Genomic DNA, 57,671 nt, shown 5'->3' on the forward strand with positions numbered 1-57,671 from the left:
GAGCCAGGATCAAACTCTCCGTAAATGTTTGATTGACTAACCAAGCAAGCTCGGCGTCACATCTAGTGTGAATGGCCGCCGGAATGGGCGAACCAAACACAAGTTTGAAACTGACAGAACAAATCATTACTGACTTGCTTTGTTGTTATAAATGTTTTCCAAAGGAATCTCCTACCGGCAGAACCGGTACGAGGTTTTTGGCATTTGACATTGTGCACGCTGTTGAGTTCTCAAGGATCGGACGCTCTCGGTTTCAGGCCACGCTATGACTAGCATTGTGACTGTCGCTCCGAGGCAACTTCTCTAAGTTAGCCACTCAATCCCAGGCTGTCAAATCGAGTTTCTAGCGGGTTTGAGCGGTGCTTCTGCACACGCCCAATCACGCAACTCGAACTAACAATCAGCTCTGTGAGTGGACTTTCCATCCTAAGCGATGAACCCGAGTCCTACAAGAGGAATGCGAGTGATTATCAGCTTTGGATGATGGTCCCGCTTGAGGCCGGGAAGCTCTGCGGCTTTCCGTACCTGTGGGGTACGTAGATATACATTACGGTCGGTTTCGGCACTCGTCAAAACGGCTGCCCGCCCGGGCGCGTCGGCTTCGGCCCGCCCCTGACTCCCCCGTCTTTGCGCCTAATAGCGGTAGTGCTCGGCCTTGTACGGGCCCTCGATCGGCACTCCGATATAGGCAGACTGCTCGGGCGTGAGAACTGTGAGTTCAACCCCCAGCGCATCAAGGTGCAGACGCGCGACCTTCTCGTCAAGATGCTTCGGCAGCACAGAGACGCCGACCGGGTACTTCTGCGGGGAGCAGTAGAGCTCGATCTGCGCGAGCACCTGGTTGGTGAAGGAACTGCTCATCACAAAGGAGGGGTGGCCCGTCGCGTTGCCGAGGTTCATCAGGCGTCCCTCCGAGAGAACAAGGATGCTGCGCCCAGTGGGCAGCCGCCATTCATGTACCTGGGGCTTGATCTCAATTTTGACGGCCCCCGGCAGTGCGTCCAGTCCGGCCATGTCAATCTCGTTGTCGAAGTGCCCGACATTCCCGACGATCGCGAGGTGCTTCATCCGGAGCATGTGTTCGACGGTGATGACGGTGGAGTTGCCGGTGCCACTGACAAGGATGTCGACCTGTTCGATGACCGATTCGAGGCGGGCGACCTGGAAGCCATCCATCGCTGCCTGCAGTGCGTTGATCGGATCGATTTCGCTGACGATCACGCGGGCACCCTGGCCGCGGAGCGCTTCGGCGGCCCCCTTGCCCACATCGCCGTAGCCGCAGACGAAGGCGACCTTGCCGCTGATGAGAACATCGGTCGCCCGGTTCAATCCGTCGGGCAGCGAATGGCGGATGCCGTAGGTGTTATCGAACTTCGACTTGGTCACGGAATCATTCACGTTGATCGCCGGGAACACGAGCTCACCGGATGCGGCAAGTTCGTAGAGACGGTGCACCCCCGTCGTCGTCTCTTCGGTCACGCCGATAATGTCGGCGGCAATGCGCGTCCACCGATCTGGCGACAGATCAAGCGAACGGCGGAGTTGGTCGAGCACGACCCGGTACTCGAGGCTGTCCGTTGTCGTTGCCGACGGCACTGCACCAGCCCGTTCAAACTCGCGCCCCTTGTGCACCAGCATGCTGGCGTCCCCACCGTCATCGAGGATCATGTTCGGTCCGACCCAGGTCTCCCCCGCCGCCGCCGCTTCCGCGCTCCACTCGAAGATCTGCTCGGTGCACCACCAGTATTCGTCGAGCGTTTCGCCTTTCCAGGCGAAGACAGGGATACCAGTGGGTGCCTCGGGCGTTCCGGTCGGCCCGACAGCGATCGCGGCCGCCGCGTCATCCTGTGTCGAGAAGATATTGCAGCTCGCCCAGCGCACCTGCGCACCCAGTGCGACAAGAGTCTCAATGAGCACAGCAGTCTGCACCGTCATGTGGAGGGATCCGGCGATCCGCGCGCCGGCAAGTGGCTGCGACTCTGCGAATTCGGCGCGGAGGGCCATCAAGCCCGGCATCTCATTCTCAGCAAGACGGAGTTGGTGCCGACCCGCCTCTGCGAGCGCGAGATTTGCGACCCGGAACGGAAGGGGTGCTGGCAGGTCAGCGGGTGCAGGTGTCATGCCCCCATGTTCTCGCGGCCTGCACTCCAGCGATACGGGAGAAGGTGGGCGAGATGTCAGCTGTCGCTTGAGCGGGCGTCCATCTCATCGCTGAGAAAGCGATGACGGATGACCTGCCAGCCTTGAGGTGCAGAAGTGCGTTCGGCATGACGGCGGCAGAGGTCATAACCGTGCGGTTCTTGCGTCGCAGACAGCGGTCCGAGCACTGCCGTGGAATCGGCGTACACAAAAGTGAGGGTGGCCACCGCGGGTTCTGGGCAGCTGATTCGGGAGCACGGTCTGTGAGACATCGATATTTAGAGTACCCGCACACGCCCCACACGTAGGATTGCACCATGTCCAGGTCACACCGTTCCGCCTCGCCATTCGCCGAGCCGACGCCGCGGGGACGAGGTCGGGACCGCCACGGTCGCGGCATCCGCAGTTCGGTGACCGGACCATATCTTCCGCCGCTTCGCACGCGCATCAGCATGTTCGACATGACAATTGCGACAACGGTCGACTACCTGCGCGGGGTGTGGCCGGATGACCTGGGCAACGTGACTTTTGAGGTGGCGCCCGGCCCGACAACCGTCATTCCCGGTGTCGGAGTTGAACGATGGGCTGTCGACGCTCTCGCCCGGCGGGTTGTCTTCTACCGGCTGCCGATCCAGCGCCTGTCACGACTTCACCGCAACGACGAGTTTCACCAGCGCATGATCATCGAGAGTTGTGTGTTTCGGGCGATCGCCGAATTGCTCGGCAAAGATCCGTGGGATCTCGCACCGGAGCGTTTTCGGCACTCATAAGCACTGGCACTCATCAGAACGAGCGCACACTGAGTCAACGCAGAAAGCGTTAGCGCAGGATGTGCTAGCTGAGGACGTGCTAGCTGAGAACGTGCTACTGGAGGTACACGGCAATCGGTGAAGCGAGAGGCCCGGCCGGTCGCACGGTAAACGAGGCGAGCTTGCCTGGTCCGGCATAGCCGATGGCGACGACGACCGACGTGCTTCCGTCGACGAGATACGTTGACGATTCCGCAACCGGAACCGCTGCCGCCGCGCCAGCCGCCAAAGTCACGGTCGCGGGAGCGCCGGATCCACCCCGAAGAGACACGACTGTGCTGGTGGTTGCAGTATTGACGAGATGCAGTGTCGGGGCTGGTCCGGGCGCCGTCGCGACGAGGAATTCTCCACCGAGCGATTCAGAGGAAGCGAACCAGGCAAAATCTTTGCCTCCTCCATTCGTCGTCGACGCGGTGGCCGCGGCAACGAGAGGTTGGTCAGATTCGATGCTGACGGCATATCCGCCGGGCGCCAACCCGGCAAGCGGAACCTCGGTCGCGACGCCAGGGCGAACTTGAACCTGAATCGAGGTACCAGGGTTCGCGCCGCCCTCACTGATCGCGCCGACCTGCACGGTGGCTGCTTTGTCGCCGGTCACCAACATCCGCACGCTCGCCGCGCCATCCGGAAGTTCGGTTGCCTCAGCAGTCGGAGTGGGAGCCGGCGGTGCCGTCACGGTCACCCCGGCGATCGTGTGCTGCATCGAGGGGCTCCGGGTCGCGCCGATCAGGTCGAGGCCTTCTGGCACGATACCGCTGATGAGGCTCTGCTCCAGCGAGGCGACAATTTGTCCGCCCTGCGACTGCACGTGAATGACCGGAGACTTGAGATTCGGAGCGAGACCGGCCAACGACACCACCCGTTGCGAGCCGGGCTGCACCAGAATTCCGGTCGAGCCGGGAGCATCAATCAGCCCGGTTTCGCCATAGACGCTGAGCCCCACCGTCGCAACAACGGTCGTCGGGTTCGAGAGCAGAATCAAGGTGGTCCGGCCGATGTCAGTCGAACCGCCGACGAGCCAGGCATCGCTGGATGCTTCGGCGCAGGATGCGGCAGCGAACCCGGCCAGTGTCTCGGTCGCAGCGGACTGTGACTGACTGCCAGCCACGAGCGAGGCAACATTCGTCTCGGCCGCAACGGGAACGCGAATGAGCTGGGGCGCACCGTCCTGGGTGCCCAGCGTGTTGTCTGGTGCGGCAAGGTCCGTGATCTCGGGGCGCACAGTTGACACGCCGCTCGCCGGATCTGTCGCAGCAGCGACAGTCGAAGAGGGGCCGACCGACGTGACCGCCTGGGCAAGGCTCGAGTTCTCGGCCAGGGTGAGAAGCGGTCCGGGGCAGACTCGCATCTGTTCGCTCGGGTGTGGAGTGACCACCACGGAACCGGGGGTCACCACCAGGCTCGGCCACTGGATCAGTGTTGCCGCTGAAACTCCCAGCGCGATTGCCCCGATGCCGAGGATTCCGCCGAGTGTCTGGGCACTGCGAACTGCCACGCTGCGCTTAGTGGGCATTGTCAGTCTCCCTCATCGTCGCGTCGTGGTTGCCCGGTTCTACCTGATCGAAAGGCTCGGAAGGTTCTGCCCGCACAGCAGGCCGCACGCCGGATGCTCCATTCGTCTCGCCAGGCTCCGGCGCAGCGCCGTCGGACACAGTACGGTCGGGCACAGTACCGTCCGGCGCAGCGCCGTCCGGCGCAGCGCCGTCCGGCGCAGCGTCGTCCGGCGTGAGCGGTGCAGCGCTTGACTCAAGCGCATCGTCGGCCTTCACTACCGCCAGCTCTCGCTTCTGCCGTTTGGCATCGCGTGCTGCATCTTTCGCCTGACGACGAATCGCATCGCGGTTTGCTTCTCGCACTGCCTCCCGACCCGCGCCGGTCGGGATGGAGAGCAGAACCGTCGCGCCGATCACGATGACAGCGATGAGGAAGGCGATCTGGCTCAGCACACCCCCGGGGTGCGCGGGGATCGACAGATTGCCGGGGGCATCCGGCTCATCGGCGGTTTGCCACAGGTGTCCGAACGTTGTCTCACCGACCGGAACGACAGCGGCATTTCCGTCGAGTGAGGTGACGGTGCGCAGTTGCGTCTCTGCCGCCTGCGGTGAGATGGGCGAGCTGTCGGATGCGGGGCGGTCGGCGGTCTCTGCCGGACGCAACACCACGAAGCGGATGCCGAAATCGTGCAGCCCCTGCGCACTGTCGAGCCCACTGCGCGAAGCCAGGTTGCCCACGAGCGTCGCGAATTCGACCTCGCGCTTGTCGAAGCTGGTGTCGGTACTCGCCAATGTCGACTGAGAGTTGAGCGTGGCCCCGGATCCTCTGACGAGAGTGCCAAGAATTCCGCCATTGGCCTGAGCCGAGAGTTCAAGAGTGCCCACCTGCGGGTTGATGTCAGCCTCTGCCGCCACAAAAGCGGGCTGGGTTCGCCCGATCCCCTTGGCGACGACGCTCGTGCCGAGCGACAGCGCGGCGGCCAACGGCGCCGCCACGATCAGCACCAGGAGCGACACGACGATCGCGGGAGTCACAGCGAAACGGCCAAGTCCCCGCAAAGCGAAGATGCTGGCACCGACCAAGCCCATCCAATAGAGGCTGAGGCCCGATCCTGTCCAGATTGAGACTGCGGCATCGCCAGACGCGGCGAGCGAGAGATGACTGGCCGCCACTGCAGTGGCGAAACCGATGACCGCAGTCAGAAGGGCGAAGCTTGCCCCCCGAGAACCACGCAGGAACAGCGCGAGGAGAGCCAACGCGCAGAGTGGCGCCACTAGGAGCGGGATCAGAAGCTCTGCGTTCACACCAGGGAGTTCGAGCTTCGTCAGCAACGGGTTCCACCCGCCGAAGTCTCCGGCCGGGAAGCCGAGCAACAGTTGCCAGGCCGACACAGCGGTGGAGGGAACGGGCACGCCGGGGTCGGCGAGAAGAGCGAGCCAGGCGCCGCGCATGGCCTGATCCCAGATCAGCGGCGCGGCCAATGCGAGTGCCGGAATTGGGATGCCGATGAACCGCATGATTCGTCTGCCGCTGAGCAGCACGCAGATCAGCCAGCCGAGCAGGAGCGCCGGCGCGAGCGACGGAGCACAGGCGACGATCGCGGCAAAGAGCAAGGCTGTCGAGGCCGAGGCCGACCACGATCGCGCCGCTGCGAACCCGGCATAGAAGAGCCAGGGCAGAAGCAGATGCACCAGGATGGCGGCCGGACGCCCCTCGGCCAACGCGGTGAGGAAGGAAGGAGCGAAGACCCACAACAGAGCGGCAACGGCACGCAATCCGCCGCGCGCCGTCAAGCGGGAGGCCGCCACCCATGCCCCGAAAGCGGCAAGGGGAAATGCCACGAAGTACAGCAGCACGAGCGCGAAAGACGGAGACCAGAACGTGAGCGTGCCGAGCACTGCCAGGACCGCGGAGAACGGGTCGGCCGCGCCGACGAATCCGAGACCGATCTGACGCCATCCGTAGCCGGCACTCTGCCAGAGGTCGGTCACCGTGCCGGACAGAGGAAGCAGCCCTCCCCCGGTCAACGTTTGCGCGCCGAGAAGCGGGGCGAGCACGCCGATGCCGACACAGGCGGCAATCAGCACTACCCATGCTCCGCCCTTGGCGAAGAAGGAGAGTTCAGGTCGTTCGCCGCGGGCACCGGTGAGGCTTGCCTCACGTTTGAGCATGTGCCGGCGACGCACGACAGCCGTCGGCACGCGGAGCGAGGCGATCGAAGACCAGCCGAGTGTGCGGGTCTTGGCGAGGTTTCGGCGCGCCTTCGCCACGCGCACCAGACAGAAGGCCGCGGCGAATGCGGCAGCGAACTCTCCGATGATTGCGCCGGGCTCCTTGCGGAGGAGCTGACCGATCGAGCGGATGAGCGCCAGCGGCACGAGGGTGAGCCAGTGCAACGGCAGCGCCCAGACGGGAGCGTAGACAAGACGGCGATGAAGCTGAGCTGACCGTTCTGCGCGCATCCGTTGGCGGCGAGGCTTTCCGCGCGACGACCCATTCGGTCCGGCAACGCCATCGCCGGCCGTCGCCACCCGCGCATCGGCGACAACTGAGACGCGATAGCCGGCCAGGCGAACACGGATGCAGAAATCAAGGGAGTCGTCGACGCTCGGCAACGCGGGGTCAAAACCTCCGAGCTCGTGCCAGACCGACTGGCGCACCAGCATCCCGCCGGCACCGACGGCGAGCACATCGCTGATGTCATCGTGCTGGCCTTGGTCGAGTTCACTTTCGACGAGAGAGACCGACGCTCCATAGGGCGTGACAGACTCGCCGAAATCGTGGATGTAGTCGCTGGCGACCCATTCCATGACCTTCGGGCCAGCCACCGCCACCGACGGGGCGATCTCGAGCTCTTGGAGAAGCGCGGCCAGAGCACCGGGCGCCGGAGCACTGTCTTGCGCGAGAAACCACAGCACGTTGTTCTCGTCGGCGGGGGGCGCGGCCACCCGCAATGCGGCGTTGATGGCCTCACCGAATGAGAGATCCGCATCGGCGACGATGATCTGGGTCGGTGCGAAGACCGCGAGAAGTTGGCCCGTCGCATCCGTCGACCCGCAGTCAACAGTCAGGATTGCGTCAGGCTGACGCGTCTGCTTCGTGAGTGCCTCGAGAGTTCGCTCAAGGTGTTTTTGGCCGTTGCGGGCAACGAGGATGGCGGTGACTCTGGGTTGCATATCGAAATCAGCCTAGGTCGGGTTCTGGCCCAGCCACGTCGGCTGCATCGGCGCGCCCGAAATCAGTCGTCAGCACCAGGTGTCAGGAGAGGGCGGCAGATGGAGCGGATGTGAGGCGCTCTGCGGCTCAGCTCGCGCGCTTTCGCAGTTTGCGACGCTCGCGCTCCGACAGCCCGCCCCAGATTCCGAAGCGCTCATCGTTTCCGAGCGCGTACTCGAGGCACTGAGTCTTCACCTCGCACGACGCACAGATTTTCTTGGCGTCGCGGGTCGATCCGCCCTTTTCGGGGAAGAATGCCTCTGGATCAGTCTGTGCACACAGCGAATCGGCCTGCCACGCAAGTGGATTGTCGTCGCCAACTGTGGAGCGTACCCCCGGTACGCCTAGTCGAACGGGATCGACGAACCAGTCGTCAGGTACCCCAGAACGATTCTCAGGTATTGCCATACCGTCTCCCACCCATCGTTCCACGCCCACGAATTGAGCGTTTCACCTAATTACACCGGTGTAGTTCCCTATTCGTCAAGTCGCAGATAGTAAACCCTCAATATTGGATGGAGAGTTTCGACGCGCCAAGAATTTCACAACGTTCACAGCGGGCGAACAACGGCCGCCTGCCGCGCATCCCAGGCGCTCTTCACCATGTCTTCAAGGGAGTGGCGCATCACCCAGCGGAGGTCGCGTGCGGCGAGTTCGCCAGATGCCACGATCCGGTCGGGGTCACCGGCGCGTCGGGGGGCAATCTCCGGGGTGAAATCGATTCCGGTCACCGCCGCGACAGTCGACATGATCTCACCGACGGACACTCCGTCGCCGCTGCCGAGGTTGTAGACGGGGCTAATCGGCTCGCCGGCATCCATGCGCCGTGCCGCTGCAACATGCGAAACGGCCAGGTCGGACACGTGGATGTAGTCGCGCACGCACGTACCATCGGGCGTCGCGTAGTCGGTGCCGTTGATGCGCGGTGTACGGCCGTCGACGAGCGCGTCAAAGATGAGCGGAAAAAGATTGTGGGGGCTGGTATCGCGGAGCGCGATATCACCGGAACCGACAACGTTGAAGTAACGCAGGCTCGTGTGGGTGAGTCCGGCGGCGACACCCTGGTCGCGCAGCAACCACTCCCCGATGAGCTTCGACTCCCCGTAGGGTGACTCGGGGTTCTTCGCGGTCTCTTCGGTCACGAGGTCGGTCGACGGGGTGCCGTAGACGGCAGCGCTCGAGGAGAAGACGATGTTCGAGACGTCAGCCTCTGCCATGGCAGCCAGGAGATTCTGGGTGGCCGTGACGTTTTGTTCGTAGGTGTGCAGAGGGCGTTGCACCGATACTCCGGCGTATTTGAAGCCCGCAACGTGCACGACGCCCGTGATGGCGCCGGCCGCTTCGGTAAAGGTGCGTCGAAGAAGTTCGGTGTCGAGAAGGCTGCCCTGCACAAACGGCACGCCATCCGGCACGAAATCGGCGTGACCGCTCGAGAGATCGTCAATGATGATGACGTCGATTCCCTCGTCGATGAACGCGCGCACAACGTGCGAACCGATATAGCCGGCTCCACCGGTAACAAGCCACGCCATGTGCAACTCCTGTGTTCAGGCGGATGCGGTGTGCCCCCGGCCTGCTCCAGAATACCGGGAGCCCGCTGGACGTCGTCCCACGTGGTGCACCGGCGCATCCGGGCTGGCAGAAAGTAGCGGTGTTGGGTTATTCTGCCACGAGGAGGTCACATGCTTCAGAAGATTGTCTGCGTCGCATTGCCCGGGATGGCGCCGTTCGAGTTCGGCGTGATCTGCGAGGTGTTCGGGATTGACAGAAGCGACAGCAACGGGCCGTCATTCGACTTTCACGTCACGGCGGCAGAACCGGGTTTGATTCGAACCAAGCTGGGGTTCGACATCGTCGTGCATGAAGACCTCTCGGCCGCCGCTGATGCCGACCTCATTGCGATTCCGGCCTATCAAGCCGGGGTCGACATCCATCCGGAGATTCTCCGGGTGATTCGCGAGGCCGAGGCGCGAGGCGCCTGGGTGCTCAGCGTCTGCAGCGGAGCCTTTGTGCTCGGCGCAGCAGGCATCCTTGACGGACGCCGCAGCACGACCCATTGGATGTACACGGATGACCTCGCTCGCGCGTTTCCGCTGACGCGGGTCGATCCCGACGTGCTGTTCGTCGAAGATGGCAACGTGGTCACCGGTGCCGGAACCGCGGCCGGTATCGATGCCGCACTTCATATCGTGCGCAAGGAGCTCGGCGCCGCGGCGGCGAACAACATCGCCAGACGCATGGTGGTGCCGCCGCAGCGCGACGGCGGGCAGTCCCAATATGTGCAGCCGCCGGTCACCGATTGCCCGAGCGACTCCTTCGCCGCGATCACCGAATGGATGCTGTCCCACCTGGAGCACGAGCTGACCGTCGATCAGCTCGCCCGCAAGAATTTGATGTCGCCGCGCACCTTCGCCCGTCGTTTTCGCGCGGAACTCGGCACGACGCCGACCGCCTGGCTGAACCGGCAGCGGCTGCTGCGCGCACAGCAGCTGCTTGAAGAAACCGATTGGAGCCTCGAATCGGTGGCCTCCGATACGGGCTTCGGGGCCGCGTCGGTCATGCGGCACCACTTTCTCAAGGTGCTCCAGACCACCCCGACGGCGTATCGGCGCACGTTCGGGGCGCGGCAGGTCGGCTGAGGCGGCTGAGGCGGCTGCCACTGCCACTGCCGCTGCCACTGCCACTGCCACTGCCACTGCCACTGCAGTAGCGATAGTGCACGCGGCCATTTGCGTACCCAGATGCCTGCGTTCGACGCGTGGTTCTCCACCACCATTCGACGGAGATTCACCTCGAATCAGGGATATCCCGGCGAAAATCAGCTGAAACGCGACGAATCTCCGTCGAATGGGGCGCACAACTCCGGTATTGAATGTGGGTTTCATTCATTGGGTTCGCACACCGGCTGAGGCGATATGGAGCGGTTGGCTCAGCGGCGAGGCTTGGACATCCGCCACGGAAACTCCGGGAACGCCCTCGACGGTGGCCGACGGTAGTCGTCCGTGAGAGCGCATCTCAGCGCGCGCTCGCACAGCTCCCACTTGTCACGAAATAGGTCGTAGCTGAAGCGCAATACTCGCCCGCTTCTGGCCGCCACCTTCGCATCTCTCTCGCAGTCGGCTTTGAAAGCGGGCCAGTTGTCGTGCCATTCCGCACCGTCAATCTCCACAAATGTCGATGGCCCGACCTGACCGTCGAGGTGTCCTACCCCGACCACTGCTGGCTGAGGTACAAATGGAATCCCGGCCGCCCAGGCGGCCAACCGAAACTCCGTCTCTCCACCCGATCCCGCGCGACCATCGACATCCGCTCGCCAATCCTGAGCTCGAACCGGGGCCAGCTGAAAGATGTGGTCAAGGTCAGTGTGGAGAATCCCGGCACCGTCTTCGTCGCGGTTGTGGAGGGCCGCGTCGAGACAGACGATCGACGTGGTGCGATCGTGCGTGTTCAGGATGTGCACAAGTGCGTCGATGACCGAGACGCGCCAGACGTAGGGAGGTGTCCGGTTCGAAGCGTCGTCTGTCCAACTGACACGCCAACGCGGCGCTCCGGCGATGACGAATGGCGCGCGCATATCGGTGGGGAGGCGAAGGCCGCGGGCATCTGCGGGCACCACGACATGGAGCTTTCTGGTCGTCGGCGTCCAGATTCCGTAGGTTCTCAACGCACTGAGTCCCGTCAATCGCCCGCCGATGCGGAATGCTTCGACGGCCTCGCGCGGAGCCGTCGGGAGGCTGTACCAGCCCTTTCGAACACGTATGATCGCGCCGCAGTTCATACCCGCACGGAGATCCTCGCGGCTCCACCCGTGCTGAATCAAGCTTGCGCATTTCACGAATAGCCCGAGGTCGGAGATTTCTTGTGAGAGTGATCGCATGACCCGTATCCCGCGGGGATATCGCACTCTGGCGGGATGCATCCGACAATCGGTGCAGAAATCCGACTCCACGCGACTGTGAACTTCGCTCCCGCGCTGTGCGGGCCGACGATTCGACGGAGATTCGACTCTAATTTCGCATTTTGGGGCCGAATCGTCTTGGTTTCAGCAGAATCTCCGTCGAATGGGGATCCCGCTTGCACGCGCACTGCCCAGGCCGACCTCGTCAGGTTCCGGTCGTCGCCAGAAAAACCTCGCCGACGCCGGCGAAGGTCAGCGTGCCCTCCTCAGGAGTGATGTAGACCGAGTCGCCCCGCTTCAGCACCACCGAAGACGCGGCCCCGGCCACCAGAAATCCGCCAGAGGTGCAGAGCGCGATGCCTGGCCCTCCGAGCGTGACCTGCCGCATCGGTACCGGGCCGTCGCCCGCCGAGGAGCCGGCATCCGTCGCATCCGCCTGAATGTGCACCAGTTCGAAGTCGGGAATGCCAGGTCGAAAGACGCTCACTCCGGCAACGGAGTCCTCGGTCGGCCCGAGATACGGAACCGGAATCGGGCTGAAATCAAGCACGTCGAGCAGCTCATCGACGTCAATGTGTTTGGGGGTGAGGCCACCGCGCAACACATTGTCTGAGGCGGCCATCAGCTCAATCCCGAGTCCAGACAGATAAGCGTGGATGTTTCCGGACGGCAGATAGAGCGCCTCCCCGCGTTTCAGCGCGACGCGGTTCAGCAGCAGCGAAATCACAATTCCCGGGTCTCCGGGGTAGGCGGCGGCCAGGGTCCGAACGGTCTCGAGTTCACGGGCGTAGCTCACGATCGCCCCGCCCTCTGTCAGGTAGGCGGCGAACTCGGCGAGCGCCACCACACGCTCGACGAGCCAGGAGACTTCACCACTGTCACCCCCACGGCCATCCCGCAGAAGCCATTCGACGACGTCGTGCAGCCCCGCCGAACCGACGAGTCGATTCTCGAGCGCGTCGAGCGCCGCGGCCTGCGGATCGGGCGACGCAATGTCCAGCGCCCGCAGTTCCGCCAGAATGCGGTGGATCTCGGCGATGGTACGAAAGCCGCACAGCGCGTCGAAGGTGTCGCTCAAAGCGAAGATCAACTCTGGCTTGTGAAACGGATCCCGGTAGTTGCGGTCAGGGGCGTCGAGGGGAATCCCTGCAGCGTTCTCGAGCTCGAACGCGGCGGCCGCCCGTGCCGACGACGGATGAGCCTGGAGCGAGAGTGGTGTGGCCGCGGCCAACACCTTGAGCAGAAACGGCAACCGCACTCCCCCGCTCACGGCTGTCGACGCGGCAAGTTCCGCCCCGAGGGCAGCCTGGGGCTCGTGAGCAATCCACTCGGCCAGTGTGCCGAACCCGCCGACCTGCGACGGGTCGGCGATAACGGAAGGCGACCCGGCGTGAGCGCCCAGCCACAGTTCTGCCTCGGCACGACCCGACGAGGAGCGCCCCAACAGCTCGCTGATCGCACCGGCCGATCCCCAGGCGTAATCACGCGGCGTATTGGTGATGCCCACAAACATGAGTTACTCAACTTTCAATTCGTTGGGTCCAAACTACCAACCGCTTGGCCCTGCCGTGCCTGCCCCCTAGGCTGTCGACGAATTCACCGCCGGATGCCCGCAGAGGCTTTCGCAGTATGCAACGGAGCACGTACATGACATTTGAGCTACTCGACAGCGACTTCTACGGATACCAGAGCCTGTTGACCGATCAAGAGAAGGCCGCCCTGGCCGCTCTGCGCGACTATCTCGAGACCGAGGTGCGTCCGATCGTCAACGGCTATTGGGACCGTGCGGAGTTTCCGTTCGAGATCGTCAAGCCGTTGGCTGAGCTCGGTGCATACTCCTTCGCCTGGGAGGAGACGAAGCCCTTCGCCAACTCGGCAGTCTTTCGCGGGTTCGTCGCGTTGGAGATGGCGCGGGTCGACGCGTCGGTTGCGACGTTCCAGGGCGTGCAGAACGGTTTGGCGATGGGCAGCATTGCGGCCACCGGGTCGCCGGAACAGCGTGAAGAGTGGTTGCCGCGTATGTCGCGCGGCGAGATCATCGGAGCGTTCGGTCTGACCGAACCCCTCTCCGGTTCCGACTCCGCTCGAGGTCTGCGTACCACCGCGACCCGCGACGGAGACGACTGGGTGCTGAACGGCTCCAAGAGGTGGATCGGGAATGCCACGTTCTCTGACGTGACGATCATCTGGGCGAAGGATGTGTCCGATGGGCAGGTCAAGGGATTCATCGTTCCCACCGACACCCCCGGCTACACCGCGACCAAGATCGACGGCAAGATCAGCCTGCGCTCCGTGCAGAACGCCGACATCACGCTGGAAAACGTTGTCGTGTCTGAGCGCAACCGCCTGCAGAACGCGAACTCGTTCAAGGACACGGCCAGGGTGCTGCGTCTGACCCGTGCCGAAGTGTCGTGGTCGGCGGTCGGCAATTCCATCGGAGCCTACGAGGCTGCTGTCGCCTATGCGAAGACCCGCATTCAGTTCGGCAAGGAGATCGGCGGCCACCAGCTCATTCAGGATCTACTGGTGAAGAGCCTCGGCAACATCACGGCGAGCCTCGGCATGGTGGTGCGGGTCTCCCAGATGCTCGACGAAGGCACCCAACGTGACGAACACTCCGCCCTGGCGAAGACTTACACGACCTCACGCATGCGTGAAACCGTCGCCTGGTGCCGCGAACTGTTCGGCGGCAACGGGATCGCGCTCGAATACGACGTGGCCCGATTCTTCGCCGACGCCGAGGCACTCTATTCATATGAGGGAACTCAAGAGATGAACACCCTGATCGTCGGGCGCACGATCACCGGCCAGGCTGCATTCGTCTAAGCGGATGGCGGTGGTCGAGTCTCGAGATCGACTCGCGCGGCCTGTGACAGGCTTGACCACCGAACGGCTCGGCCACCGGCCTCGACCGGGACGCCGCCGCTATCCTGAGAAGATGCCCACCGCTCGCAGCCGCTTCGCCGTTCGCACGTTCGCGGTTTTCGTGTGGTTCGCCGTGTTCGCCGGGCAGTTCTGGCGCAACCTCCTCGGCTGGTGGGGGTTCGGCGCCGTCGCTGTGCTGGTGCTCGCCGGCAGCATCTACTTCTTGGTTCGACTGAAGCCCTCGTTGAACTGGCGCCGGTTTCCGAAATCACTCGTCGCGTTTCTCGCACTGGCCACGATCTCGGTCGCCTGGTCGTTCTATCCGGGAGCCTCGCTCATCGGCATTGCCCTGCAGTGGATGACGACCATTGCCGCACTGTTTCTGGTGCTGTGTCTGAGCTGGCCTGAGCTCGTGCGCACGCTCGCCGGCGCCCTGCGCTGGGCGCTGGCTCTGTCGCTCGTCTTTGAATTCATCGTCGCCGCAGTCGTCAGGCAACCGGTGCTCCCGTTCTTCGTCGACTACGGCGCTGAGAAGATTCCTGCAGCTTTTTACTGGTCGCGTGGCTTGCTCTTTTCCGGAGGGCCGCTCGAAGGCATCGTCGCCAATCGCAATCTGCTCGGCTTTCTCGCCCTCTTGGCCGTGATCGTATTCGCCATCCAGCTCGCAGCGGGCACCGTTCGCCGTGGCTGGGGCATCGCCTGGCTGGTGCTGGCGGTCGGGATGCTTGCACTCACCAGGTCGGCGACCGTCACGGTGACTGCCGCTGTGGTGCTCGTCGTGCTGGTCTTCGCACTCTGGACGCGTCGGGTCGGCCCGCAGGGTCGCCGCCCGGTCTACCTGACCGCCGCGGCCTCCATCGTCGCCGTTGTCGCCGCAGGTGTCGCCTTCTCACCGCTGCTGCTGCGCATGCTCGGCAAGAGCGAGGACCTCACCGGTCGGTTCGACATCTGGAACAGCGTCATCAGGCTGGCGTCGGAGAAGCCGGCCTTCGGCTGGGGTTGGGTGAGCTATTGGGCTCCCTGGGTCGAACCGTTCAACGGTCTCGCCGTGCGCAAAGGCGTGACCTACCTGCAGGCCCATAACGCCTGGCTCGATGTCTGGCTGCAGCTCGGCATTGTGGGCGTCATCGTGTTTGCCGCACTCGTGTCGTCGACCCTGTGGCGTTCGTGGTTCTTCGCCGTCGATCGCCCGCGCGCGGGTGTCGTTGATGACATGCCATACTCGGCATCCGCCCTGCTCCCCCTCTTGCTGGTTGCCGCCCTGCTCGCCCAGAGCCTGGCGGAGAGCCGATTGCTCATCGAGTACGGCTGGGTGCTGCTCGTCGTCCTCGCAGTCTTCACGAAACGAGCGCAAACCGGGGTCCCGCCTCAGTTGAGCGTGTCGGAACAGCAGCGAGCGTAGACCGCCGATGAACTCCCGCGGAGCATCCCCCACCGTCACTCTGGTGCGGCAGACGCTCGAATCACCGCAACTGGCCACGGTGCTCACCCAGTTGGCATTCGGCGTCGCATTCGGCTCTCACCTGTTGCTCAGCGTGATGGGCTGGCCTGGCCTGCTCGGCGCCCTGCTCACCCTTGTTGTCGTGGCGACACTGTCGCTGCTCGCCCGGCGCGCAACGCTGGAATGGCACGGCCTGCTGCCGATCTCCATTCTGGTCTTCGTCGGTTGGTGCGCTCTCTCCGTGGTCTGGAGCGGCTATCCCCTGATCTCGCTGGCCGGCATCGGCTACCAGCTCCTGTTCGCGTTTCTTGCGATCTATATCGCGCTGGTGCGGGACACGATCCAGATCCTGCGCGCCACCGGAGACGTGCTGCGGGTGCTGCTGGGCCTTTCACTGATCTTGGAAGTCGTGTCTGGTCTTCTTCTTGACCTTCCGATCACGTTCCTCGGCATCACAGGCAACATCTCGACACTGGGGCCGATTCAGGGTGTTTTCGGTTCTCGCAACCTGCTCGGGCTGGTCTCGCTGATCGCTGCCGTCACGTTCACGATCGAGCTGCGTGCCCGGTCGGTGCGCCGCAACGTCGGCATTGTGTCGCTCGTGCTCGCCGGTGCCGCGCTCGTGCTCACCCGCTCCCCCGTGATCCTGGTGGTGGCGCTCTTCGTCGGCATCGCAGCCCTGGCCCTTTATTGGCTGCGTCGCACCGCTCCCGAACGACGCTGGATGCTGCAACTCGGTCTGGCCGGCGCCGTTGTCGTCGGTGGGGCAGCCGCGTGGCTCGCTCGCGCACGGATCGTCTCGCTGCTGAACGCAGGCAGCGAGTTTGAGACGCGGCTGACGCTCTGGCGTGAGGTGTGGCGTCTGACCAGCCTGCATCCGTTGGAGGGCTGGGGTTGGGCCGGCCTGTGGCCCTCGCACGGAACACCGTACGACTGGCTCGACTTCATCACCAAGACCGAACAGACATCGGGTTTGAACGCGTTCTTCGATGTCTATTTTCAAGTCGGACTTGTCGGTTTCATCGCCTTTGTCGCCCTCTTCGGGCTGGCCTTCGTTCGATCGTGGCTGCTCGCGTCGGACAAACGCCCGCTCGTGTATGTCTGGCCGGCTCTGATCCTTGTCATTCTGCTCGTCACCTCGACAGCGGAAAGCACGGTGCTCGTCGGATTCGGCTGGCTCCTGCTTGTCGTCTGCTCGGTCAAGGCCGCGCAAGGCATGAGCTGGCGAAATGCCTTGGCACTGCATCCGAAGCACGATCGCTGACGGTCAAACCTCACTAACACGGGCAGACAACGACGGAGGAGCAGGCTGAGCCAAGAGCCGACTACTCGTGGACGAGCCCGCCGCTACTCCGTCGGGATACCAGCACAATCCAGCGGCACCGTGGTGACCGGAGTCTTGTAGACCAACGGGGTCAATTCAGCGGCCAAGGTTCGAGTACCCGACTCTGCGGCAACGATGTCGAAAGTCACGTTGCGAGTCTCCCCCGGGGAGAACGACGTGCGTACGCGCGAAACCGGGTAGTCGCCGTCGTGACGGCTGCCGACGTCTTGCGCATCGCCGTCAACGCGAACGGCGACGATGGTTGAACCGGGTGGTGCATAGGCGAGGAGGTCGATCCGGATGTCGCCATCTGCCACACCCTCGCTCCCGTCACCCATGATGTAGAAGGTCAACACGTCGGCGGCGTTCTTCGGCGCAATGTTTGTCACGTCAACACTTACCCGATAGTTCTCTCGACCATCCGTGCGACAGCTGCCCTGGCTCAGCGTCACCGCCTGCTTGAGGTAGAAGTCCATCTTCGAGCCAATGGCATCCTGCGTGTAGAGCCCGACGGGATCAGTCTTGTCAGTCCCAACCGGGAGCTCGCCATCGATACCCGCTGTCACAAGTTGGGTCATTTCGGCCTCATGTGAGCTCCACAGCAGCAATCGACGCTCACCGACAGCTTTCATCATGCCTGAAGCCAAGACCTTCGGGTCGAGATTGCCACCCGACATGACTGCGCCGAACACGCCAGACACAACGGAACCGAAGAACTCGTCCTGCTGCAGGCGTTGCGCTTCAGTCTCGCCTGGATAGCGGAGATAGACCTCATTCATCAGGACCGAGGCTGCATTCTTTGACGTGAGTGTGTCTCCTGATGCCAACGAGATAGGTCCTGTCGCCTTCAGCATATAGCTCAGAGCCACAGGATCAAGCGACACAACGCCGTCGACGGTGACGCCGAATTGGTTCTGCCACATGGTGCTGACGATCTGCGCCGCTGATGGAAAACTCGGCCGCACCGTCGAGTTCAGAATTGAGGTTCCAAACGCGCGTTCGTAAAGCTCCTCCACACCATCAGGAGCCGGAATCACCGATTCTCCGTACGTTGCAAAATCCCGACCGCTCGCCTGCTGGCCGAGGCTGATCTTGCCATTGTCGATCGTCATCTGGACGATAGCTCCGGGGATCCCGCCGAGGGCTCGTGCCTCGGCATTGTTCTGAAACATAACGAGATACTGGCGTGGTCCGTCGGTTCCGAGTGCAGGCGGAAGTAGCGGCAATACCTCGCGAGCGGTCTTCAACATCGGGGTGATCTGCCCGAGCATGTCGCTCATCGTCTTCTGAGCGTCGGTGACCTGACCGATCGTGTGCGCGGTATCGATCGATTCGGTGACCTCTGCCGCATTCTCGATCACATCGGCGGCAGCTTCGATCTGAGGAATCGATTCGACGAGCAATCCTGTATTCAGCGCACCGTCAACGGGCTTGAGGCCACCGCTCATCATCGTGTCGACGACGTTCAACAGTGGGGGGATGGCGCCTGTAACGATCGAGTCTGTGACGAAGGCGAGCTCACGCACCGCCGAGAGATTCGATCCGGCGATGGGAACGATCTCGGCCGCGCGCCAGACCGGATCGCTAGTGAGCTCCCGCGCCTCGACGACAAGAGGTGTCAGCTTATCCAGAGTGGCCTGTGCTGCGGGCACATCCTGCGCCAGCACCTGAGCTTTCAGCTCAGAGACGAGCGGAACTGCTGCCTGCAGATCATCTTTAGCCTGAAGAGCGCGCGTGCCCAACCAGGCGCCGCCGGCGACGATGCCGACGAAGACGAAGACAATCGTCCAGACCCACCAGCGTCGAAATGGGGAAGTGCGCTTCTTCTCGTGGGCGCGCTGCATCCGTCGGCTGGGGGGCACACTCATCATTCGACCATTCAACCAGACGTTGCAGTCGCCACCGGGCGAAGGCGCGTTCAGCCCAGACTTTTCTCGCCCGGTTGCATGAGATCGCGCACAACGTCTTGCATGCCCAGCCCGAAACTGCTGTAATCGCCGGATCGCCAAGCCTTCATGACGGGTACGATTCGCCTCAACCGGGATACTGGGAGTTGGCTGCGCATTCGCTCATGGTTCAATTTGGCGTCAATTCTCGCCAGGGTTTTCGCCGAGGCAGGGGGCACGAAAGATCCCACTCGTTCACGCAACGCCTCGACCCGTGCAAGTAAGCGCTGATTGCGCTCCGTGCGTTCGGCCCTCAGCCGTCCGAATTTGCCGGCAAAGTCGAGACTCGACGCACCAATCTGATTCCCGCCGTGCTGCCGGTAATCAACCAGCGCCGCTTCGATCAGATCGATCTCCCCGGTTGCGGCGGCGACGATCGCAAGCCACTCGTCGTGCACCCAAGTTGGCGGAAACGGTGTGGCGCGTTCGATCAGGGAGCGTCGGAGAACGGTCGTCGCACCCGTGACAATGTTGCGCCGCAAGAGGGCGTCAATCCCGTTGCCACTGTGCACCCAGTCCTGTTCAACCTTCGACACACCGAGCGTCGCCAAAAGTGCTTGGCCAGTTGGGTTTCCCGTCTCGTCGACGAGGCGCGCGTCTGAATTCAACAGAAGCAGCTCGGGCCGTTGCTCAAACTCGGTGGCCATGATCTCCAGGCGGTCAGATCGCCACACGTCGTCCTGGTCGCAGAGAGCAATCAGGTCTCCCCGACAGGCGGTCAGCGCCTGTTCGAAGTTCGCCGTGACGCCCAGCGGCGTTATGTTTCGCAGAATACGCAGCTTGAGAGCGACAACGGGATTCTGTGCCCGCCAAGCTTCGAACACGGTCGTCACGATCTGAAGTGTGTCGTCGTGCGAGGCATCGTCAGACACGACGATCTCCCCCGGCAGCACCGACTGGTTGAGGATGCTGCGGAGTTGTTCCTCGATGAATCCAGCCCCGTTGTGGGTGCAGAGTGCGACGGAGATCAGCATGGCCGCAGGCTACGGAGTGGCGCGAAGAAGCGCGATGTCGGAGCCCACCATCAGGTTGACGAGTTCGGTGAAGTTTACACTCGGCTCCCAGCCCAGCGCCCGGAGTCGACGTGGATCTCCCACAAGATTCTTGGGGTCGGCGGGACGATACAGTGCCGGGTCGATGAAGACGTATGGGTCAGAATCGTCGATCCCGATGTACCTGAATGCCGCGTCGACGAAATCCCGCACCGTGTGCGATACGCCCGTCGCGACAACGAAGTCGTTGGCGGTGTCGGCTCGCGAAATGCGAAGCATCGCATCGACGTAGTCGGGTGCGAATCCCCAATCGCGGTGCACATCAATATTGCCGAGCACCAGACGCTCGGAAAGCCCCAGCGAGATGCGGGCGACTTCCTGTGAAATCTTTCGGGCGACGAAAGACTCGGGCCGGTGCGGCGACTCGTGGTTGAACAGAATCGCCGAACTCGCAAACATGCCGCGCTGACGGTATACACCGACCATGTCGTGGGCGAACGACTTTGCAACGCCATACGGAGTGACAGGGGCCCGAGGCGTCGATTCATCCTGCGGGATCATCGTCGCGTCGCCGAAAATCTCGGCACTTGACGCCTGCACGAACCGCACCGACGTTCCCGTGCGCTGTCCGAGCTTCCAGGCCGCTTCAATCAATCTGATGGGGCCGACTCCCAGAACATCGGCGGTTTCTGCCGGAAACTCCCAAGAGCGTGCAACCGAGGTGTTCCCGGCCAAATTGAAGATGTGGGTGGGTTCAACGGATGCGACGAGTTCAGCGATACCGGGACCGTCGCCCAGATCGCCGACGTGCGCCACGACCAACGGATGGTTCGCGATCAGCCGCTCTGCCCCGTCGGCCGAGTGACACATTCCGTGGACTTCATGTCCTTCGTCGACCAGCCGGCGAACGAGATAGGTGCCGTCCTGCCCGTTGGCGCCGGTCACCAGGACGCGCTCGCGTGGGGAGGCCATCAGCGACGCCCCCGCACGGCTGCGGCGTATGCACTCACGTGGGCATCTCGACAACGCTCCCAGGTGAACTTCTTCACATGCTCCACTCCTGCCACGGCCAGCTCGGAACCGCGGGAAAGGCTCTCGGCAATTCCCGCGGCAATTGACTCGACGTCACGGGGATCGAAGAGCACGGCCGCGTCGCCGACCACCTCGGGAAGTGATCCGGCGTTCGAGACCGCCACCGGGCATCCGGATGACATCGCTTCAAGCGGCGGCAGGCCGAAACCCTCGTAGAGGCTCGGGAAGACTAACGCCCCAGCGGTGCGATACAGGCTGAGGAGTTCCTCCTCTGAGACGAGGCCTCTGCGGTCGACCCACTCAGGCAGCTCCCCCAGCGTGTCGAGCGATCCACCGGTCAGAACGAGTCGAAGATCAGGGTTCGACCTCCGCGCGATCCCGACCGCCTCAATCAATGCAGCATGGTTCTTGTGAGCCCAACCACGTGCCGGGTAGAGCACGAAATTCTCGCGTTCGCCCAGATTGGGAATGAACTTGGAAGTATCAACACCGAGTTGAGCGACATGAATCCGGTCGGCTTCGAGGCCGAGCATCTCCACCATCCGTTGCTTGGCAAAGTGGCTGATGGTGATGACGGCATCGGCGCGCCGGGCGGCGCCTTCGTAAAAGTACCGGCGGTATGCAAGTTCCGATTTGCTGAACATCTGCGGCAATTCCAGGTGCTGCACGTCGAGCAGGGACTGCACAAACACCTGCTTGCGGCCAGGTCGCGGGGCCGGCACGGTGAACGGGTAATGCACCAGGTCAGCCGACGCCATCGATCGACGCAGAGCACGTCCGCGCAACGTCAGGCGTGCGAGCGTGCGAAGACGATCAGCGGTCGAGGAACCTGCGCGCAATCCGGGCACGCCGACCTCGGGCAGACCCTGACCGAACCCGCGTGCCGAATCGGGCAGAAACGCGGTCGCCGAAACGTCCGGCGACGTGCCCAGCTGTGTGGCGAGCTCGCGTGCGTATGTTTCGCTACCCCCCATGCCGCCGGGCACGAAGGTGAGCATCGACAACGCGACGCGAAGTTTCGGAGTCTTGCCGGTCGAGCTCACGCTCACGCGAACTGAACTCGATCGATCCAGGGTTCGCCCGTCGCGGCCAGTGAGGCGATGTCAGCGTCGACCATGATCCGGGCCAGCTCAGGCGTGAGGACAGACGGCTTCCAACCGAGCAGGTCGTGAGCCTTCGCAGCGCTGCCGACAAGCGCGTCGACCTCAGTCGGGCGCAGGTAACGCTCGTCGAATCGAACGTACTTCTCCCAGTCCAGGTTCGCGTGCTCAAACGACAGCTGCAGGAAGTCACGAACCGTGTAGTTGGTTCCGGTCGCCACGACGTAGTCGGTAGGGGTGTCGTGCTGCAGCATTCGCCACATGGCCTCGACGTACTCGGGGGCGTAGCCCCAGTCGCGTACGGAGTCGAGGTTGCCCATGAAAAGCTCGGACTGTGTTCCCGCGGCGATGCGGGCCACCGCACGGGTGATCTTGCGTGTCACGAAGGTGTCGCCGCGACGCGGGGATTCATGGTTGAAGAGGATGCCGTTGACCGCGAACATTCCATACGCTTCGCGGTAGTTGCGGGTGATCCAGTATGAGTAGACCTTCGCGACGCCATACGGGGAGCGCGGGTAGAACGGGGTGTCCTCGTTCTGCGGCGGCGGAGTCGCGCCGAACATTTCGGAGCTGCTCGCCTGGTAGAAGCGGCACTGCAGCCCAATCATCCGAATTGCTTCGAGAAGACGGATGCTCCCCATGCCGGTGGTGTCGCCGGTGTACTCGGGCTCATCGAAACTGACACGTACGTGTGACTGGGCAGCGAGGTTGTACACCTCGTCAGGGCGAATCTGATCGAGCAGTGTCACCAGCCGCGAGCCGTCGGTCAGGTCGCCGTAGTGCAGAAACAGGCGCGCGCCCGATTCGTGCGGGTCCTGGTAGATGTGGTCGATGCGGCTCGTGTTGATCGTTGACGACCGGCGGATGAGGCCGTGGACTTCATAGCCCTTCGACAACAGGAGCTCCGCCAGATAGCTGCCGTCCTGACCGGTGATTCCGGTGATCAGGGCACGCTTGATCGGGGTCTCAGTCATAAGGATATTTTCTCCGCCGTGGTATTCGAGGGTCACTCAGAAGTCGAGCGCCCGCCAGTCAAAACATAGTTAGCCTAGCGCAGCCCATTTGAGTGAAGGCCTGAGGACACTGCTGTGCTACGCGGCGGCGGCGAGCTTGCGCGCCCGGTTGCTCACATGCTGAGCCGCATAGGCGGATGCCCAGCGCCAGGGGTAGTGCCACAAGGGACTGAGCGGCTGAAGCATGCGGGGCAGGTGCCGACGTTTGACACGTTCGGCTTCTTTGCTGGAGCTCAGCCGGCCGGCCACTGTGAGCGAATCAGGGTGCCAGCGGAAGGCCGACACAGTTTCGCGCGTGTTCACGAAGGTCCCGTAGCTGCGTAGCTTCAAGAATGCGTCAAGGTCCATCGCGTATTTCAGCTGTGCGTCGAATCCGCCGATGTCCATCAATGCATCAAGTCTGATCATCGTTCCGGGGTGCGGGATCAGGTCCGGTCCCCACGGCAAGAGAAACTTCGCCAGTTCGCCGGCATTGCTGGTCGCAATCGTCAAGCCATTCGGGTCGACGTAGTCACAGCCTCCATAGGCGAGAACCGCCTTCGGATTGACTTCAAGGAGGTCTTGGAGCCGGCGGAGTCCTCCGGGTCGAAACAGGTCGTCGTCGCCGATCCAGGCGTAGTAGCTTTCACCATTGCGCACGGCGAGACCACAGTTGATCGCTTCGGAGATTCCTGTTTTCGGGTCGTCGACGACGATTGCACCGGCTGCAGCAGCCATGGCCCGCGCTTCGACGGCTTTCGTCGGCATCACCGCAACCAAGGTCAGATCAACGGTTTCACGTTGCTCCGCCACGGTGGCGAGGGTGTCCGCCAACATTTCAAGCCGGTCACCCAGCGTGGGCAAAATGACCAATATGTCAGCCTGAGGCATTGACGTGGTCCCTTCAATACACTCACGAAATTGCTAGCATGCAAGAACATGATGAACACGTTCTGCGGAATTCTCATGACGGACCAGAGGTTGAGTCTGTAGAACCACGAGCTCAAGTGAGTATAACGAGAATGCAATCAAGCAATACTTTGAACCGCGACTCCCGGGTCTACATTGCGGGCCACCGCGGCATGGTGGGTTCGGCAATCTGGCGACTCCTCGAGAGCGAGGGATTCAGCAACCTGTTCGGGGCGTCCTCTCGCGAGCTTGATCTCCGCAACCGTGACGCAGTCTTCGATTACGTCCAGAAGGTGCGCCCTGACGTTGTCATCGATGCGGCGGCTCGGGTCGGCGGCATCCACGCCAACTCCACTTACCCGGCCTCGTTCCTGAGCGATAACCTCCAAATTCAGGTGAATGTTATGGATGCGGCGAACGCCGCGGAAGTCGACCGACTCCTCTTTCTTGGTTCTTCCTGTATCTATCCCAAGTTCGCCGAACAGCCGATCAAGGAATCGTCGCTTCTGACGGGCGAGCTCGAACCGACCAACGATGCCTATGCGATCGCGAAGATTGCGGGAATCATGCAGGTGCAGGCGGTGCGGCGACAGTACGGCCGACGCTGGATTTCTGCGATGCCGACTAATCTGTACGGCCCCGGCGACAATTTTCATCCCGAGAACTCACACGTTCTTCCCGCCCTGATGCGCCGCTTCCATGAGGCCAAGAGCAATGATTCTGACGAGGTCGTGATCTGGGGCTCCGGTACTCCACTGCGGGAGTTTCTCTACGTTGACGATCTGGCACGCGCTTCGCTCTTTCTGCTGGAGAACTACGACTCTCCCGAAACGATCAACGTCGGTGTCGGCAAAGATGCCCCGATCCGGGAGATTGCCGAGCGGGTTGCGGCGACGGTCGGCTACACAGGCGCTCTCACCCAAGACCCGTCCAAGCCTGACGGCACTCCGCGCAAGTTGCTCGACGTGTCACGGCTCAACGATCTCGGCTGGTCGGCTGGCACCTCGCTGGACGACGGGCTCCGCGCGACGTATGCCTGGTACCTCGACAATCTGGACTCGTTGCGGACCACATGATCTTAAGCATTCAGGCGACTTCGATAGGCTGGAATAATGACTTCCGAGCTTGAGCGCACACTGATTGTGATGCCCGCACTCAACGAAGAAGAGTCAGTCGGTGACGTCGTGCGCGAGGTTCTTCGCACTCTTCCCGGCGTTCACTGCCTCGTCGTTGATGACGGATCGACCGACAACACCGCGTGTGAGGCGCGTCTCGCCGGTGCCCTCGTGGCCAGACTGCCGTTCAACCTCGGCGTCGGCGGGGCCATGCGGGTCGGTTTCAACTATGCCCTTGAGCATGGCTTGAGCAATGTCGTGCAGGTTGACTCCGACGGACAACATGATCCTGCCGGAGTGCCTGAGCTTCTTGCCGCTCTTGAAAGTGCAGATGTCGTGCTGGGTGCGCGGTTTGCCGGCGAGGGGAATTACGAGGTTCGGGGACCACGCCGCTGGGCGATGCTCCTGCTCTCGGGCATCCTGAGTAAGATCGCGAAGACGAAACTTTCCGACACCACCTCCGGCTTCAAGGCGAGTGGGCCGAGGGCCGTGCGCCTGTTCGCTGAGCACTACCCTTCAGAATACTTGGGTGACACGATCGAGTCACTCGTCATTGCGGCTCGGGCCGGCTGCGTTGTGCGCCAGGTTCCGGTTGCGATGCGCCCGCGGGCGGGCGGAACGCCTTCACACAATCCCTACAAGGCCGCGACTTACCTGGGCCGGGCCATGATGGCTCTAGTCTTCGCACTGATGCGACCCCCTATTGCATTGACGGAAGCGAGCGTTCCCAACCGATGAGCACTGCCAGCTACATTCTGGGCATCGTCGGGGCGCTGCTCACCCTCGGCGTGGTCGTTGAGATGCTCCGACGCCGCCGACTTCGCGAGCGTCATGCGATCTGGTGGCTAATTGCCGGCATATTGGCTCTCGTCGTTGGTGTGTTTCCCGTCACCCTGACCTGGGCGGCCGGCGTGGTCGGGGTCGCCGCACCGACCAACCTGATCTTCTTTGTCAGCGTCGCAATTCTCTTTCTGGTCTGCATTCAGCACAGCGCAGAGCTGACCGCACTTGAATCGCAGTCTCAACTTCTGGCCGAGAAACTCGCCCTGCAGGGCTTGCGTCTCGAAGATCTTGAGGATCGTCTGAACGACACCGCGCGGCCGTCGACGGACTCAGGCCCCGCCACTCACTGAATCGTCGCCCATCGCCGAATCGGTTGATGGGGCGTGGCGCTGCGCGCTTGTGCGCCCCGCCAGAAAGAGACCGGTGAGGTGAGTGGCGACACCCAGAAGCGGGCCAATTGCCAGCGCGAACAGCATCCGCCCTGCCAGATCGCCCGGCACCAGGAGAAGCAGCACGCTGGCCACCGCCGCGACAACCCAGCCCGCGGTGAAAACCCCGTGCTGCGAGCGGGCTAGGGCAAGCGGTCCGCTGAGGCACAAGACACCGAGCAGCGCCGATGTGGCGACAAGACCGGCGATGACGAAGCCGTCGAGCGCATAGCCGCCGGGGAAAAGTGTGAGTAGCGGCGGCACGATCAGTCCGGCGACGACTGCTCCGACAGCGCCGACGATGACAATTGCACCAGAGAGCTTGAGGAAGGTTCCCCAGGCTCGCTCGGGAACATCCCGAAAGCGCACGACGAAATAGCTCTGCAGCGAGAGCACCACGATGACGAGCGGTGCTCGCACCAGGTTGATCGCAAACACCAATGCGCCGAGTTCGGCGTTTGACGCCATCGGCGACATCGCCTTCAAGACAAGCGGAAAGCCGCTGATCAGGATGCCGGTGGCAACGGAGGCGATCACGGTGCGCAGCACATTCCAAGACAGATCCCGGTAGCCGACGTCGAGGGACGTGCGACCGACGACCGACGACCGGAAGAACCACCACAGGATGAGCGGGGTCAGTGGGAACGGCAGCACGACTGCCCAGACCAGGGCATCAATGCCCCCGTCGAAGAGAACCACGATTCCGATTAAGAGCAGTCGCAGGATTCCGTCGACCGACGACATCAACGCGATCGCCGGCCAGAGGTTCAGACCGTAGAGGGTGCCGCAGAGAACGGCGACGACGACATAAGACGCGCACCCGATTGCAATGGGCAGAATGAATGCCCAGCCGTCATCGGGGAACACCGCCCCCATCCAGAATGGACCGGACGCGATCAGCGCCGCGGCAGTCGCCAGCGATGCCCAGATGCCGAACCGTCGAATCGATGTGGTGTGCTCCCTGGAGACGCCCGCCGTACGGGGAGCGGTTGCACGGGTCACCTCCTGTTGCACACCAGACAACGAAGCGATCACGAGGTACAAGGCCGACCAGAAAATTCCGAATGCCACGTAGTCGGCAGGCAAACGAGTGCCCCCGACGAGAAGATTGGCGACATAGCCGCAGCCACCCGCAATCGCGGTCGCCAGCAGAATCAGGGTGACGCCCTGGGGCATCCGAATACGGGAAAACTTCATTCTCGCCTTGACGGCAATCCAATCCATCGGTCATCGGTCGCGACGAAAGACGTGACGCAAGTGAGCAGCCTGCCTATCCTACGGCGTCACGCTGATCGGCCAGCCGATGTTGAGACACCCGTGACGCCGGCGCCGGTCAGTAGAGTAGTGCCCGACGTGGTTTCTGCCCGTCTCTCCGACGGACAAGAAACCATACTGCTCTATGACTGCTCCCACACTTCAGGCTGACCGCGGAGTGCGCTCGTCGCCCCGACCCTCTCGGATTCGAGTCTTCGGCGTCAGTTGGCTTTTGCTCGCCCTGCTCATGATCGGCTGGGCCGTCGCGACTCCGCTCGCCGCATCCCCTGACGAGCCCGCTCACATGGTGAAGGCTGCTTCCGTCGCACGCGGACAGCTCGTTGGCGAACCATCAACGCAGGGCCATGTCGTTCAGGTTCCCCGCTACGTCGCGAACACGCATAACTTGACCTGTTTTGCTTTCCACCCCGACACCAGCGCAGACTGTTCCCCTGCGGTGGTGGGCAACCCCGCCGAACTCGTTGATGGAACGACTACTGCGGGTCTCTACAACCCCGTCTATTATGCGTTGGTTGGCTGGCCAACTCTGCTCTTTGCCGATGCAAGCGGCCTCTACGCCATGCGCATCGTCAGCGCCATCCTCTGCAGTTTCTTTCTGGCGCTGACCGTGATGCTCGCATTCAGCTGGCGGGTCAACACCCTCGCCCTCGCCGGGGTCGCCATCGCGATACCGCCGATGCTGTTCTTTCTGGGGGGCTCGGTGAACCCGAACGCAGTGGAGACGTCGGCGACACTTGCCGTCTTCGCCGCCATGCTCGCAATCGTCACTCAGCCGAGCAAGACCCTGATGGTCGAGCGAAGCCTGATCGTGCTTGTGGGCTCGGCCGTCGCGGCGAACACGAGAGGACTCTCCCCGCTCTGGGTCGCCCTCGCGATCGGCGTGCCATTGATGCTCACTTCAGCAGCGCAACTGCGTGACCTCGCGAAGTCGACCGTCGTGCGGTGGACGGCGCTCGGCACCGCGCTCACCACCGCTTTCGCAGGATTCTGGCTGATGGTTTCGAATTCGCTCGCCGCCGCTCTCACGAGCTCCGAAAGCTCGAAGCACGTTCCAGGAACCGGCGCCAGCGCCCTTTCGGGTTTTCTCAGCACGGTGAACGACACATTCCGCTACGCCCAGGACATGATCGGCAATTTCGGGTGGCTAGACACTCCGGCCACGCCCGGAACCGTGTTCATCTGGACGGCTCTGGTCGGAGCGCTTTTCTGTGCCACGTTGATCGTGCTGCGTGGTCGAGACCTCGCAGTCAGCTTCACGCTCGGTGCACTTTTCGTGCTGCTCCCCGCTCTGATCCAGGGCGCCTATATCACGGGCGGAGGAATCATCTGGCAGGGACGCTACTCACTCCCGCTCTTCGCCATGCTGATCTTCGGCACGGCGGCGCTGCTCTCAGAGCGCATTACCAACGACCTCTGGCCGTTTTTCCCCCGGCTGAGCGTTCTGGTTTGGGTCGCCTGGGGAATCGGCCAGCTTGACTCGTTCACGACATCCCTCAAACGCTACGCGGTCGGTGCGCAGGGCACCTGGCGTGAGTTGTTCCTCTCACCGCAGTGGCACCCGCCAGGCGGCGTCGCCCTCTCGCTTGTTTTCTTCACACTCGTCACGATTGCCTGCGTGCTGTGCCTGCAGCGGCTCACGCGGCACCAGGTCGATCTCGGCTCAGAAGAGCGCGCCAGCGCCTTGAGCATCAGAGGCAGGATACCGAGCGTCGGCGTCTAGGCACCGGACCGGATCGGCACCCGCCACTCAGCGCACTGCGGCGGTCAACGGCGTCGCAGGCGGCTCTGAACCTTCTTCACGACCACCTTGGGGCCGCCGTTCTTGAGATAGTGCACGAAGAGGCCGGCGTCATGACGGATGCCGTGCTTCTTGCGACGGATGACCGGCTTGCGTGCTGCCCCTGAACCGGCGGTGACGGCACCGCTCGCGATCAGGTCCGGCGCGTGCTGCGGGCTGGCCACGAACCCAACGAGCGGGGCGAGAACTGTGTCCCACTCGTAGTCGGCGCGCACCCGCTTGATGTTCTTGCGGGTGGCGCGGGCGAACTTCTCGTCGAAGAGCACCTTCTCGAGGGCGTCGGCGAGTGCGTCAACATCCGTCGGCGGCACGACAACCCCGAGTTTCTCGGTCGCGATGAGTTCGGCGAAGTGATCGCCCTCTGTCACCACCATGGGCAGCTCGGCCCACAGGTAGTCGAGAATGCGAGTGCGGAATGAGAACGTGGTCTCGACGTGGGCGTAGTGCGTGCTGACGCCGGCATCCGCTTCACCGAGGTAGTTGTGCCGGTCGGCGTAGTCGACCCAGGAGGAGTTGAAGAACACCGAGGTGTCGAGCACTCCTAGCTCCTTCGCCAGCGCGCGCGACTCGGCGACAATGCCCATCTCCGGCACACCAGGGTGCGGATGCTTGGTGCCCTGGAAGAAGAGCCGCACGTTGTCGTGAGTCTCAGAGAGCTTCGCCACGGCACGGATCAGCGTCTTCGGGTCGAACCAGTTGTAGAGGCCCCCGCTCCAGAGCAGCACCTTGTCGTCGGCTGCGATACCGGGCAGGGCGCCCTTCAAAGCCGGCTTGGTTGCCGGAGGGAACTCAGCGTTCAAACCGAACGGCACCACACTGATCAGACCGGTGAGATCCGGGTCTGAAGCGTAGTTGGCGGGGTTGATCCGGCCGAGCGCGGCCAGCTGGCCGAGGTAGAAATGGCGCTGACGCTCGGACGCGCAGAGGAAGAAGTCACCGCGCAGCAACTGCTCGTTGAGCACGTCGGTGGCGTCACCGACCTGCTTGTTCCACTGCTCTGGACCCTGCTCGCGGCCCTGCTCCAGCTGCTCGAGGTGCATCGGGTCGTAGATGTCGGCGACGATGATCTTGTCGCTCTTGCGCAGCGAGTCGAACAGCGCCAGGGCGAGACCCTGGAAGACGATGACGTCGGTCTCGCGCTCCAGCTTGCCCATGGCCCGGTCGTCGCCAGGCCGCACATGCACGATGTCGAACGGTGCAGACACCGGCTCTGCGCCGGCCAAGGTCACCAGCGTGACCTGGTTGTCGGCAGAGAGCGCTTCGGCCATGTTCCAGGCACGAATCGCCGGGCCGGCCATCTTGGCGCCGATGGGGTCGCCGGTGATCACCAACACTCGCGTCACGGCCGGAGACGCCGTCACACCGAAGGTGGTGACGATCTTGTCGTAGCCCTCGAGGTAGTGCTCCGACTGGTACGACGGCGCATCGGTTTCGCCGAACAGGCGCCACAGCCGGTTGTCCGAGACAACCCGAGACGACTGGATCTGGTTGCGCGACTCCAGCAACGACGGCAGATGCTCAACGAACTGGTCGATGGCATAGACGCCGGCGAGCGTCTCTTTGGCGACCTCCATGGTCGGGCCGTTGTCGGCACCCTTGCGCAGGTCGAACTCGGTCGAGTCGAGCTCACCGCGGGCCACCCCACGTCGAACGGTCAGAGCCAGGGTCGCGGGAAGCGCCTGCGCCAAGGCTTCGTCGCCGAGGTTCTTGTACTGGGTGAAGAGTGCGTTGCGCTCCAAGAGATAGGTCTCTTTGAACGAGCCGAACGACGACATCGACGCGTGGTGCTTGTGATAGGCGAGGGAAGCCGGTTCGTAGACATAGCGCCAGCCGCGCAGGTTGAGCCGCCAGCCGAGGTCGACGTCTTCGAAGAACATGAAGTAGCGCTCGTCAAATCCGCCGAGTGCTTCGTAGACGCTGCGACGCACGAACATGGCGGATCCGGTGCCGAAGAGCACATCGTGAACGCGGTCAGGCTCGCTCGGAACCGGCTGAGCGGTGAGCGGCTTGTAGCCCTGACCGAACCAGGTCATGGCTGAGCCGATGTAGTCGACAAGGTTGCCGTCCCAGTCGAGAACGCGGCTCGCGACGGCGCCGATGGCCGGGCTCTCAGCGAAGCGATCGACGGCGGCACGCACCCACGCGGCATCCGGCTTCGCATCGTTGTTCAAGAAGGCGATGAACTCACCGGACGACGCCTTGACGCCGAGGTTGCAGCCACCCGCGAAGCCGAGGTTCTTCTTGGACTCGATCAACAGCACGTGCGGAGCAGCGGCACGGATGCGTTCGGCGCTGTCGTCACCCGACGCGTTTTCGACAACCACGATCTCAAGCAGCTCGTGCGGCCAATCGAGTTTGCCGAGCTTGTCGATGGCTTCGATCGTGTCGTCGGTTCCCCGAAAATTCACAAGGACAACGGAAACGACACCTGGTCGGAGCTTGGGCATACGGGCCTTTCAATCAGGGAACGGCAGCCTCAAGACTACCAAGGCTTCCCTGAGTGATACTCGCCTCCCGTAGATCGTAACGGCGCGCCGTCAGGAGCTGATGATCGCCCATGCGGCGAGAGCGGCCCCTAGACCGGCGACAACCGAGCCGAATGCCCGCGATCTCCCCGAGAACAGAAAACCGATGCAGGCGAGGAACGCCGGCAACAATGCCAGCCCGTAGCGCTCGGTCAGGGGTACGTAATATCCGGCCACCAGGCCGGTGCCGAGGATCAGAGCAGGTCCGAGCAAAACCGCGACCACCAGGGTCGACCCGGCAATGATCGTTTCAGCATTCTGGTTGGGGCGCGGCCGAAACAGAATCGCGACTATGGCGCCCACCGACAGCAGACTCAACAGGGTGATCACCAACGTGCCGATCGCACCCGGCGCGATTCCGGCACCGCCGACGGCGCCCAGAAATTTGAATGATTCGGTGACGAGAGCGGAAACGCTGAGCGGGAGTTGCGTCGAGTCGATTTGCACGTCATCGGCAACCGGCAACGCCGCGCGCGCTCGAATCACCAGCCAGACGATTTGCGCGCCAACCGCAGCCACCCCCGCGATGATTCCTGCACGAACGAGTGGGGATCGGATGAGCGACCCGGTCACCTCCCGCACCGGATGCGGCGTGCCGCGCTGCGGCCAGAAACTCACGAGAGCCGAAACGGTGAGAGCCAGAGCACACACACCGACTGCGGCGATGTTTTGGACTTTGAAGAGAACCGCGACAGCCGAGGCCGCCGCAAACCACGCCCAGTGCGCGCGACCGCGCGCGACGGCGAGTGCCACGAGGCCGAGCCCCGCTGAAACCGCCAAGGTCGGAGCATCCGTGCTGATGTAGGCAGTGGCCCAGTAAATCGCCGGTGTTGCGATCGTCGCCAGCACCAGCCCCAGGGCGATCGGCGCTGGAGCCCGCAACCTGCGGAGCAGAACATAGGTCAAGCACGTTCCGAGAGACAGCCACACCACCCCGACCAACCGACCGGCGTCGAGCAACCCCATTCCGGCCCAGACGAATGGTTGGGCGAGAACCCAGGTCACCGCGAAATACGCGGGCGTGTAAATGCTCGCTCCGGTATGTCCCTCGTAGGGGAATGTCGAATCGGGGCTGGTGGAACTCGTGTCGCAGCCGGTTCCGTACAGGCCGTAAATCGCGACGCCGCGGCAGCTGATCTCGTGCCGAGCCACGTCGCCGGTCTCTTCACCGTTGCGCACGAACCCCTGGGTTGGAACCTTGCTCAGATAGTCGAGATAGACGTACTCATCCAGCGGTGAAATCGGCTTCTGCTCGGCCACGTTGATGCTCACGAAGGCGACACTCGCGAACAACAGGATGACGAATGGCCACGCGACCCATTTCACGATTCGTCCGAGGGTTCTTGATGCAAGACCCGGCACTTCGTCAACTTTCTCTGCAGCTCAGAGCACGGTCAGATTGCCGACGCCCCCACTCAGGGTAATGGGCCGCTTGTTCCGGCACAAAGCAGGTCGGCGGGCCAAACGGGCCGGAACGGCGTTGCTGCGAACTACCTGAGAGCGTCACAGAATCACTGGTCTATCATCAAAAAGTACTCTCGAAGCAACAGATCGGTTCCCATGTCGACAGACAGAAATCCGCTTTCTCGTGCGGAAAACGACGTGACGCTGAAGTCCGAATTGCGTGAAGCCCACCTGGAGATTCGCGCGCTCCGCGCCGAACTCGCGCGCACGGCTCCGGACATCGACGATCTCAAACGTCAGCTCGTGGCCGCCCGCAAGCAGGGTGACCGCTACCGCGAACAAGTCGAAGCGCTTCGCCGTTCGTCATCGTGGCGGATCACGAAGCCGCTGCGCAGACTTCGTCGGCGACGCGGATAAGAGGTAGAAAACAATGGCAGAACGCGTGCTCCGTGCCGTCATGCCGTCTGTGCGCATCGAGAGGGGTTCCAAGAAACTCCCCGAAACCGATCGCGTCGCACTCGTTGCGAGCTTTTCCGACGACAACGCTGTTTCCCGTTCCCTGGCGATCCTGGTTCGTGAGTTGGAGTTGAATTCCTACACCGTGATCGTCGTGCGCGCATCCGCCGATACCCGCCCATTGGTCTGGCCATCTGACATTCCGTCAGAGCCGATTGTGGTGCGCAAGGCCAATGTCGGGTATGACTTCGGGTCGTGGGCTGTGGGGCTCAAGCTCTTTCCCGGCGTGCGCCGCAAGAAATACGTGATCTTCGCCAACGACAGCCTCGTCGGTCCGTTCGCGAGCCTGACGCCCTTGATCCACAGCTTCGAAAACAGCTCGACTGATGTCTGGGCGGCCACGAACACACGGCAGATTCGGCCCCACCTGCAGAGCTTCTTCATCGGATACCGGAATGGGATTCTGGCCGACCGAGCGTTGCGCCAGTTTTGGTCGAACCTCAATGTCGAGACCGACAAACAACTCATCATCGAACGGTACGAGATGGGGTTAAGTCAGCTGCTCCTCGCTGAGGGCCTGACCACTTCCGCATGCTTCGAATCCGAACGTGTAGTCTCACAAACGGAGAATCCAACGGTGGAGGGGTGGCGCAATTTGCTCAAGCTCGGATTCCCCTTCGTGAAGAGGGAACTCGTGACCAACTCAGCCGTCGTCTCCGATGGATCAGATGTCCCCGCCGTCGTGCACGAGCATTTCGGGACCGACCCCCGCGGCTGGCTCTAGGCCAGAGCGCAGAGGAATACGACACATGACGACAAATTCACTTCGTGGTCTCAAGCGCGTCCTGAGCAGCGGTTTCGGCGTACTTTCGCGAGCATTGGCAGAACCGGCCGCCGCGCCCGTCGCCACAGCCCACCCTGCGACGTTTGAAGACTGGGTAGCACGGCGTTCCGGAAAGCTTCGACCGAGCGTTCCGCCGCAGTGGGCGCATACCCTCCACGCTCCTGACGCTCCCGCTCGCATCGCTGTCGTGCTCCACGTGTACTACACCGATCTTCTGGATGAACTGCTGGCCGAGCTCCAGCACCTCCCTGTGCCATTCGATCTCATCGTGACCAACGCCAGCGGAGCCGAGCTCACTCTGGACACGAGTCACCTTGACCTGTTGGCCCACCTCACCGTTCTTCCGGTTGAGAACCGCGGGCGCGACATCCTGCCGCTCATTTCAGTGGTGAACGCCGACCTCCTCGAACCGTATGAGCTTGTGCTCAAGATCCATACCAAGAAGAGTCCTTGGCGTGAAGGCCACGCTGAGCTCGATGGCGATGGCGCCGCTTGGCGCGAGGGTTTCATCTCGGGCATGCTGGGCACCCGCACGCACGTCGAAGCTATCCTCGGTGAATTCGCGTCTGACCCGACCCTCGGCATTCTCACCTCGAACGGCAACGTCTTGGGACCCGAATTCTGGGGCGGTGACCGCACCCTGGCCCGTGAGCTCCTTCTCCGGCTTCAGCTGGAGCTCGACGAGGCGTCGCTGCGGTTCGCGGCCGGCTCAATCTATTGGGTGCGCGGTTTTGTGCTTCAAGGACTCCGTGCGCTGAGCCTCGATGCCGATGACTTTGATGCCGAGAGCGGCCAGGTCGATGGCACGACGGCCCATGCGGTCGAACGCGTGATCGGCATCCTCACCCGCGAGGCCGGCTATGCCGTGCGGCAAGTCGATGAGCTGTCGGACTCCGAACCAGACGTCTGGCAGCGCTACTCGACCTCAGGGGAACACACGCCGCGCGCCCGCGTCATTCCGTTCTACTTGCCTCAGTTCCACACCTTTCCGGAGAACGAGGCCTGGTGGGGTGCCGGTTTCACCGAGTGGTCCAACGTGGCGTCGGCGCAGCCGGTCTTTCGCGGTCACAACCAGCCGTTCCTTCCCGCGGAACTCGGGTTCTACGACCTCTCGAACGAAACCGTGCGCTCACGGCAATATGAGCTCGCCTCTGGTGCCGGTATCGAAGGCTTCATGTACTACTACTACTGGTTCGCCGGCACGAAGCTCATGAACATGCCAGTGGATGATCTGCAGTCGGGGGACCAGCATGAGCCTTTCTGCCTCATGTGGGCAAACGAAAACTGGACCAGACGCTGGGACGGGGGTTCCGAGAACGTTCTGATCGCTCAGGACTACGACGAGGTCCCTGCAACACAATTCATTCATGATGTGCTTCCGCTGATCACCGACCCTCGGTACATCAGGATCGACAACAAGCCTGTTGTTGCCGTCTACCGCATCACGCAGATCCCGGATCACGTCGATGTCTTGGCGTACTGGCGGAAGATCGCCGTTGACGCCGGCCTGGACGGATTGCACCTGATCACCGTCGATGTCGGGCGAAGCATGGACGGCATCGACAACGACCTCGCTGCGAATGGTCTCGACGCGTTCCTGGAGTTTGCTCCTCACAATCGCAAATGGGTTCCCCAGGAACGAGACAACCTCGCCGTCGACGCTCGCCTGCACGGAAACATCCTGAGCTACGCGGCGATGGCCGGCGACTCTGAGCTGCACCTGCGTCAGCCGGTCGACGCAGAGCGCTATCCAGGCGTGATGGTCAACTTCGACAACACTGCGCGCCGACAGTGGCAGCCTGACCTCTGGTACGGCTCGAACCCCTACACGTTCCGCCGTTGGTTGAACTCGGCGGTGTCGGCTGTCGCAGACCGTGATTTCGACCACCGTGTGGTGTTCATCAACGCCTGGAACGAGTGGGCCGAGGGTGCCGTCCTTGAACCGTCGCAGCGTTTTGGGCGCACCTACCTGCTCGCGGTGAGAGATGTTCTCTTCCGCTAACAGCTCGAACCCATCGGTAACTGCCAAGATTGAAGCAGACGACGTACGACAGGCGCTCCACCGAAAGACTTAGGTTCCATGAAACTTGCGATGACGATGATGGTCCGCGATGAAGCTGACATCATCGCTCCGATGCTTGACCATCACTTGGCCCAGGGCATTGACATCATCATTGTCACCGACAACGGATCGGTCGACGGCACCGCCGAGATTCTCGAGGGCTATGCGGCGCGCGGTGTGGTCGATCTGCGGCACGATCCGGTACACCGCAAGCAACAAGGCGTCGTCGTCACCCAGATGGCACGGGATGCCGCGACAATCCATGGTGCAACCTGGGTTCTCAACGCCGATGCCGACGAATTCTGGATGCCGGTGCGTCCCGGCCTCACGCTCAAGCAGGCTTTCGAGAACATCGACCCCGCCATTCAGTCGTTCACTGTCGACGTGACAGATATGACCGGCCCGCCCGCGTTGCAAGGAACGGGTTTTCAGCGGTTGATCTACCGCGACCAGCGCACCGTCAACGAGTTGAATGCCGTCGGCTTGCACGCGCATTCCACTCACGATGCTGCACACATCGGTGACCCTGACATCACGGTGATTCAAGGAAACCATTTCGTCAGTCTGCAGAGTTTGGGTGCACCGCCAGCGGAGTTCGCCATTGAGGTGCTGCATTTTCCGTGGCGCTCCTGGGCCCAGTTCAGCCGGAAGGTCGACAACTCCGGCCGCGCCTACCTGGATTCACCTGATCTTGTTCCCAGCCCGAACCACCACGGAATGCGCGACTTTTTTCGTCTGCAAGGCGACACTCTCCTTCCGTCGTACCTGGTGCGCCACCCCACTGATGAGGCGATTGAAGCCGGCCTCGCGTCTGGCTCGTTCATCGTCGACCGGCGAATCGCCGATGCCTTCACCAACCCGGTCGTCGATGTCCCCGTCGATCCCGATGCCAATAAGCAGGCGTTGGCCTACGGCACGCTGATCAGTGGGCTGGAATTTCGAATTCGGAATCTCGAAACCGAACGGGCCAAGCAGACGGAGCAGACTGACGCGCTGCAGCAGGAACTCCAGCACGAGCGAGAAACCGTCGGGCGCATCGAATCCGATTTGACGACGCTCAAAAACCGCAAGGTCGTGCGTGCACTCGACAAGATCGCACACGCGGTGCACCTGCGTGGCCGACGCCGATAGACGAGGTTGAACGGGTTTCCGTCCAGCCCTTACCCAGGAGAGCCGCACGGGCCTGCAACTATACTTGCGAAGTCCCCTCCCCCTGAATGAAGTGAAGTTTATGTCTGCACAGGAGCGTTTTGCCGCCCTCGCACAGCAAAAGTTGGTGACGGTCGGCTCCGGCTCCAGCGCCGATCGCGGGCTCATCCGGTCGGTGCGCGAGGTGCTCGATCACCGCGAGATGCTTTCGCTGCTCGTGCGACGCGACTTGAAGTCACGCTACAAAGACAGCGCACTGGGGTTTGTCTGGACTCTGGTTCGGCCCCTCACGCAGTTGTTCATCTACTACGTCGTCATCGGCCAGTTTCTCGGCGCCGAACGCGGCATCCCGCAGTTCGCCATCTACGTGTACACCGGCCTGACCGCCTACGGGCTGCTCAGCGAGATCGTCGGCGGCTCGACGGCATCGATTGTCGGAAACAGCGGCCTGATCAAGAAGATCTATCTTCCGCGCGAAGTCTTTCCGCTCGCCAGCACCGGCTCGGCACTCTTCAACTTCGCCATTCAAATGGTCATTTTGTTGCTGGCCACTCTCGCTCTCGGCGTGTTCCCCATCTCCGCGAATCTGATCTACTTCATTCCCTCGTTTCTCGTGCTGCTGGTCTACGGGATGGCATTCGGATTTCTGTTGGCCGCGGTCAACGTGTATCTGCGGGACACCCAGTACCTCGTTGAAGTACTGCTCATGCTGGCACTCTGGGCCTCACCGGTCGTCTACTCCTGGGAAATGGTGCGGGGCATCCTGGGCAATGGTCTGGCGCTCGCGATCTACACCAACAATCCGATCACGCTCAGCGTGCTTGGATTCCAGAAAGCTTTCTGGATCAGCGGCGCTGAAACCGCGGCGTATCCCGACAATCTCATGCTCAGCCTTGGCGTCGCCCTCGTGATCGGAGTCGGCCTCATGGTGATCTTCCACCGAGTGTTCACGAAGCTCCAGGGCAACTTCGCGCAAGCACTGTGACGTTAGCAAGCTGAAGGACACGATGACTCAGATAGACACTGCCGCATCAACGACGACCACGTCTCCCGACGTGGTCGTGGTTGACAACGTTTCAAAACGCTTCGTACTGCGCAAAGACAACTCGTTGAAAGAACGACTCGTCACTTTCGGTCGCAGCGGGCGCCGCCACCGTGAAGAGTTCTGGGCGCTGAAAGAGGTCAGCACCACGATCCAGGCCGGCCACACTGTCGCTCTCATCGGTCACAACGGGTCTGGCAAGAGCACGCTTCTGAAGGTCATCGGTGGAATTATCGATCCGACCAGCGGCCGAGTGACTCGACGCGGCCGCATCGCGGCGCTGCTCGAACTTGGAGCAGGCTTCCACCCCGACCTCACCGGTCGCGAGAATGTCTTCCTGAACGCCTCGATCATGGGCCTCAGCCGCGCCGAGACCGAAGCCCAGTTTGACGACATCCTGGCCTTCTCCGGCATCGGTGATTTCATCGATACTCAGGTCAAGTTCTACTCCTCTGGCATGTACGTGCGTCTCGCATTCGCAGTGGCCGTGCACACGAACCCCGACCTCTTGCTGGTCGATGAGGTTCTGGCCGTCGGAGACGAGGCGTTCCAGCGCAAATGTCTCGACAAGATTCGTTCCTTTCAGGAGGAAGGCCGCACGATTGTGCTCGTCACGCACTCGCTCGGCCAGGTCACTGAGCTGTGCGATCGTGCGATTCTGCTCAACAAGGGCAAGGTCGTTTTCGACGGAGAGCCGCGTGAGGCAGTCGCCCAGTTCCGCGACATCCTCGAGGACCGCCGCGTTGCAGAGGCCGAAGCTACTCCTCACCCGGAGGTACTCGCCCCGCGAGAGGCGAAGATCCTCTCCGCATCGGCGCAGTCTGTCGGACGGGCCCCCAGCGAGTCTGTTCAGCTCGGCGACGATATTGTCGTCACCGTCAATCTTGACTTTCTCGCGGGTCCCGACAACTGGCTCTGTGGCCTGCAGGTCGACAACACACTGGGGCAGGTTGCGTACGGCACAACCACCAAACGGATGGGCGTCGAACTGGGACGCATGTCGGGCGAGCAGGTCGTGCAATTCACGCTGAAAAACACCTCGTTCGGAACCGGCAAGTACTTCGTGAACATCTCACTGATCGATTCGGCCGGGCGCCACTTCGCCGACATGCCGCAGGCGTGTTCCTTCGATGTGGCCGACAACCCACTTGCCGTCGGGATCACCTACGCGGAGCCCGAATTCGCCGTCGTGGAGCGCTAGTTCCCCATGACCGGTTCGGTACTCGTCATTACGGTGACCTATAACTCCGGCGAGACCTTGGCAACTTTTCTCGACTCGCTTGCTCTGTCGGCCCCAGCGCATCCCGATGTGATCATCGTCGACAACGCTTCGACCGACCTCACCGTGGAACGGGCGGCCGCTGCTGCCTACGGAGCTCGCCTGATCGAACTGGACGAGAACCTGGGGTATGGCGGAGGCGTCACCGCGGGTGTCACGGCGGCAGAGGGCAACTACGACCTGCTGCTGATCACCAACCCCGACGTGACTTTCGCGGTCGGCGCTCTCGATCGTTTGGTGGAAGCCGCCGCCGCCCTGCCCAACGCTGGCTCGCTCGGCCCACGCATTCTTGATGCGCATGGTGCCGTCTACCCGTCTGCCCGCAACCTTCCCTCGATCAGAACCGGGGTCGGACATGCGCTTTTCAGCCGAGTGTGGCCGAGCAACCCGTGGTCGCGCAGCTACCGCGCCGAACACGATTACAGTCTCGATCAGAGGGATGCCGGTTGGCTGTCGGGCGCCTGCCTGCTCATTCGCCGGGAAGCCTACGACGCAATCGGCGGCTTCGACCCGAGCTATTTCATGTACTTCGAAGATGTGGACCTCGGGGCCCGGCTGGCGAAAGCCGGCTGGCGCAATGTCTACATCCCCGCGGCCGTTGTCACCCACACGGGTGCACATTCGACCTCGAACAGCGCGAAACGGATGGAGCGGGTGCACCACGACAGTGCCTATCTCTACCTCTCGCGCAAGTATTCTGCGTGGTACCTCGCCCCTGTGCGTCTCGGATTGCGGCTCGCCTTGGCGGCACGTCAATGGTGGGTGACCCGATGACCGTTCAGACAGGGGCACAGATGACAAACCCGGTGCCGGGCGCGCAGCAGTATTCGATTCTCATCGTGACGCCAGACACGCTGGGCGAACGGATGGCCGGACCGGCTATCCGTGCCTGGGAGATTGCACGCGCCCTCGCCGCCGTTGGCCGGGTGCGTCTCGTGTCGACTGTCGGCGCGACCATCAGCCACCCCGACTTCGAGGTGCATCACGCCGGCAAAGAGAAGCTCCGGCCACACGCGGAGTGGGCAGACGTGATCATTGTGCAGGGGCACATTTTGCGCAGTCATCCGTGGCTCAAAGCGCTCGACACTATCATCGTCGCTGACATCTACGACCCGTTGCATCTGGAACAGCTGGAACAGGGCAAGGATCTGCCGGAAGCTGACCGTTACGCCGTTGCGCTCGATGCCGTCGAGGTGATGAACGACCAGATGGAGCGCGCGGATTTCATGCTCTGCGCGTCGGAGAAGCAGCGCGACTTCTGGCTCGGTCAACTCGCCGCGCTCGCGCGTATCAATCCCTCGACCTACGATCAAGACCCGAGTCTGCGTTCGCTGCTTGATATCGCCCCGTTCGGGGTTGAAGACAACCCGCCTGTGCAGACGGCCCATGGCATCCGCGGCGTGGTCGACGGAATCGGCGACGACGACAAGGTGATCATCTGGGGCGGTGGAATCTACAACTGGTTCGATCCGATTACTCTGATCAAAGCAGTGGCCCGTGTCGCCGAGTCCCATCCCACCCTGCGTCTCTTTTTTCTGGGTGTGAAGCACCCGAACCCCGACGTGCCCCAGATGGAGATGGAGCGCCGGGCGCGCGAGCTCTCCGACCAGTTGCAGCTCACGAATCGGGTGGTTTTTTTCAACGAAACCTGGGTTCCCTACCGCGAGCGGGCCAATTTTCTGCTCGACGCAGACCTCGGGATCAGCACTCACCTCGACCACGTCGAAACGGCGTACAGTTTTCGCACCCGTATTCTCGACTACCTCTGGGCGTCACTTCCGATCGTCGCGACCGACGGTGACACTTTTGCCCCCATCATCCGCTCAAACGGCTTAGGTGAGACTGTTCCGGCGGAAGACGTCGATGCCCTCGCCGCCGCGATCGAGGGGTTGCTCTTCGATGAGCAGCGCCTCGCCGCAACCGCCGAACGCGTGCGAGTGTATGCGCTCGACCAGACCTGGTCTCAGATGCTCGACCCCCTGATTGCGTTCTGCCAGAACCCCCGCAAGGCCGCTGATCGCGAACGAGGTGTGATCTCGCAGAGAAACCAAATCGTCGCCGATCTGAACAAGCGCATTGCCGGAATCGAATCCAGCTCGTCGTGGCGTTCGACGGCCTGGTTGCGTGCGCTGGGATCGACGGTGTCGACGCTGAGGCGACGCTGATGACCGTGCGGGACACTGTCTGGCGCGGTTTCTATCGACTGTTCTCGCGCGGCTATTTTCGGATGGAACGGGTTGTCGGCAAGCCGTCGGCCGACGCGGTTCCACTGGTGATGTGTTTATGGAACCGTCCGGACCGCATCGAATCGATTCTCGAGGAACTCGATCGGCAGGACAGCATGCGCCCTGTACGCGTTGTGCTGTGGAACAACAAGAGGGCGGATCGCGCGCGCTACCGCCGGGCCCTGGCCGGCTTCACTCCCCGCAGCGACAGCACTCTCAGCGTGGAACTGGTCGGCTCCCCGATCAACATGGGCGGGATTGCGCGGTTCTTCGTCGCCTCGAAGCTGCGGCGCTCCGGCTACCGCGGCTCGTTCATCATGCTCGATGACGACGAAGTGGTGCCGGCCGATTTCGTCACCCGGTTGCTTGACGTGGCCGGCCCGCGGATCATCGCGGGCTTCTGGGCGTTTGGGTTAGACGGCTCGTACTGGAACCGTCAGGCGTTGGCCGATGGGGAGCCGGCCGACTATGTCGGCACCGGCGGGTGCGTATGCGACATTGATATCGTGGCGCACCGGGACTTCTTTTCCTTGCTTCCCAGTCAGTACGCATTCATGGAAGACCAATGGATGAGCCACTACGCGCAGAGCAGGGGCTGGACCCTGCAGAAGATCGACCTCGAGATCAGTTTCGTGCTCGACGAGACGAATCAGGCCCACGGGCTCGTCTACCAGAAGGAAGAGTTCTACTCCTATCTGCACCGCGACGATTTGCGCTGAATTCAACCGGTTCAGATTCCGAAGACCCGCACGGTGACTGGTCTCGGTAGCGAAGAACGGCTCAGCGACCACATGTACCCGGGTCAACCGCGGGATCTCACCGGACATCAATCCACTTGTGGTGCGGCCGATTGCCCGCCGAGTGTGGATTCACCAGCGACCTATGCGTTCAAGGAGAGGGTTCCAGTGCGCACTGCCCGAGTTGCAGCGGCGATCGGCGCTCTTCTTCTCTCACTTGTCCTGAGCAGCTGCGCTGGAGTCTCCGGCCAGCCGAATGCAGTCCCCGCTCCGGACGCCACACCTGCGGGCGTCACCGGTACCATCGATTGTCTGGCGCCCGACTCGATGTCCAACGCCGACGGGGTGGCGATGAGAATTCCCGTCGACTTCGAACCGGTCGCGGCGTCGGTCTGCAACTACGACACGTTCGTTGAAGACGAACAGGGTAGCTGGATGGGTGCAACGCTCGAGCGTCGTGTCGGCGATTTCACGGCCTTGCGAGAGGCACTCGGCGCTCCTGACGACGTGCCTGAGCAGAATCAGGCCTGTGACGCGTCGTTCCAGTCGACGCCGCCATTGTGGTTGCAGGACGCCCACGGCGCCACCATCCGAGTTGCCTGGCCGAAGGATGTCTGCGGCAGGATCACACAAGACGCGCGCGCCGCTTTCGCACACCTCGCCGTCGAGGAGTCAACCTTCTTCCCGATCAGGTTGCTGGCGACTCGCGCAGCGCTCGATGCCGGCTGTGACGGGACCAGGGGATTCCCCGCCGACAAGCTTGCTTCATCCTCTGACGCCGCAAAACCCAAAGACCCCGCTTGGCTGGCAGCGCTCGACTCAGCGGACACCATCCTCGTCTGCCGCTACGGAACCGATCAGGCCGCAGGCACCGGTCGCTTCGTCTCAGCGAAAACGTTGGACCAGGCGCAATCGACGGGATTCGCTGCGAATGTTGCGTCGGCAACCGATGCTTCCGCCTGCACCGAAGCGGTCGGCGCCTTCGTGGTAGTGACGCCGAAAAGCGGTGTGAATGTGGCAGGGCCAGCATTCTCCGTCGAATTGGACGGTTGCCAGCGCTTGATATCGCCTGACGGCATCCCCTACTCGGCTCCGCCCGAAGTCCTCGCCCTGCTCAGCTGATTGTGACCACGGCAGGCTGGAGCCCTTGGCCAGACGATGTTCTCGCCGCTCGGCCTCACACCTTGACACAGGAGTAGTAGATGATCGTGTAGCCCTTGATGAGGTACGTCCAGTACAGGTTGTTCTTCGCAAATTCCGCGTCTGTGCTGTCGATGATGCTTCCGCCACCCGGGCCGGGATTGTGCGAACTGTGGTAGTCAGTACTCGCACACTGGCCGTATGGCACGTAGCGGGTCTGTTCGCCGACAACGCGCGGAGGCGACTGCGGCGGCGTTGTACCGCACTGCGTGAGATCCATCACCGGCGCAGCGAGCGCCGCCACTCCCCCGACAACGGTGTACGTAGTCGCGGACCCGCCCGCCATCAACATGGCCGACCAGCTGTCGAGGCAGCTCTGATGTGAGAGAAACAGCGAGGCGTCGCGGCGACCTGCAATCACTCCAGCGGCCAGCGCGTCGGGAAAGTTGTACGCGGTCACGACGAATCCCTCTGGTGCGCTCGACGGTCCGTTCATCAGCGCCGATTGGGTGGCGAATCGGTCTTCCCCGGCGTACCTCTCGACCCACACATCGGGAAGGGTGAGCTGCAGTTCGATGGCCTTGCTTACGGCATTCGAGCCGCCAACAATGCCGACCGAGTCCGCAACCGCTTCCACATATCTCATCGTCGCGGCGGGGACCCAGCTCAGGGCGCCATCAACGATCAGCACCGGAGCACCCCACTGGGCCGCGCGAGGGCCGATCAAGATCGCGTCGGCGAAGTTTCGGCCGGTGGCGATGAAGGCATCCTTGGCAGCCGGGAAGAACCTCTTCGCAACGTTGAGAGAAGTCTCGTAGCGGGTGGCGCCCTGCACCCGCTCGACCGCTGCAAACGACCTGAGTTTCTTTTCGACCTGGGCCGAGACCGCAGATATACCGCCGACAATATAGATGTTCTTCGGGCCGAGGCGTTGGATCTCGTCGAGCGTCACCGGGGGCAATGCGCCTGACTCGGTCATCAAGATGGGCCCGCCGAGCTTGACTGCGACTGGCACTGCAGAGAGCGCATCGGGAAAATCTCGCCCGGATGTGATGATGACGGCTTCGACCCCAGGTTTGAATTCCGATCTGGAGAGTTTCACCGCTGATTCATGGCGGTCTGCTCCGGCGATTCGCACGGTGTCCGCCCACTTCTTGCCGGCGAAGCGAAAGGTCTCGGATTCGGCTGCTGATGTGAGGAGCGCGACATCCGTCGTGGCGGCCTTCTGATTCTCGAGCAGCGGCGGCGTGGCCGCGACCGACGGCTGCGCCGCTGTGAATGAGAGGGCTACACACGTCGCCACAACGACCAATGACCGAAACACCGAATTCCCCATACTGCCGTTGGGTACATCGGCCCGCTCATTGTATTGATTGTCGCCACCCACCCCGCGGCCCGCTCACACAGTAGCAGTCTGGAACTCGAGGTTTGGCATCCCGCGCGCCCGGTGCCGGGGGCCACAGACAACTGCGCCCACAAACGCGTGTGGCCCGGCCAACAGGCCGGGCCACACACTGTGAAACTGACTACTTGTTCTTGACCAGACGCCTGAGGTACTCACCGTAGCCGCTCTTGACCAGCGGTGCGGCCAGCGCCAAAAGCTGCGCGTCGTCGATCCAGCCGGCGCGCCAGGCGATCTCCTCGATGCAGCCGACCTTGAAGCCCTGACGGTCTTCGATCACGCGCACATACTCGGATGCCTGCATCATCGACTCGAATGTGCCGGTATCCAGCCACGCCGTGCCGCGGTCCAGAACCTGCACCTGCAGCGTGCCGGCTTCGAGATAGCGCTCGTTCACCGTTGAAATCTCGAGTTCGCCACGCGCGCTGGGCTCGATGGTCTTCGCGATCTCAACGATGCTGTTGTCGTAGAAGTACAGACCGGGAACCGCATAGTTGCTCTTGGGCTTCTCCGGCTTCTCCTCGATCGAGAGTGCGGTGAAGTCTTTGTCGAACTCCACGACGCCGTAGGCCTTGGGGTCACTCACCTGGTAGGCGAAGATCAGCGCACCATCGATTTCGTTGTGCGTGCGCAACGCAGAACCGAGGCCCGTGCCGTGGAAGATGTTGTCTCCGAGCACCAGCGCGACGCTCTCGTCGCCGATGAACTCCTCGCCGATGATGAAGGCCTGTGCGAGGCCATCCGGAGAGGGCTGCTCCGCATACTGAATCGAGATGCCGAGCTCAGATCCGTCGCCGAACAGCGCACGGAACTGATTGTTGTACTCCGGCGTCGTGATGATGAGGATCTCATTGATGCCGGCCATCATCAGCGTCGACAAGGGGTAGTAGATCATCGGCTTGTCGTAGATCGGCATCAGCTGCTTGGAGATGCCCTTGGTGATCGGCCACAGCCGGGTGCCGGAGCCGCCGGCCAGAATAATTCCGCGCATGGGTTACTTTCCCTCATTCAGCGATGTGTAGAAGGCGCGAGCCGCATCCCAGGTCGGAAGCAGACCGGATGCCGCGGCGTCGGCCAGACTCGGCGCACCGGTGTCCTTCGGCGAGAGCAGGGGAACGCCCGCCTCGGGCGGGAAGACGAGAGCGACATCGGGGTCGAGCGGGTTGATGCCATGTTCGCGGGACGCGTTGAAGACATCCGTGACCAGGTAGCTGACCGTTGCGTTCTCCGTCAGCGCGACGAAGCAGTGGCCGAGGCCCTCTGCAATGTAGATCGCACGTCGGTCAGTGTCGTCGAGAAGTACGGTGTCCCACTGACCGAAGGTCGGCGAACCGACGCGGATGTCGATGACGTAGTCGAGCACGGCACCGTGGGTCGCCGTCACATATTTGGCCTGTCCGACCGGAATGTCGGCGAAGTGGATGCCACGAACCACGCCACGCTTCGACACCGAAGTGTTCGCCTGGCGCAGGTTCATCGAGTGGCCGATCGTCTCTTCGAGTTTGTCGAAGCGATACCACTCGAAGAACACGCCTCGGTCGTCACCATGCTGCTTCGGGGTGATCTCGTAGGAATCGGGGATAGAAAGCTCACGAATTTGCACCGTCGAAGTCTAGCAAGCGCACTCTGGGAGCCCGATTGGCGCGTGCAGAGTTCATTGCTGAGGCGCCACACGGAGACATGCAAACTGATACCGGGGAGATTGGCTGGTCGGTTTCGAGATCGGGTCGCGTGATTTCGACACGCTTAGTCACCGGATTCGCTCAAGCACGAGACCCGTATGCGGGCTAGAACGGCGGCGGCACTTCGATCAAGTTCGCCGGCTCGGTGCGATAAACATGCCCGGTCGGTGAGGTCCAGTCGACGATGCCGCCGACTCGTTGCACCATGTTCCAGTTCGTCTCGGTTTTCAGTTTGTGCATCCGTTTGCATTGATGGGACAAGTTGTCGTACCGGGTGCGACCCCGGTCACGCCATTCAACGCCGTGATCGATGTCGCAGCTCGCGGCGGACCGGTTGCAGCCGGGGCCGCGGCAGGTTTCGTCCCGCACCCGCAACCAGCGCCGCAGGTCTTCGGGAACCTTGTACCTCGACCGACCGACGGAGAGGATCACCCCGGTCTCCGGGTGAGTCAACAGGCGGGTGAAACTCGGCGCGTGCGCCGCCAACCGCCGGGCCGTGTCCGCGTCGATCGGCCCGTACCCTTCGATGTGGGCGGGTTCGTCGTCGTGGCCGAGGAGCGTCATCACCGACACCATCACCGCCACGTTCGCGCGGATGCCCTGACCGAGGCCACCCGGCGTGACGCCGTCGATGAGCACATCGGTGACGGCGTCGGCCCGCAACTGGGTAAGCGTGCGAGGTTCGCGGGCGCGTTGTAGGTTGCGGGCGAGTCCGGTCGCCCGGTCGAAGATCGCCCGCACCTTCTCCACAGATTGGTAGAGGTGCAGGTACGCCATCCCGTCGGGGGCCGGTTCGAAGGTCAGCTCCCGGTCGCCGAGACAACGCGCGTGCCGCACCGCAATCGACTCGGGATGCAGTTTCTCCCGCAGCCTCCGGGCGACACCGTCAAACTTCGCCACCGTCAGCGTCGCGGCCTTCGGAAGCACCGCCGCCTCGAACGCGGGCCGAGCCGCTGCGGGGAGAGTCCAGGCTTGGTCGAGGAGCGTGTGGGCGTGCCGGTAGCTGATCTGCCCTTGTTCCAGGGCGGCCAGCGTGGCCGGGAAATCGTGCACCAACGCCTGGCTTTCGACGATCAACGTTTCGGCGGTGCGTTCCGGAATTCGCAGGCCACAGGCCACCTCGCTGACCAGCACCCGAGCGGTGAGATCACGCTGGTAGGCGTCCCCGCCGAACCCCACATAGTCCGGGGCGACCAGGGCACTGGTATTGATGGTGACCTCGGAGAAGACCCGGGCTGCGTCAATGCGCCGGACGCGGGCCGCATCCGCCGCACCGCGGTCACGTTCAGAATCGAAGACCGCATCAAGCAGAGTGCCGAGGTGATCAGCCATCGCGGCCGGGGACATCCGGGCTGGGTCAGGGTCGGGCAGTGAAGACTCCGGTGGGAGGGGATCTGGCGGCCGATCGGGCGGTTGATCGTCAGCCGGTTTCGAGGACTCGTCGTTGAGTTTCATAACCCCAGTCAACCGGAGACCACCGACATTTCTGGGCCGAGAATGGCCGAAAAATGGGGGTGCGGAAAAGTTTCTCAGAAAAGTTTTCAGAGCCCAACGACATCCAGGTTCAGAGGCTGGCTCGCGGGGTCTCGACAGCCGATTCCCTCATGCACTCCTCGACTACCGAGGCGGGCACGGGAAGCAATTCAGATTCAGAAGTCGACAAACGCGCTGAGCCGGGAGGGAACCGGGTTCAGGAGCGGAGGGCGTGTCTCGGCACGCGATCCCGGTGATTCACCGAGTGTCGCATTGCCGACACACCTCCACTCCTGAACTTTGACCCGCCGGAGTCCGTGACGAGCGGTTAGGCTGCCCGCCAGCGATACCGGGAGTCAGTCGCCGAGGTCGAGCAGATCATTTTCGATCCAGTCTTGGTGTAACCGATCTGGCCTGCATCCGTCTTCTTGCAAAAGGCCCCTGCCGTCACTGTGGGTCCCGAAACTACCGGAGGAGCAGGCGGAGCCGGCGGCGCAGGCGGGGCTGGCGGCGTCGGCGCCGGGATCGACGAACACGGCACCTGGCTCTCAACGCCAGCCCCCAAGGCGGCCTGGCCGCCGAGTAGCACGGTGCGTACGCTGCCCGCGTTACTCATCGCGGAAAGCGCCCCATCGGGCACGCAGTTGTTCGGCACAACATAGAGCGGCGCCGAATCACGGCCGGCCAGGGCCGCACCGGCCAGAGCATCGGCGAAGCTGCTGCCCACCGCGAGGTAGGTCGTCGGGGCACTGCTGAAGACCGCCGTGTTGACCGCAATCGAGGTGCTGTAGCGATCCGCTCCGGCCAGGCGGCGCACGTCGGCCACGCCACGAAGGCCGGATTCGATTCCTGACGACACGACGGCCGTGCCGCCGGCGATCATGATTTGACTGGTGCCGAGCGTGCTCAGCAGGCCGTTTGTCGCCGCATCCACCGCATTGCTCTGCCCGTTCACCAAGATCACCGGGCTCGCGGTCGAACCCGCGGCGGCCGACGCGCTGAGGGCATCCGGAAAGTTGTTGCCGGTCGCGACATAGGCGATCTGAGCGCCGGTGTCGGAAAATGCGTTGGTGGTGAGGATGCGCGAGGTCTCATAGCGATCGCCACCGGCATCACGGCGCGTGGGTGCGAGCGTCGCCACTGCCTTGTAGACAGCGCGGCTGACCGCGCTCTCTCCACCGACGACCACAATTTGGGCGGGTTGCAACCGCTCGATTTCCTGTCGAACTTCGGCCGAGAGACGGTCAGGGAGCGTGAGCAGGAGAGGGCCGCCAAGTTTGGCCGCGGCCGGTGCGGCACTCAGCGCATCCGGATAGTTCGAGCCCGTTGCCAGATAGACGACACCGACCCCTGGCGCGTAGTTCTTCTGAGAGATCTTGATCGCCGTCTGATACCGGTCGGCGCCGGCCACCCGTTCGGTGCCGGCCACCGCCGCTGCCGAGAGGCTCAGCATCTGGTCGTCTGCAGCTTGACCGCCAAGGTCCGCGGCTTGCGCCGGCAGGGCGGTGAAAACGGATGCCGAGATGGCGGCCGCGATGAGAAGTGCTCGTGTGCGCATGGTGCTCCTGAGAATGAGGCTGAACGGGGGGGGGTGAGTGTCGGTGAGGCGTTGCCCAGAAGTCAGCAACCCTGACAGCGCAGAGGTGGGCTCGTCCGCGGACGAGCCCACCTCTGGCGATCACGCGCCGATCACGGCGCGAGACGGCTTAGTTCTGGTGCTACTTGCAGGACGTCAGAGACGCAATGCCCCGACTCAGAACGTCTGGACCGCCCAAGAGAGTCACCTCGGTTGCAGCCTTCGACACGATGCCCCATGTCGTGGCTTCCTGGAGGCAATCCGGTGTCGTGACGTACAGGGGAGAGTCATTGAGGCCGGCCAGCGCCGCTCCGGAAAGAGCGTCAGCGAAGCCAGTTCCTGTCGCAAGGTAGAGACGGTCACTCGTGCCAAAGACCTTGTTGATCTCGCTCGCCGTTACGTAGCGGTCGGCACCCCAGAAACGGGCGACCACCGGAACCAGAGCCTGCAAGTCGACGATAACCCCGTGGCTCACCGCGACCTCTCCGCCGACGATATTGACAGTCTTCACGCCGAGCTGATTGTCCAGCAGCGTCTTCGTGGCTTCGTCGACCGTTGTTCCCCAGCCGGCAACGAGAACGACTGGGCCGTCGAAGTGCACCGCAGCCGGGCCGGCTGCGAGCGCGTCAGGGAAGTTGGCGCCAGTTGCAACATAGGCGGTGTCCGCCTTGCCAAACGCGTCAAGTGCGAGGTTTCGGGATGTCTCGTAGCGGTCGGCCCCGGAGACGCGCATGACAGCGTCTGCTCCGACGATGCTCTCAATCTGCGTCTCGACCTGTGCTGACACCGCAGTGGTGCCACCGACGACAACAACTTCGTCCGGGTTCAACCGCTTGATCTCGGCCGCGACGTTGGCCGGCACCGTGTCCTGGGTGGTCAGGAGCAGCGGGCTCTCAAAGTGCGCTGCGGCGGGACCAGCACTCAATGCATCAGGAAAATCCTGGCCGCTCGTGACATAGAGTCGACTCGCACCAGGGGCGAATGACTGCGAGATCTTCACGGCGGTGTCATAGCGGTTGTCTCCTGCGATGCGGTCTGTCACCACGGTGAAGGCGTACTTCGTGCCGTCCCAGGTCACGTCGCCGACCGCAGCCTCAGCGTCAGCTTGTACGCCAAAACCTGAGTATCGAACATTGCCCAGGCGCTTCAGCTCGTCAGTGAGTGATTTGACCGTTGTCGGGGTGTCCGCAGCGATTGCTCCGACGGCCTTGCTCGACACCCACAGGTCGTTCGCCCTGATGGTTGACACTGGCTGAATGAGCTCATCCGAACGCAGTGTGGCCCAGCCGGACGACGCACCAGTCCCCCAGGTCACCGCAACCTGAAAAGTCACTGCCCCAGAGCGCACGCTGGTGCTCGCACCGGTGATCAGTGCCAGGAGGTCGGTCGTGGCAATTCCGGGCTTTCCCGACGCCACAAGTCCGTTCAAGATCTGAGAGGGCGCACCGATACCCAAGTGGAGTCCGTCGGTCGCGATCCGAAATGCGGGCGTCGCGTTCGTGTATCCCTCGTGCCAGCCCAAATACTTCGACTCATTTGGGGCGATGTCGTTGACAGTAACTGGCACGACACTGGTCGCCGCCGCGGCCGCGACAGGAGCGATCTCGCCGCCAGTTGTGGCAGATGCCGGTGCGGCAAGAGCGAAGGACGCCCCGCCAAGAATGAGCGACGACGCGGCGATGCACCCCAGTCCGCGTTTGATTCGAGAATTGAGCATGTTCATCTGGTTCCCCTCAGAAGACAAAAGCTGACGCAGTGTGCCTCAACCGTTGAAGCGCGGGCGACTGTGCCGCAGCGCACACTCTGAGGCTAGGGGTTGCCGGTGAACCTGTCATCTGCCACGCCGCCCGACATCAGCGGCGCGCCGGCGGCTGCCCCACAGAGGGTGGGCGACCGCCCCATGCCACCCTTGTATTGGGGGTGGGCCTGGGGCGGCTCACGTCAAATTAGCAGGGCGCCAACGCTGCGACTTGATCGAAGAGCGCCGCCGGACCGCCGAGCAGAATCACTCGGTTTGCCTTGAGCGTGATGTTAATCGCCGATCGAGTGTCGGCCGGAACACAATAGGCCGGAACGACATAGAGCGGGCTCTTCGTCGTGGCGGCGGCGGCCGCACCCGCGAGCGCGTCGGGGAATGACCAGCCGGTCGCGAGATAGACGCTCTTTGCCGAGGTGAACGTGGCCTTGTTGATCAGGTAGCTCGTCTGGTTGCGGTCGGCGCCGGCGAAACGTGTTATCTGTCGCCCCTCTGCGGCGAGCCCGGCCTCGACCTTGGCCGACACAGCAGCAGCGCCACCCGCGATCATCACCTTCGATTTGCCGGCGAGCGCCTGCTTCGTCGGCTGGTCGACGGATGCCGCACTGCCATTGACCAGGACGACCGGGAATTTTGCGATTCCAGCGGCCGCACCTGCCGACAGTGCGTCGGGGAAGTTCGCTCCGGTGGCAACGTAGGCGCCCGCGGCATCGGGGAATGCCGACTTCGCAATAATCCGCGAGGTCTCGTAGCGATCCTTGCCGGCCAGCCGCACGAGAGATCCCGTCAACGAGGCCAGGTCCTTCTCCACGCTGGCTGAGACAGCAGATTTTCCTCCGACAATCACAATCTTCTTCGGCTTCAGGCGTGCAATCTCCGCCTTCACTGAAGCCGGAAGCTTCGTGGGAGTGGTGAGCAAGAGCGGCCCTCCCCCTGCTGCGGCAGCGGGCGCTGCACTGAGCGCATCGGGAAAGTCAGAACCGGTCGTGACATACACGACGTTGACGTTTGAGCTGGGGAATGTTGACTTCGAAATCTCGACCGCAGTGTCAAAACGATCTGCGCCGGCCAGACGTTCAGCCGCGATGGGGTTGCCGAACCAGCTCCGGTAATAGTCCCAGAAGTTGCGATTTCCGTACGACGAACACGCGTCGCCGGTACCGCCCAGGTTCGCCAACGCCGCAGCGTTCGGCTGATAAGGCGTGTAGTAATACAGTGCAGCAGTCGCCTTGTTCTGGATGTAGACCTCGGGTGCCCCGCAGCCCACGTTGGGGTTGTATTGCACCGGGTTCGACGCACCCACCTTGTATCGCTTCGTGAACGACCCTTCCGGATTGTTGTACCACGTGAGCTGTCGAGCGGCAGCGTAGACCTGGTTGAAGAAGCCATAGAAGTTCGCATCGCACTCTGAGGTATCGGGGCAGCCGAATCCCATTGCCTTGCGCAAATCGGACAGCGGCGGGCTGTCATTGGTTGCGAGGCCTTGCTCCTTTTGGAGCGTCACGAGAATAACCTTGGCGCTGATTCCACAGGCGCGTTGCGCCTTGTAGATAATCCGCGCCGCACTCTCATTGGGAGCCCCCTGGTACGTGGCGCACGTGCCGAAATCGAATGTCCTCGTCGGGGTGTCCATTCGATACACATTCAAGCAATTTGAATTCTTGCAGGTTCCAATTTTCGAGTCGAGAAACGATTGGATCTCGTTCTCGGTCATGGCCCAAGAGTTGTAGAAGTTGTAGTCACTGATGATGTTTCCGGGATCGAAGCCAGAGATCGAAGCCGCAGAAAACTGAAGACCGTCCGCTTGGAAGGCCAAGGGCGCCACCTCCGAATCGGGCGCAGGTTCCACGTCCGGCTCAGCGGAAGGAGTCGCCGGCGTCGGAGTTGGAACGACGGTCACGGCTGTCGGGGTCGAGCTCGGCGTCGAGGTCGGCGTCGAGCTCGGGGCCGGCGTCGAGGTCGGCGTCACAACGCCCTCCCCCGGCTGCGGAGTCGGAGTGCTGTCCGTCGGTGCCGGCCTTGGGGTCTCAACGGCAGTGGGTGTCGGGCTGGGCGTCTCGCTGTCCTCCGCGAACGCAGGGCTTACCGACGTCAGGCCGACACCTGCGACAAGAAAAACGGCAGCTGCTGCCGTGACTGCGAGGCGGTAGAGCGGCGTTTTCTGCATTTAGCGATGCTAACGCGGCACGTCACCGTCTCTGCAGACATCCGCGCGAGTCCCTCAAATTGGGGGCGAGACCGCCAATTTTGCCCCGCCGACCCCCCGAATCAGGGTAGACGATCCAGGGTCTGGATGGCTTTTTCCCACTCACTAGGATTGGACAGCCTCGATCTCCGATTTCGGAAGGGGCATACAAATCTGGGGGGAACATATGCATCTCAAATCATCGCGTTCACGGAGAGCCGTTTTCGGTCTCTCCACCATCGCCACCTCACTGCTTGTCGTGGGAATGATCAGTGGGCCGGCCTCAGCGGCCCCCACGGTCTCGCTGTCCGATGGCGCGCTCGTCGACGCTGGGTCGACAGTCGAAGTCGACGGAACGATCATCGTCTACTCGGGAGTCGAGGCGTTCGACGGCTCTGAAAAGATCGAGACAGTTCCCGACCGCGTGCAACTGCGCACCGTGACGGGCACAACCGTCACCATTACCGGAGCGCTGACCGAAGACGTCGTCAGCGGCAGCGAGTTCTCCGGCACACTTGCGGTCCCCGCCGAGTTCGCTCCCGCGATCAACGAGGCGGTCGAGGCAGCGCTCACAGAAGCCGCGACAACACCGCAACCGGAGCCCGAGTCCCCCGACAGCACGAACGATGCTGACGAGGATGAGCCCACCGCCGCCCCGACTGCTACCGAGACGCCGACAGCGACTGAAACGCCGGAGCCGACTGCCACACCAACGGCCAGCGAAACCCCGACAGCAACTGACACGCCAACGGCATCCGAAACCCCGGCAGCAATCGAGACGCCGAAGGCAACTGACACACCAACGGCCACCAAAACGCCGACAGCGACTGAAACGCCGGAGGCAACTGCCACTCCAACGGCCACCGAAACGCCGAAGGCAACCGACGTCCCGAAGGTTGCTGAAACGCCAGAGTCGACTGACGAGACAGCGACCGACGACCCGGCGCCGGTGGACAACGGGCAAACTATCGACCAAACGGTGACGACGACCATCGAAGACGAGGTGCTCTCCGCCAGTTCCGAGCTCGATGCTCCTCTCGTCGTCGTCGAAGCCACTATCACTGCACCTGATTTCGAGGCCGCGAGCGCCGCGCGCGTGCACAATGTCGACGTCGCAGTGCTGTCGTTTAAGAACCCCGCAAGCGGCAACCAGAACTACCCGGTTTCGAACTCACAGGTCGACAAGATCATGAGCACGATCAGCACCTTCTGGTCGTCGCAGAGCTCAGGCCAGGTGTCCCGAATCGTCAAGCCCAAGGCGGTGAAACGTCTCGTCTCGTCAAATCCCTGCAATCAGGCAGCCGTGTGGCAGCAGGCTGCGACAGCGTTCGGCGACCCGAGCGGCAACTCCTACTATTCCAAGTCCGGCGCCCGCCACCTGCTCGTGATCGCTCCCGCGGCCTGCACAACAGGATCCGGTCTCGGGTCGATTGGTACACTCAACTCCGGTGGATTCGCCTGGGCATCCTGGCACCCCGTGGTCGGAACGATGACGATTGCGCACGAGTTCGGTCACAACCTGGGGCTCAAGCACTCGAATGCTCACTACTGCACCGGCAACAAGGTTGAAGGAACCGCAAAGTACAGCGACTCCGACAAATGTGCTGACGATGAATACGAGGATGCCTACGACATCATGGGCTACAGCCTCATGATCAACGGCAAGACCAACGCCCACCTGCCGGCGCTCAACGTGGCACAGAAGAGTCGTCTGGGTGCACTGAGCTCAGCCGACCTTCCGACCGTGAAGCGAACGGTCGTACTCGGCACGACGACAAAGACCTATGCAGTAAGGCCGATCTCAGCGACCAGCGGGCCCCGCGGTCTGAAGGTTGTCGACCCTCAGACCAACGCCGTGTACTTCATCGAGTACCGATCGGGCACTGGCATTGACTCGGGTGCACTGTACGCGAGCAAACTGCACCAGTCTCTCGTTCCCGGCGTGCGGGTGCTTCGTATTCGAGGTGACAAGACCACCACCGTTCTCACAAAGCCCAATCCAAGTTCAACGCAGACCATCGACCGTCACATGGCGTTGAAGGCCGGAGAGTCGATCAAGATTCCGTCGGGCAACCTGTCGATCAGTGTCGTTTCTCTCGGCGCAACCGCCTCTGTGAAGGTTTCGCTCGGATCCGGGCCCGCAACGCCGAACATCAACCGCATTTCAGGCAGTGACCGCTACAGCACCGCCGTCGCGATCTCCAAGTCCGGGTACCCCCGCACCGCACCGATCGTCTATATCGCAACCGGTGCGAACTACCCCGACGCGTTGAGCGCGGCTCCCGCAGCCTCGGCCAAGGGTGGACCGCTGCTCCTCACCCCGTCGACGAGTCTGCCTGGCGACGTCAAGAAGGAGATCCAGAGGCTCAAGCCCAAGAAAATCATCGTCGTCGGAGGAACCGCAGCGGTTTCAAACGCCGTCTTCAACCAGCTCAAGAAGCTCTCTCCGAAGACGGTGCGCTTGGCGGGTGCCGACCGATTTGAAACCGGCCGCAAGCTCGTTGCCGATGCGTTCCCCGGCACCATCACCTCCGCCTACATCGCAACCGGAATGAACTATCCCGATGCGCTGTCAGCCTCTGCGGCAGCCGGCAGCAAGCGCATCCCGGTCGTGCTCGTCAACGGAGGAGCCCGCTCGGCCGACGCCGCGACCACGACGCTGCTCAAAAAGATGAAGGTGAAGTCGCTGACTGTTGTCGGTGGAAACCTCGCGGTCTCCGCCGGAATCTCCAGCTCGCTGAGCAAGGTTGCAAAGGTCAAGCGCATCTCAGGCGTCGACCGATTCGACACCTCGCAGAAAATCACGCGGGATGCCTTCAAGACCGTCACCCGGGCCTACTTCGCGACGGGGTACCAGTTTCCTGACGCGTTGGCCGGGGCTGCATTGGCCGGTTCGAAGAAGGCGCCGTTGTATGTCGTGCAGACCGGATGCGTCCCCAAGGCGATCCGAGGCGACCTCACGGCCTACAAGACGAAGGCCGTGACGCTTCTGGGCGGGACATCCGCTCTCAACAAGGATGTCGCTGCGCTGAAGGGCTGCTAGCCGACCTTCCGCGCGCTTGGACTGCCCCGACTCCATTGAGTCTCGGGGCAGGCCAAGCGCGTTTTGCATGTGCGGGCGCCGTTCAGGCGGCCCGTTGCTCCTGACCTTCTCGACAGGTCTACATTCCGGCTACCG

General features: G+C 62.6%; 44 protein-coding genes. 20 read left to right on the plus strand and 24 right to left on the minus strand.

The annotated features are described in order from the left end of the window. Positions 1-633 precede the first annotated feature (633 nt). Positions 634-2,121, minus strand: coding sequence for an adenosylhomocysteinase (ahcY, locus tag ABD791_RS08070; protein WP_345064606.1), 1,488 nt, complete (start codon positions 2,119-2,121; stop codon positions 634-636). A 56-nt stretch (positions 2,122-2,177) separates the two neighbouring features. Beyond that, the gene (locus ABD791_RS08075; RefSeq protein WP_345064608.1) at positions 2,178-2,411 is read right to left on the minus strand and encodes a DUF3499 family protein; all 234 of its coding nucleotides are present in this window, start codon (positions 2,409-2,411) and stop codon (positions 2,178-2,180) included. 45 nt (positions 2,412-2,456) lie between these two features. On the opposite strand from ABD791_RS08075, the gene ABD791_RS08080 reads away from it, so the two are divergent. Beyond that, entirely contained in the window at positions 2,457-2,909 is a 453-nt protein-coding gene (locus ABD791_RS08080) for a metallopeptidase family protein (RefSeq protein ID WP_345064611.1), read from the plus strand. A 94-nt stretch (positions 2,910-3,003) separates the two neighbouring features. Here the strand turns inward: ABD791_RS08080 and ABD791_RS08085 are convergent, their stop codons facing one another. From ABD791_RS08085 to galE, 4 genes are all read right to left on the minus strand, one after another. Then, complete coding sequence (locus tag ABD791_RS08085; RefSeq protein WP_345064613.1) at positions 3,004-4,461, minus strand: DUF5719 family protein; 1,458 nt, start codon at positions 4,459-4,461, stop codon at positions 3,004-3,006. Further along, complete coding sequence (locus ABD791_RS08090; RefSeq protein ID WP_345064617.1) at positions 4,451-7,618, minus strand: glycosyltransferase; 3,168 nt, start codon at positions 7,616-7,618, stop codon at positions 4,451-4,453. The genes ABD791_RS08085 and ABD791_RS08090 overlap by 11 nt, the downstream gene beginning before the upstream one ends. Positions 7,619-7,745: 127 nt before the next feature. Further along, positions 7,746-8,066 (minus strand): WhiB family transcriptional regulator, encoded by a 321-nt coding sequence (locus tag ABD791_RS08095; protein ID WP_345065302.1) that lies wholly within the window; start codon positions 8,064-8,066, stop codon positions 7,746-7,748. 143 nt (positions 8,067-8,209) lie between these two features. Beyond that, entirely contained in the window at positions 8,210-9,190 is a 981-nt protein-coding gene (galE, locus tag ABD791_RS08100) for a UDP-glucose 4-epimerase GalE (RefSeq protein WP_345064619.1), read from the minus strand. 150 nt (positions 9,191-9,340) lie between these two features. On the opposite strand from galE, the gene ABD791_RS08105 reads away from it, so the two are divergent. Next, entirely contained in the window at positions 9,341-10,297 is a 957-nt protein-coding gene (locus tag ABD791_RS08105; protein WP_345064622.1) for a GlxA family transcriptional regulator, read from the plus strand. 290 nt (positions 10,298-10,587) lie between these two features. Here the strand turns inward: ABD791_RS08105 and ABD791_RS08110 are convergent, their stop codons facing one another. Both ABD791_RS08110 and manA read right to left on the minus strand, forming a co-directional pair. Next, positions 10,588-11,436: a hypothetical protein gene (locus tag ABD791_RS08110; RefSeq protein ID WP_345064625.1), complete on the minus strand. Its 849-nt coding sequence runs from the start codon at positions 11,434-11,436 to the stop codon at positions 10,588-10,590. Positions 11,437-11,761: 325 nt separating this feature from the next. Then, a complete protein-coding gene (gene manA, locus ABD791_RS08115; protein ID WP_345064627.1) occupies positions 11,762-13,069 on the minus strand; it encodes a mannose-6-phosphate isomerase, class I in 1,308 nt (435 codons plus the stop codon). A gap of 134 nt (positions 13,070-13,203) precedes the next feature. Here manA and ABD791_RS08120 point away from each other — a divergent pair, with 134 nt between their 5' ends. The 3 genes from ABD791_RS08120 (at position 13,204) to ABD791_RS08130 (ending at position 17,126) form a co-directional block, all read left to right on the plus strand. Beyond that, positions 13,204-14,382 carry an acyl-CoA dehydrogenase family protein gene (locus ABD791_RS08120; RefSeq protein WP_345064629.1) on the plus strand — a complete coding sequence of 393 codons (1,179 nt, stop codon included), beginning with the start codon at positions 13,204-13,206 and terminating at the stop codon, positions 14,380-14,382. 112 nt (positions 14,383-14,494) lie between these two features. Beyond that, entirely contained in the window at positions 14,495-15,823 is a 1,329-nt protein-coding gene (locus ABD791_RS08125) for an O-antigen ligase family protein (protein ID WP_345064631.1), read from the plus strand. A gap of 7 nt (positions 15,824-15,830) precedes the next feature. Next, positions 15,831-17,126, plus strand: a complete 1,296-nt coding sequence (locus ABD791_RS08130; protein WP_345064634.1) for an O-antigen ligase family protein — start codon at positions 15,831-15,833, stop codon at positions 17,124-17,126. Between the two features lie 83 nt (positions 17,127-17,209). Here ABD791_RS08130 and ABD791_RS08135 read toward each other — a convergent pair whose 3' ends face one another. The 6 genes from ABD791_RS08135 to ABD791_RS08160 all read right to left on the minus strand — a co-directional run bounded on the left by ABD791_RS08135 (position 17,210) and on the right by ABD791_RS08160 (position 24,139). Next, positions 17,210-19,057, minus strand: a complete 1,848-nt coding sequence (locus ABD791_RS08135; RefSeq protein ID WP_345064637.1) for a DUF4012 domain-containing protein — start codon at positions 19,055-19,057, stop codon at positions 17,210-17,212. Between the two features lie 47 nt (positions 19,058-19,104). After that, positions 19,105-20,106, minus strand: a complete 1,002-nt coding sequence (locus ABD791_RS08140; protein WP_345064639.1) for a glycosyltransferase family 2 protein — start codon at positions 20,104-20,106, stop codon at positions 19,105-19,107. 9 nt (positions 20,107-20,115) lie between these two features. Then, a complete protein-coding gene (locus tag ABD791_RS08145; protein ID WP_345064642.1) occupies positions 20,116-21,096 on the minus strand; it encodes a GDP-mannose 4,6-dehydratase in 981 nt (326 codons plus the stop codon). Beyond that, entirely contained in the window at positions 21,096-22,205 is a 1,110-nt protein-coding gene (locus ABD791_RS08150; protein ID WP_345064644.1) for a glycosyltransferase family 4 protein, read from the minus strand. Before ABD791_RS08150 ends, ABD791_RS08145 begins: the two co-directional genes overlap by 1 nt. Next, positions 22,202-23,230, minus strand: a complete 1,029-nt coding sequence (gmd, locus tag ABD791_RS08155) for a GDP-mannose 4,6-dehydratase (protein ID WP_345064647.1) — start codon at positions 23,228-23,230, stop codon at positions 22,202-22,204. Before gmd ends, ABD791_RS08150 begins: the two co-directional genes overlap by 4 nt. A gap of 117 nt (positions 23,231-23,347) precedes the next feature. After that, complete coding sequence (locus ABD791_RS08160) at positions 23,348-24,139, minus strand: glycosyltransferase (RefSeq protein WP_345064649.1); 792 nt, start codon at positions 24,137-24,139, stop codon at positions 23,348-23,350. Between the two features lie 131 nt (positions 24,140-24,270). Between ABD791_RS08160 and ABD791_RS08165 the strand changes: the two genes are divergently transcribed. Genes ABD791_RS08165 through ABD791_RS08175 form a run of 3 tightly spaced genes read left to right on the plus strand, consistent with a single transcriptional unit; the run spans position 24,271 to position 26,405 of the window. Beyond that, positions 24,271-25,233: a GDP-L-fucose synthase family protein gene (locus tag ABD791_RS08165; protein WP_345064652.1), complete on the plus strand. Its 963-nt coding sequence runs from the start codon at positions 24,271-24,273 to the stop codon at positions 25,231-25,233. Between the two features lie 36 nt (positions 25,234-25,269). Then, on the plus strand, positions 25,270-26,010 hold the full coding sequence (locus ABD791_RS08170; protein WP_345064655.1) for a glycosyltransferase family 2 protein: 741 nt from the start codon (positions 25,270-25,272) through the stop codon (positions 26,008-26,010). Beyond that, the gene (locus ABD791_RS08175; protein WP_345064657.1) at positions 26,007-26,405 is read left to right on the plus strand and encodes a DUF2304 domain-containing protein; all 399 of its coding nucleotides are present in this window, start codon (positions 26,007-26,009) and stop codon (positions 26,403-26,405) included. The genes ABD791_RS08170 and ABD791_RS08175 overlap by 4 nt, the downstream gene beginning before the upstream one ends. Here the strand turns inward: ABD791_RS08175 and ABD791_RS08180 are convergent. Then, positions 26,385-27,680: a polysaccharide biosynthesis protein gene (locus ABD791_RS08180; RefSeq protein WP_345064660.1), complete on the minus strand. Its 1,296-nt coding sequence runs from the start codon at positions 27,678-27,680 to the stop codon at positions 26,385-26,387. The genes ABD791_RS08175 and ABD791_RS08180 overlap by 21 nt on opposite strands. Positions 27,681-27,882: 202 nt before the next feature. On the opposite strand from ABD791_RS08180, the gene ABD791_RS08185 reads away from it, so the two are divergent. Further along, on the plus strand, positions 27,883-29,478 hold the full coding sequence (locus tag ABD791_RS08185; RefSeq protein WP_345064662.1) for a DUF2142 domain-containing protein: 1,596 nt from the start codon (positions 27,883-27,885) through the stop codon (positions 29,476-29,478). A 44-nt stretch (positions 29,479-29,522) separates the two neighbouring features. Here ABD791_RS08185 and ABD791_RS08190 read toward each other — a convergent pair whose 3' ends face one another. Beyond that, complete coding sequence (locus ABD791_RS08190) at positions 29,523-32,003, minus strand: glycosyltransferase (protein WP_345064665.1); 2,481 nt, start codon at positions 32,001-32,003, stop codon at positions 29,523-29,525. Positions 32,004-32,093: 90 nt separating this feature from the next. Next, a complete protein-coding gene (locus tag ABD791_RS08195) occupies positions 32,094-33,407 on the minus strand; it encodes a hypothetical protein (protein ID WP_345064668.1) in 1,314 nt (437 codons plus the stop codon). 276 nt (positions 33,408-33,683) lie between these two features. On the opposite strand from ABD791_RS08195, the gene ABD791_RS08200 reads away from it, so the two are divergent. The 10 genes from ABD791_RS08200 to ABD791_RS08245 all read left to right on the plus strand — a co-directional run bounded on the left by ABD791_RS08200 (position 33,684) and on the right by ABD791_RS08245 (position 44,401). After that, complete coding sequence (locus ABD791_RS08200; RefSeq protein ID WP_345064671.1) at positions 33,684-33,902, plus strand: hypothetical protein; 219 nt, start codon at positions 33,684-33,686, stop codon at positions 33,900-33,902. A gap of 13 nt (positions 33,903-33,915) precedes the next feature. Further along, positions 33,916-34,725, plus strand: coding sequence for a rhamnan synthesis F family protein (locus ABD791_RS08205; protein ID WP_345064674.1), 810 nt, complete (start codon positions 33,916-33,918; stop codon positions 34,723-34,725). Positions 34,726-34,750: 25 nt separating this feature from the next. Then, positions 34,751-36,787, plus strand: coding sequence for a glycoside hydrolase family 99-like domain-containing protein (locus ABD791_RS08210; protein WP_345064677.1), 2,037 nt, complete (start codon positions 34,751-34,753; stop codon positions 36,785-36,787). A 78-nt stretch (positions 36,788-36,865) separates the two neighbouring features. After that, on the plus strand, positions 36,866-37,978 hold the full coding sequence (locus ABD791_RS08215) for a glycosyltransferase family 2 protein (protein WP_345064680.1): 1,113 nt from the start codon (positions 36,866-36,868) through the stop codon (positions 37,976-37,978). Positions 37,979-38,078: 100 nt separating this feature from the next. Further along, entirely contained in the window at positions 38,079-38,981 is a 903-nt protein-coding gene (locus ABD791_RS08220) for an ABC transporter permease (RefSeq protein ID WP_345064683.1), read from the plus strand. A 22-nt stretch (positions 38,982-39,003) separates the two neighbouring features. Then, the gene (locus ABD791_RS08225; RefSeq protein ID WP_345064686.1) at positions 39,004-40,239 is read left to right on the plus strand and encodes an ABC transporter ATP-binding protein; all 1,236 of its coding nucleotides are present in this window, start codon (positions 39,004-39,006) and stop codon (positions 40,237-40,239) included. Positions 40,240-40,245: 6 nt separating this feature from the next. Next, positions 40,246-41,091, plus strand: coding sequence for a glycosyltransferase family 2 protein (locus ABD791_RS08230; RefSeq protein ID WP_345064689.1), 846 nt, complete (start codon positions 40,246-40,248; stop codon positions 41,089-41,091). Further along, complete coding sequence (locus ABD791_RS08235; protein ID WP_345064693.1) at positions 41,088-42,482, plus strand: glycosyltransferase; 1,395 nt, start codon at positions 41,088-41,090, stop codon at positions 42,480-42,482. Before ABD791_RS08230 ends, ABD791_RS08235 begins: the two co-directional genes overlap by 4 nt. Beyond that, a complete protein-coding gene (locus ABD791_RS08240) occupies positions 42,482-43,261 on the plus strand; it encodes a hypothetical protein (RefSeq protein ID WP_345064695.1) in 780 nt (259 codons plus the stop codon). The genes ABD791_RS08235 and ABD791_RS08240 overlap by 1 nt, the downstream gene beginning before the upstream one ends. 186 nt (positions 43,262-43,447) lie before the next feature. Then, a complete protein-coding gene (locus ABD791_RS08245; protein ID WP_345064699.1) occupies positions 43,448-44,401 on the plus strand; it encodes a hypothetical protein in 954 nt (317 codons plus the stop codon). A 55-nt stretch (positions 44,402-44,456) separates the two neighbouring features. Here ABD791_RS08245 and ABD791_RS08250 read toward each other — a convergent pair whose 3' ends face one another. The 7 genes from ABD791_RS08250 to ABD791_RS08280 form a co-directional block, all read right to left on the minus strand. Further along, positions 44,457-45,755, minus strand: coding sequence for a cell wall-binding repeat-containing protein (locus ABD791_RS08250; RefSeq protein WP_345064702.1), 1,299 nt, complete (start codon positions 45,753-45,755; stop codon positions 44,457-44,459). 190 nt (positions 45,756-45,945) lie between these two features. Beyond that, positions 45,946-46,812 (minus strand): glucose-1-phosphate thymidylyltransferase RfbA, encoded by an 867-nt coding sequence (gene rfbA, locus ABD791_RS08255; protein WP_345064704.1) that lies wholly within the window; start codon positions 46,810-46,812, stop codon positions 45,946-45,948. Positions 46,813-46,815: 3 nt separating this feature from the next. Beyond that, positions 46,816-47,424, minus strand: coding sequence for a dTDP-4-dehydrorhamnose 3,5-epimerase family protein (locus ABD791_RS08260; RefSeq protein ID WP_345064707.1), 609 nt, complete (start codon positions 47,422-47,424; stop codon positions 46,816-46,818). A gap of 184 nt (positions 47,425-47,608) precedes the next feature. Next, entirely contained in the window at positions 47,609-48,958 is a 1,350-nt protein-coding gene (locus ABD791_RS08265; RefSeq protein WP_345064710.1) for an HNH endonuclease signature motif containing protein, read from the minus strand. Between the two features lie 346 nt (positions 48,959-49,304). Beyond that, positions 49,305-50,534, minus strand: coding sequence for a cell wall-binding repeat-containing protein (locus ABD791_RS08270; protein ID WP_345064712.1), 1,230 nt, complete (start codon positions 50,532-50,534; stop codon positions 49,305-49,307). Positions 50,535-50,694: 160 nt separating this feature from the next. Then, positions 50,695-52,275 (minus strand): cell wall-binding repeat-containing protein, encoded by a 1,581-nt coding sequence (locus ABD791_RS08275; RefSeq protein ID WP_345064715.1) that lies wholly within the window; start codon positions 52,273-52,275, stop codon positions 50,695-50,697. Between the two features lie 223 nt (positions 52,276-52,498). Next, complete coding sequence (locus ABD791_RS08280; protein WP_345064717.1) at positions 52,499-54,475, minus strand: cell wall-binding repeat-containing protein; 1,977 nt, start codon at positions 54,473-54,475, stop codon at positions 52,499-52,501. A 205-nt stretch (positions 54,476-54,680) separates the two neighbouring features. Between ABD791_RS08280 and ABD791_RS08285 the strand changes: the two genes are divergently transcribed. Further along, positions 54,681-57,536 (plus strand): cell wall-binding repeat-containing protein, encoded by a 2,856-nt coding sequence (locus tag ABD791_RS08285; protein ID WP_345064720.1) that lies wholly within the window; start codon positions 54,681-54,683, stop codon positions 57,534-57,536. The last annotated feature ends 135 nt before the right edge of the window (positions 57,537-57,671 follow it).

Source organism: Glaciibacter kafniensis, assembly GCF_039538945.1.
GTDB lineage: Bacteria > Actinomycetota > Actinomycetes > Actinomycetales > Microbacteriaceae > Cryobacterium > Cryobacterium kafniensis.

What these genes read in the sequence shown, in the direction of transcription:
- ahcY (WP_345064606.1), bottom strand. Translation starts at nt 2,121, where the DNA reads ATGACACCTGCACCCGCTGACCTGCCAGCACCCCTTCCGTTCCGGGTC.
- ABD791_RS08075 (WP_345064608.1), bottom strand. Translation starts at nt 2,411, where the DNA reads ATGTCTCACAGACCGTGCTCCCGAATCAGCTGCCCAGAACCCGCGGTG.
- ABD791_RS08080 (WP_345064611.1), top strand. Translation starts at nt 2,457, where the DNA reads ATGTCCAGGTCACACCGTTCCGCCTCGCCATTCGCCGAGCCGACGCCG.
- ABD791_RS08085 (WP_345064613.1), bottom strand. Translation starts at nt 4,461, where the DNA reads ATGCCCACTAAGCGCAGCGTGGCAGTTCGCAGTGCCCAGACACTCGGC.
- ABD791_RS08090 (WP_345064617.1), bottom strand. Translation starts at nt 7,618, where the DNA reads ATGCAACCCAGAGTCACCGCCATCCTCGTTGCCCGCAACGGCCAAAAA.
- ABD791_RS08095 (WP_345065302.1), bottom strand. Translation starts at nt 8,066, where the DNA reads ATGGCAATACCTGAGAATCGTTCTGGGGTACCTGACGACTGGTTCGTC.
- galE (WP_345064619.1), bottom strand. Translation starts at nt 9,190, where the DNA reads ATGGCGTGGCTTGTTACCGGTGGAGCCGGCTATATCGGTTCGCACGTT.
- ABD791_RS08105 (WP_345064622.1), top strand. Translation starts at nt 9,341, where the DNA reads ATGCTTCAGAAGATTGTCTGCGTCGCATTGCCCGGGATGGCGCCGTTC.
- ABD791_RS08110 (WP_345064625.1), bottom strand. Translation starts at nt 11,436, where the DNA reads ATGAACTGCGGCGCGATCATACGTGTTCGAAAGGGCTGGTACAGCCTC.
- manA (WP_345064627.1), bottom strand. Translation starts at nt 13,069, where the DNA reads ATGTTTGTGGGCATCACCAATACGCCGCGTGATTACGCCTGGGGATCG.
- ABD791_RS08120 (WP_345064629.1), top strand. Translation starts at nt 13,204, where the DNA reads ATGACATTTGAGCTACTCGACAGCGACTTCTACGGATACCAGAGCCTG.
- ABD791_RS08125 (WP_345064631.1), top strand. Translation starts at nt 14,495, where the DNA reads ATGCCCACCGCTCGCAGCCGCTTCGCCGTTCGCACGTTCGCGGTTTTC.
- ABD791_RS08130 (WP_345064634.1), top strand. Translation starts at nt 15,831, where the DNA reads ATGAACTCCCGCGGAGCATCCCCCACCGTCACTCTGGTGCGGCAGACG.
- ABD791_RS08135 (WP_345064637.1), bottom strand. Translation starts at nt 19,057, where the DNA reads ATGATGAGTGTGCCCCCCAGCCGACGGATGCAGCGCGCCCACGAGAAG.
- ABD791_RS08140 (WP_345064639.1), bottom strand. Translation starts at nt 20,106, where the DNA reads ATGCTGATCTCCGTCGCACTCTGCACCCACAACGGGGCTGGATTCATC.
- ABD791_RS08145 (WP_345064642.1), bottom strand. Translation starts at nt 21,096, where the DNA reads ATGGCCTCCCCACGCGAGCGCGTCCTGGTGACCGGCGCCAACGGGCAG.
- gmd (WP_345064647.1), bottom strand. Translation starts at nt 23,230, where the DNA reads ATGACTGAGACCCCGATCAAGCGTGCCCTGATCACCGGAATCACCGGT.
- ABD791_RS08160 (WP_345064649.1), bottom strand. Translation starts at nt 24,139, where the DNA reads ATGCCTCAGGCTGACATATTGGTCATTTTGCCCACGCTGGGTGACCGG.
- ABD791_RS08165 (WP_345064652.1), top strand. Translation starts at nt 24,271, where the DNA reads ATGCAATCAAGCAATACTTTGAACCGCGACTCCCGGGTCTACATTGCG.
- ABD791_RS08170 (WP_345064655.1), top strand. Translation starts at nt 25,270, where the DNA reads ATGACTTCCGAGCTTGAGCGCACACTGATTGTGATGCCCGCACTCAAC.
- ABD791_RS08175 (WP_345064657.1), top strand. Translation starts at nt 26,007, where the DNA reads ATGAGCACTGCCAGCTACATTCTGGGCATCGTCGGGGCGCTGCTCACC.
- ABD791_RS08180 (WP_345064660.1), bottom strand. Translation starts at nt 27,680, where the DNA reads ATGAAGTTTTCCCGTATTCGGATGCCCCAGGGCGTCACCCTGATTCTG.
- ABD791_RS08185 (WP_345064662.1), top strand. Translation starts at nt 27,883, where the DNA reads ATGACTGCTCCCACACTTCAGGCTGACCGCGGAGTGCGCTCGTCGCCC.
- ABD791_RS08190 (WP_345064665.1), bottom strand. Translation starts at nt 32,003, where the DNA reads ATGCCCAAGCTCCGACCAGGTGTCGTTTCCGTTGTCCTTGTGAATTTT.
- ABD791_RS08205 (WP_345064674.1), top strand. Translation starts at nt 33,916, where the DNA reads ATGGCAGAACGCGTGCTCCGTGCCGTCATGCCGTCTGTGCGCATCGAG.
- ABD791_RS08210 (WP_345064677.1), top strand. Translation starts at nt 34,751, where the DNA reads ATGACGACAAATTCACTTCGTGGTCTCAAGCGCGTCCTGAGCAGCGGT.
- ABD791_RS08215 (WP_345064680.1), top strand. Translation starts at nt 36,866, where the DNA reads ATGAAACTTGCGATGACGATGATGGTCCGCGATGAAGCTGACATCATC.
- ABD791_RS08220 (WP_345064683.1), top strand. Translation starts at nt 38,079, where the DNA reads ATGTCTGCACAGGAGCGTTTTGCCGCCCTCGCACAGCAAAAGTTGGTG.
- ABD791_RS08225 (WP_345064686.1), top strand. Translation starts at nt 39,004, where the DNA reads ATGACTCAGATAGACACTGCCGCATCAACGACGACCACGTCTCCCGAC.
- ABD791_RS08230 (WP_345064689.1), top strand. Translation starts at nt 40,246, where the DNA reads ATGACCGGTTCGGTACTCGTCATTACGGTGACCTATAACTCCGGCGAG.
- ABD791_RS08235 (WP_345064693.1), top strand. Translation starts at nt 41,088, where the DNA reads ATGACCGTTCAGACAGGGGCACAGATGACAAACCCGGTGCCGGGCGCG.
- ABD791_RS08240 (WP_345064695.1), top strand. Translation starts at nt 42,482, where the DNA reads ATGACCGTGCGGGACACTGTCTGGCGCGGTTTCTATCGACTGTTCTCG.
- ABD791_RS08250 (WP_345064702.1), bottom strand. Translation starts at nt 45,755, where the DNA reads ATGGGGAATTCGGTGTTTCGGTCATTGGTCGTTGTGGCGACGTGTGTA.
- rfbA (WP_345064704.1), bottom strand. Translation starts at nt 46,812, where the DNA reads ATGCGCGGAATTATTCTGGCCGGCGGCTCCGGCACCCGGCTGTGGCCG.
- ABD791_RS08265 (WP_345064710.1), bottom strand. Translation starts at nt 48,958, where the DNA reads ATGAAACTCAACGACGAGTCCTCGAAACCGGCTGACGATCAACCGCCC.
- ABD791_RS08270 (WP_345064712.1), bottom strand. Translation starts at nt 50,534, where the DNA reads ATGCGCACACGAGCACTTCTCATCGCGGCCGCCATCTCGGCATCCGTT.
- ABD791_RS08275 (WP_345064715.1), bottom strand. Translation starts at nt 52,275, where the DNA reads ATGAACATGCTCAATTCTCGAATCAAACGCGGACTGGGGTGCATCGCC.
- ABD791_RS08280 (WP_345064717.1), bottom strand. Translation starts at nt 54,475, where the DNA reads ATGCAGAAAACGCCGCTCTACCGCCTCGCAGTCACGGCAGCAGCTGCC.
- ABD791_RS08285 (WP_345064720.1), top strand. Translation starts at nt 54,681, where the DNA reads ATGCATCTCAAATCATCGCGTTCACGGAGAGCCGTTTTCGGTCTCTCC.